Genomic DNA, 57,671 nt, shown 5'->3' with positions numbered 1-57,671 from the left:
CTGGTCGTCGTCCATGGCGCCGAGCGTCATCTGCTTGGCGAAGTGCATGCTCGAATCCAAACGCATATCAAGGCCCCACTCGGCGTCGAGCGAAATCAGCAGTGGCACTTTGGCGGCAGCCTGGTAGCGGTTGGTGAGAATGGCCTGCCGGCGCGGACCGCCCTGCAAAAACATCAACCCGCCAATGTTCTGGTTGCGGATCAGGTTTTCGATGGACTGAACGTGGCGCTTGTCTTTATTAGAGTAAGCAGCCACCATAAACAACTGGCCGAGCCGTTGGTCGGGCGTGAGCGAGGTGAACACGCTGTCCACCCAATTTTGCTCGGCTACCGACCGGGGCCGTGTGGCATCGTCGTAGGGCACTGCCGATGTAATGAGTAGACCCGTCGCGGCCAGGAGCAACAGGAAGAGTCTAATCCGAAAATCCTTGAGCATCGGCTCCCTTGATAATTCTTGCGTGATACACTCTGGTTGAAAGCAAGCGGAATTCGCCCTACTTTTGCCCAAACCCGTGTTGGAAAGAAAGCGGACCAGAGTATCCGGCGGTCGACGTGACGGGTCCGCGGCATCCATTCCTCAACTCTTCCCAAAAGCTTAATTCGGGTATCCGAACAACGCTTTACACACGAATGTTGATTGCAAATCTACGGATAAATTTTGGTGGCTGGATGTGGAAGCACCGCCGTAATGCAATTTTTCCACGGACTAACGTGTTCATTTTCACCTTTCGTACCTATTTTCTTCCACTGGCATGGCCGACATAATTCAGCTGCTTCCCGAATACCTGGCCAACCAAATTGCGGCGGGTGAGGTGGTGCAGCGCCCGGCCTCGGCGGTAAAAGAACTGCTCGAAAACGCTGTCGACGCGGGTGCCACCCAAATTCAGCTCATCGTCAAGGACGCCGGCAAACAGCTGGTGCAGGTAGTAGACAACGGCGCCGGCATGAGCGCCACCGATGCCCGCATGAGCCTCGAGCGCCACGCGACCAGCAAGATCCGGACCACCGACGATTTGTTCCGCATCCGCACCCTTGGCTTCCGGGGCGAAGCGCTGGCGAGTATTGCCGCCGTGGCCCAAGTGGAGCTGCGCACCAAGCCCCGCGACCAGGAAACCGGCACGCTGCTGCTCATAGAAGGCTCGCAGATTACCAGTCAGCAGCCCGTAGCCTGCCCCGACGGCACCAGCATCAGTGTGAAGAACCTGTTCTTCAACGTGCCAGCCCGCCGCAACTTCCTTAAGAGCAATGCCGTGGAAATGCGGCACATCCTCGACGAGTTTCAGCACATTGCCCTGGCCAATCCGCAGATAACATTTTCGCTGTTTCAAAACGACCTCGAAGTATTCAACCTACCGGCCGGCAAACTAGGCCAGCGCATCGTGAGCTTGCTCGGCAACGGCTACAAAGAGCAGCTGGCTGCTTGCGAAGAAGTGACGCCGTTTATCACCGTTCGGGGGTTTATCGGCAAGCCGGAGTCGGCCAAGAAGAGTCGCGGCGACCAGTTTTTCTTCGTCAACAACCGCTTCATCCGCTCGGCCTACCTCAACCACGCCGTCCTGACGGCCTACGAGGGCTTGCTGCCCAAAGACACGTACCCGTTCTACGTGCTGTTTCTGGACCTCGACCCGAAGTCCATCGACATCAACGTGCACCCGACTAAAACGGAAATCAAGTTCGAGGACGAGAAAACGGTGTACGCTATTGTGCGCGCCGCCGTGAAGCAATCCTTGGGCCTGCACAACATGGCGCCGTCCTTGGATTTCGAGGGCGACGTGAATTTTGCGGCCATTCAACCCTTGCGGTTGACTGGCGACCAGAAAAGCAGCTTCGACCCCGGTAGCTTCCGGCCCGATGCCTTGGCGTCGGCCGCCTCGCAGGCGGCGCAGCCAGCCCCGCGGGAGCCGCGTAGTGGCAGTAGCACCGGCAGCAACCGCTCGTCGGAAGGGTATGAGCGCCAGGTGCCACCACGGCCCACCGAGCAAGCCAAGCGCGAGCTAGAAGAATTCTACAAGTCATTGAGCCAGCTCAATGTGCCCGATGTGGAGCGCGAGGCCACGGCTATTGGGGTACCCGTTCCGTCGGCTTCGGCCCTTACGGCCGCGCAAACGGCCGCCGAAACTCCCGAGCCAGTTGCTCCTAATCCACCAATGGCTCCGGCCGCTGTGTTGCCGGCTGCGGTACCTACCGTGCCGCAGCTGCCCTTGCGCGAGAGCAGCGCCAGCTTGGGCGGCAAGGTGCTGCAGTTGCACCAGCAGTATTTGTTGGTGCCCGTTAAGTCGGGGCTGATGCTGATTGACCAGGCGGCGGCGCGGGAGCGAATTCTTTTCGAGCAGTACGCGCAGGAGCTGGAGCGCGAAACTGGCACGTCGCAAACGTTGTTGTTTCCGCGTACCGTCACCTTCTCGCCGCAAGACTTTGCCGTGCTGCGTGAAGTGGAAGACGTGTTGCGCGCCCTCGGGTTCCGCTTCTCTGATTTCGGCAAGAACACCATTGCCGTCGAAGGTATTCCGGCCGACGTGCCCGCCCGCGACGAAAAGGAGCTGCTGGAAAGCCTGATCGAGCAGTTCCGCAACAGCGCCGGCCCCGTGAAGCTGGAACGCCGCGAGCAGATGGCCCGCGCCCTGGCCCGCCGCGTGGCCACCACCGCCGCCACCGCCCGCCTCTCCGACACCGAAATGACGGCTCTGGTTGATCGGCTCTTTGCTTGCCAGGTGCCCGGCTATACTCCTGATGGCCGCCGGACGTTGGTGATGCTAGAGATGAACCAGCTACAAGCCTTCTTCACCCGCTGATTTCTTGCGGGCTAACTACTCGTTTGGAAAGTATAGCTCAGGTGAGGTTGCCTCTCCAGTGAGCTTACGTCGGGCTTAATCGGCGAAATCTGCCAGTTAAGCGTAAGCAAGAAAATTCAACGAAATCAAGACCAACCAGCGCAAATCAGCGATTCATGTTCCGAATAACTCCTACTGTCCGCACCCTACTCATCGTTAATGTGCTGGTGTTTTTTCTGCAAAGTCAGTTTGGTGCTCAAATAACTGTGCTAGGGGCTTTGTATCCGTTTGGCTCTCCTTATTTTCAGCCTTGGCAGTTCGTGACCTACATGTTCCTGCACGGTGGCATTGGGCATTTGATATCTAACATGCTCGGCCTGGTTTTCATTGGAGCTTCTTTGGAAGACGTCTGGGGGCCCAAACGGTTCCTGACGTATTGGCTGATTTGCGGCGTTGGAGCGGGCGTGCTTTACGAAGGCGTGCGCAACTACGAGTTGCACCAGATGAATGAGGACCGCATAGCGTTTCACCAAGAGCCTTCCGGAATTGCTTTCGCCGATTTCTTTCGCGAAAACCTGCCCGGCGCGGGCGAATCTTACCAGCAAGTTGCGGCGCAGCTACAACGGACACCCAACGACCAGAAGCTAGTTGCTATGGCCACTGAGGCGGTAGACGCCATTTACGACCAAGCCTTGAACAGTCCGGTAGCCGGTATGCTGGGCGCTTCGGGCGCGTTGTTTGGGGTGTTGTTTGCTTTTGGCTACTTGTTTCCGCAGCAGACGCTCTTCATTTTTCCGCTGCCTTTTCCTATCAAAGCGTGGCTGTTCGTGCTGCTTTATACGGCCTATGAGTTGTACCAAGGCATACACCCCGTGCCCGGCGACAATGTGGCGCACTTTGCCCATTTGGGTGGAATGTTGATTGGCTTTATTGTATTGAAAATCTGGCAACGGAATGGCACTCATTATGGTTAAGTGAAGTGACAGCCGTTGGGTGGTAACTACCCAAGATTAGGCGGCACATAACGTTTACGCATGTGCCCTTTCCGGAATCCAGTTCTTTGTCTTAAGTTTCTCTCCTCATGAGTTTTGTCAACGATATTCGTACGGCCTTCAGTCGGCGCGACAACGCGCTTAATCAGCTGCTGCTGATTAATGCAATAGTGTTTGTCGTGTTGATACTGTTCGGTGCTGTTATGTTCGTGAGCACGGGTTCCAGCCGCCAGAATCTGGTGCTGGAATGGATTGCCGTGCCCTCGGAGCCTATGCGCCTGCTCACCCGCCCCTGGACGCTGCTCACGTATAGCTTCACCCACATCGGGTTCTTCCACATCCTGTTCAATCTGCTGAACCTGTATTGGTTCGGCTCTTTGGTGCGGGAGTATCTCGGCGACCGGAAGCTGGTTAGCCTTTACATCCTCGGTGCGTTGGCAGGCGTAGTGATGTACCTGCTGGCTTTCAATCTATTGCCTGTTTTCCAAGGCCGACCTTCTATTTTGTACGGGGCTTCGGCCAGTGTGGTCGCCATCATTGTGGGAGCCGCTACCTTGCTGCCCGACTATACCTTTAGCGTCATCCTCATCGGGCCGGTCAAAATCAAATACATTGCGGCCGTAGTGGTATTAGTGTCTTTGGCCAGCCTCGACAAAGGCAATGCGGGCGGCGAAATTGCCCACCTTGGTGGCGCCTTGCTCGGCTTCTTGTATGTGAAGCAGTTGCAGCGTGGCCGCGACTTAGGCACGCCCGTGCAAGCCGTTGGCGATTGGGTTGGAGGCTTGCTTTCGGGCCGGCCGCGGCTGCGCGTGACGCATCGGGGTGGTAGCTCAACCGCTGCTGCCAAGAAAGGCGCCATGCCCAAGCCCGAGCAAAACGACATCGATACCATTCTGGATAAGATTTCGCGCTCCGGCTACGAAAGCCTTTCCAAAGACGAAAAGCAAAAGCTCTTCCGAGCTAGTCAGAAGTAAATGAATCTTGATCGGCCAGGCATTTTGCCTGGCCTTTTTTGTGCTCGATAATCAGAGGCGGGCGTCCCCTTAACTGGTGAGCATAGTCTGCCAAGTCGTAAATCCTTGGTAGGTTACGCCTCCGGCTCGTTTACTGTCAATATCTCTTATGAAAGTTGTTGGTTTCACCTTTGTTCGCAACGCCGTAACCTACGATTATCCGGTGCTGGAAAGCATCAATTCCTTGCTTCCGCTCTGCGACGAAGTGGTGGTAGCCGTGGGCAATTCCAGCGACAATACGTTAGGTCTGATCAAGAGCCTGAACTCACCCAAGATCCGCATTCTGGAAACCGTGTGGGACGACACCCTGCGCGAAGGCGGCAAGGTCCTGGCCGTGGAAACCGACAAAGCCCTGGCCGCCGTGCCCGCCGATGCCGATTGGGCTATCTATCTGCAAGCCGACGAAGTACTGCACGAGGCCGACTATCCTGCTATCCGGGCCGGTATGGAACGCTGGCAGGCCAACAAGCAAGTAGAGGGCCTGCTGCTAAACTACCGGCATTTTTACGCCAGCTACGACTACATCGGCGACTCGCCCCGCTGGTACCGCCGCGAAATCCGGGTGGTGCGGCCCAGCGCGGGCATCCATTCCTACCGCGATGCGCAAGGATTCCGCAAAACCGGCAACCTGAAGCTGCGCGTGAAACTCCTCGACGCCACCGTGCACCACTACGGCTACGTGAAAACGCCCGCCGCCATGCAGCGCAAGCAGGAAACCTTCGGCAAGCTCTGGCACTCCGACGAGTGGATGGCCGAGCACGTAGTACCCGCCGAAGAATTCGACTACAGCGAAATCGACTCGCTGCAACACTTTCGGGGCACTCACCCGGCCGTGATGCAGGAGCGCGTACGCCAACAAAACTGGCGCTACGACCACGACATGACCCGCAACCGCTACCGGCTGAAAGACAGGTTCAAGCAAGTGGTGTTTCGCCTAACCGGCTACCGGATCGGCGAGTATCGAAACTACCAGTTAGTTTAAACCAGCGTGAGGCTCTGAACGCATCTCAAGCGGATCAGCGGCAAAGGGGTCGTAAGGGGGGTGGAATGCCTTACTGCTTAGAAGGTGCTTGAGAACAAGGGCCTGCGCAAGCAGAAACAAGTAGTAGGTTTAGAGGGGCAAGCCGCTTCCTGTGGCTTATGGTTTAACCACACGTTGAAGTAGCGAATGAAAGCACAACTTCTATCAGAAGAGCAAGCAACAGTGCTAAGCACCAAGCCCCACTACGCCATTCTGGACGGACTGCGCGGTGTGGCCGCATTGCTGGTAGTAGCCTTTCATTTGTTCGAGGCCCATGCCACCAGTCACCTCGACCAGATAATCAACCACGGCTATTTGGCCGTCGACTTTTTCTTTTTGCTCTCCGGCTTTGTTGTTGGCTATGCCTACGACGACCGGTGGGGGCAGATGACGCTGAAGGACTTCTTCAAGGTCCGGCTTATCCGGCTGCAACCCTTGGTGGTGCTAGGGATGATTATCGGGGCCGTGTTTTTCTATTTTCAGGATTCTACCCTCTGGCCTACCATCAGCGAAGTGCCGGTCTGGAAGATGCTGTTGGTGATGGTTATCGGGTTTACCTTAGTGCCGGTGCCCGTTTCGATGGACATCCGGGGCTGGCAGGAAATGCACCCGCTCGATGGCCCCGGCTGGTCCTTGTTCTTTGAGTATATCGCCAATTTGCTGTATGCCCTCGGCGTCCGGAAGTTTTCCAAGACAGCGCTGTCGGTGCTGGTGATAGTAGCCGGGATTGCCCTGGTTCACTTCGCCGTTACTAGTCCTGCCGGAGACGTCATTGGAGGGTGGTCGTTGGACCCCGTTCAGCTGCGTACTGGTTTTACGCGGATGATGTATCCGTTTTTTGCTGGGTTGTTGCTGTGCCGCGTGGCTACTATTGGCTCGGTAAAACACGTTTTCTGGTGGTGCAGCTTGTTGCTGGTTCTGGTTCTTGCCTTCCCGCGAGTAGGCGGTGCCGAACACTTGTGGCAGAACGGTTTGTATGATTCGCTCAATATAGTATTTGTGTTCCCCTTCATTGTATGGCTGGGCGCCAGCGGGCAAATAGCCGGCACCGGTGCCAGCCGGCTATGTAAGTTTCTCGGTGCTATATCCTACCCCGTTTATATCACGCATTACCCGCTTATCTATACCTATACTGGTTGGGTAAGCACGCATAAGCCTTCTGCGCAGCAGGCATTGCCAGTGGCTCTACTCACGTTTGCGGCCATTGTTTTGATTGCTTACGGCAGCCTTAAACTTTACGATGAGCCCGTCAGGCGCTGGTTGAGAAACAAGCTAATAGCTGCCAGATGAGTTACTTGTTCAGCCCGGAACTGTCCTTCCGGGCCGGATAGACTCTTAGCATTGCGGCCTTTCACTTCTGCATGTGGAATTGGCGCCGGTCGGGTGAAAGCCGTTCTACGGCGTAGCGCAGGGCCGTGCGGGGTAGTTGACCCTGGTAGTCGGCCAGAAATTCTTCTAGAGCATCTTCGTTGCGCTTGCCTACTTCGCGCAGCATCCAGCCCATGGCTTTATGAATTAGGTCGTGGGGATGGGAGAGGAGGAGCGCAGACAGTTGGAACGTATCGGCAAACTGATTCTTGCGAATAAAAGCCAGCGTCGAAACCAGGGCCATGCGTTGGCTCCATAGCTGCGGCTCGGCAGCCAACTTATATAGCGGTTCCCGGTCCTTGTCGAGCAAATAAGTGCCTACCAGCATCGGACAGGTGATATCCACCAGATTCCAGTTGTTGACGAAGCGCTGGTTAACCAAATACCGTTCATGAATGACGCGCTGTCCGGCGGGCCCGGCCTTCGGAAACTGGAGCGTCCAGATGATAAAGGCTGTCTGCCGGCACTCATGCCACGGGCTTGCCAACAGCTTCTCGACCTCGGCCAGTGGCAACGCTTGAAATTGTTGGGCCAATTGGCGCTCCTGCGGCAGAGTTAGCCCCAAAAACTGGTCACCGGCACCGTACTCACCAGGCTTCGTCTTGAAGAAGCGTTGTAGCAAGGCAGCACGCGCCGGATCGGCCAAGGCGTGCAAAGCGTTTTCGAGGTCGGCGACAGTCATGAGAAAGCAACTTTGTTCAGGCAATCTAAACTATGAATTAACTGAAACCGGCCGCCCCGCTAGTGCGGAACGGCCGGTTTCAGTTAAAGCGGGAACTAGAACTAAGTTGAAGCTTTGCCCATGTTGTCCAGTGCGTCCATCACTTCTTTCACGTGGCCGCGTGAGGTTTCCAGCATTGCTTTCTCCTCGTCGTTCAACTGTAGCTCGATTACTTTCTCGATGCCGTTTTTCCCGAGGATAACCGGCGCGCCCAAATACACGCCGTTGATGCCGTACTCGCCCTGCAACTCAATGCAAACCGGAAATACACGACGCTGGTCGCGCACAATGGCTTCTACCATTTGCGCTGCCGCTGCGCCGGGGGCATACCATGCGGAAGTACCCATCAGTTTCACCAGCTCACCACCACCAACAGCCGTACGCTGCACAATGGCATCTAGCTCGGCCTTGCCGATCAACTCCGTTACGGGAATGCCGCCCACGGTGGTGTAGCGGGGGAGGGGTACCATGGTGTCGCCATGGCCGCCCATCAATACGGCTTGAATGTCCTTGGGGCTTACGTTCAGGGCTTCGGCCAGGAAGGCGCGGTAGCGGGCGGTATCGAGGATGCCAGCCATGCCAAACACCTTCTCGCGGGGTAAACCCGAGGTGAGGTGCGCCTGGTAGGTCATCACGTCGAGCGGGTTGCTAACTACGATGATGATGGCGTTGGGCGAATACTTTACCACTTGCTCCGTCACCGTTTTCACGATACCGGCGTTGGTCGAAATCAGGTCGTCGCGGCTCATGCCGGGCTTGCGCGGCAGCCCCGAGGTAATAACTACCACCTCCGAATCGGCGGTGCGGCTGTAGTCGCCGGTGACGCCTACGGTGCGGGAGTCGTAGCCAATGACAGGAGATTTCTGCCAGATATCCAGCGCTTTGCCTTCGGCGAAGCCCTCTTTAATGTCAACCAGAACAATTTCATTGGCGATTTCGCGGGTGGCTAATACATCGGCGCAAGTAGCGCCCACGTTGCCAGCCCCAACTACGGTAACTTTCATCGAGTGATGGATTGGGTGTACGGTTTGGGTTCGGGGGTAAAAGTAAGGGTTGAAGGGTTAAATTGTTGAATTGTTAAATGGTTGGCTGTTAAATGGATTGGATTATTAGGACGGCCAACCATTTAACAATTCAACAATTTAACCCTTCGCCTCACATCCGTTTCACCACCAGTACCCGCTCCGTAGCTTCCGTCACCTTGAACCGCTCGTCGGGACGGAAGCCGATAACCCAGGCAATTTTACCGTCGCCGGAAACCAGCACGAATACGTTGTCTTTGAGGTTGAGCGGCACTTTCTGGTCGATCAGGAAATCAGAGAGCTTCTTTTTGCCTTTCATGCCGATGGGCATAAACCAGTCGCCTTCCTGCCAGGGCCGCACGATAAGCGGAAACTTCAGCAAGTCAGCGTCGAGGGCCGCTACCGCTTTACCGCGCGGAATATCGAGGCCGGCGGCTTCGGTCAGCTCCAGGCGCAGGTGCAGGCCGTCGATTTTCAACACTTCTTGCCCGGCCTGAATCTGGTGAGTGCCGAACTTGGTGAGAACTTTCCGGGTGATGACGAGTTGCTCTCGGTCTTTCACCAGCCGGTGCGTCGGCGACTCGAAGCGGCGGCCGGGCTCAGCGGGAAAAGAGGCCACAATGTCTTTCACTACCGGAAAGCTGAACCCGAACGGCCGCAGCAGCTCGTGCAGCACCAGCGTGATAGCGGCCGTGCGTTGGAGCATGCCAATGTTGAGGTAGGTCACTTCCTCCTCGGTGCGCTGCGCCTGCGCCGCCGTGTCGGCTACATAACGGCGCACGATTTCTTCGGCGCCGCCCACCCGCTCGGCCGTGAATTGCAGCGTTTGGTCGAGGTTGGGGTTGATGTCGCGCAGCACGGGCAGCACCTCCTGGCGCAGGCGGTTGCGCTGGTACACCGGACTGTCGTTGGAAGCGTCTTCGCGCCAGATCAGGTGGTTTTCCACGAGGTACTCGAACAGCTCGGGTTTGCCGATGCCGAGCAGAGGGCGCACGAGGTAGCCGTTTTTGGGCGGAATGCCGTGCAAACCTGCCAGGCCGGTGCCGTGGGTGAGGTTGAGCAGCATGGTTTCGGCGGCGTCACGCTGGTGGTGGGCGGTGGCTATGTAAGCCAGGCCCTGCGTCTGGCGCAGGCGCTCAAACCATTCGTAGCGCAGGGCGCGGGCGGCCATTTGGGTGGAAATGCCTTCCTGCTCGGCAAAGGCTTTGGTTTGGAAGAACTCGGCGAAGTAGGGAACGTCGTATTTCTTAGCCAGCTTGCGCACGAACTGCTCGTCGGCATCCGCTTCTTCGCCCCGCAGCCCGAAATGGCAGTGGGCAACAGCAAATTGCACGCCTAGCCGGTGCAGCACATCCGCCAGCACCACCGAATCTTGCCCGCCGCTAACGGCCACGAGCAACGGCTCATCGGTGAGAGAGAAGAGGTTGTGTTCTTCTATGTATTGGCGGACTTGATCAAGCATTGTAGAAAATGTGAAAACGTAGGAAACAGATGGTATACCTAGTGATTATGCCTTAGCCAAAAAAGGTAACGCGAAGTTTCACTTCGCGAGGCGTTGCTGACATCCACCCAAGTAGTAGACTTACGGCAGTTAGCGAAGTTCACCATCCTGTGGCTTCCGTTCCGCGACGAGCACAGCGAGTATTCATGACCACGCCTTGTGGCCCTCTCGCGTAGGAACTCGCGTTGCTCGTCGCGGAACAGATTTCCTGTGGCTTCCACGCTACAAGCAGGTGAACTTCGCGTTACTTCTTCTGGCCAGCTAAGGCAAAAGCAAGTCACAAAAATACGGATGCCCCCTCATTGGGCGTTACGCACAAGAAACCTGATCAGGAATGAATTTCAGAAAGAAAGAGTTTGGCTGGAGCTCGAGGCGTATTTCCTGCCGTTGGTTGGGGTGCGGTTCATGGCTGATGAGTTGGGTGTTACTGCTGGCGAGTTGTGGCCCGGCCGCCAAGCCCTTGCCTGCCGGTAAACAGCCGCTGGTAATCGGGCACGCCGGCTCTGGTTTTCTCACCCCCTTCAACCCCTTCAATCCGCTGCCACCAAGTAGCTTAGCAGGCATTGAGCAAGCTTTAGCGCGCGGCGCCGACGGGGTGGAAATCGATATTCAGCTCAGCCAGGATAGCGTGTTGATGCTCTACCACGACCAAAAGCTGGAGTCGATGACCAACGGCACGGGCTGCATCTATGAGCAGCCCGCCGCCGCCGTGCAGCAGTTGAAGTACAAGGCGGGCTGGTTCTACGACTTCTGGCAAAACGAGCATCCCATTAGCCTGCAACAGCTGCTGGACAAGCTCAGCAAGCGCCCTACCTTACCGTATCTCCACTTCGATCTGCACGAAACCAACCTTTGCAGCCCCGATCAGCCTTTAGCCCGGGCTCCGGCATTGGCGCGGGCATTAGGGCGGCTGCTGAAGCAGTACAACTGGCCGCCAGATCGGCTTTTGGTGCTTACTATCAATCAATCGTCGTTGGCTGCCTTGCGCCAAGCCTTGCCTAATACGCCCTTGGGACTGGAAATAACCGATGATATTCAGGGCCAGTTGCAGGTAGCCAAAGCCGAGAAGGTGCAGGCCATCGTAGTCAGAAAGGATTTGATTACACCAGAAAATACCGCGCAGGCGCACGCGGCGGGCTTGCAAGTTGTTACGTTTGGAGGCCGTGCCTCCAGCACCGTGCAACGCCTCATCGATTGCCAGCCCGATGCCATTGAAGTCGACAACGTGCCCACTATGCTGACACTGCTAGGCCGGCAGTAACGGCAAGCGCTACCTGAGCAGCTCGTTTGCTGCAACACGTAGCTGGCGCTTCATGCTACACCCCCCGCAGCCCGCTACCGCGGCACGGGGGCAGATTCTATACCTTTGCATCTAAATGCCCTTATCTAGATTTCTTTTCCTGTTTTTGATGGTTTGGTTGCCGCTGCTGGCTACGGCTCAGCGCAAACCAGCCACCCAACCCACGCCCGCCAGAGGCCAACGCATCGAGCTGCTACCTGGTACGCAGCAACTGTCAGGTGGCAAGTTCAACGGCGTTGAAATTCGTAAGCTGCTCGGCAACGTGAGCTTCCGGCAAGGAACCACGCTGCTTTATTGCGATTCGGCTTATCAGTACATCGGCCGAAATGATTTGGAGGCGTTCAGCAACGTGCGCATCATCCAAAACGACACCATCACCATCACCGGCGACCGGGCTACCTACAACGGCGACACCCGCAAGGCCCGCATGATTGGCAACGTAGTGATGCGCGACCCCCGCATGACGCTCACCACCAACCTGCTCGACTACGACCTGACCACCAACCTGGCCTACTACAGCACCGGCGGCCACCTCGTCGACCCCGAAAACGTCCTCGACAGCCAGTATGGCTACTACAACACCACCAGCAAAGTGTTCAGCTTCAAGCGCGACGTGAAGCTGGTCACCAAAGACAACACCATTGACACCGATACGCTGCAGTACAACACGGTTTCGAAAGTGGCTTACTTTTTTGGCCCGACGCGCCTGACGGACCGGCAAAACCAGACGCTCTACGCCGAAAACGGTGTGCACAACACCATTACCGGCGTGTCGACGTTTCAGCGTAACGCGAAAGTTGAAACGCCCAACTACCTGCTCACCGGTGACAAATTGGTGTACAATCAAGCCCTAAAATACGGGGTGGCCACTGGGCACGTCTCGATGACTTCCAAGAAAGATAACGTGGTCATCAGGGGCGACGTGGGGCGATATTGGCGACTGCAGGGCCGGGTGAAAGTCTACGGCGCGCCGGTGATGCGCAATATCTCCGGCAAAGACACGCTGTACCTGGCCGCTGACACGCTCATCAGCCAAGAAGGCAAGGCGCCTCTCAACAACGCCGGCGTGATCTACGCCTTCCCGAAAACCAAGATCTTTCGCACCGACTTGCAAGGCCGCTGCGACTCGCTGACCTACAACCGGCAGGATTCCATTATCTACCTCAACAAAAACCCCATCCTCTGGAGCAACAAAAACCAGCTCACCTCCGACAGCATGGAAATCCGGCAGCGGAAGGGCAAAATCGACCAGATGCGGCTTTACGCCCGGGCTTTTATCATCGGGCAGGACACGTTGTTGAACTTCAACCAAGTGAAGGGCCGCCGAATGATAGCTTACTTCCAGGGCAACTCGATAAAAAAAGTTGACGTGCTTGGCAACGCGGAGAGCCTCTATTATGCTCTTGAGGGTGACACGGCCGTGAGCGGCATGAACAAGGCGTTGTCGGCCACTATGGTGCTGCGCTTTGCCGAAAGCAAGCTGCAAACCATCAGCTTCCTGACCAACCCCGATGCCAGCTTTATTCCGCCCCATGAGTTGAAGCCCGAAGACGAGAAGCTCAAGGATTTCAGCTGGCGCCCCACGGAACGTCCGACGCGCCGGGTGGTGTTAGGCAGACACTTTGCGTTGCCAGTAAAGGCGAAGCCCAAGCCCAAAGCTAAGCCTAAGGCAAAGTCTAAAACCGAAGTGGTAGCCAAAATCGGCGCGAAAACTAAGCCGGCCGTTGCCAAGCCTACGCCTGCTAAAACTGCCGCGCCGCCGGCATCGGCCCGCAAATAGCTGCTTTCCGCAGTTATGGTCAGCAGCCAACAATCAATAATCAACAACTGCCAATCAACAATCAGCCAGTGATTCAGGCAGAATCCGTTACCTTTGCGCCCCTTATGCATTCATTCCGCCCAACTCTTTTTGTTCTCTTGTTGAGTACGTTGCTGCTTGGCTCCTGTACCGGCTACCAAAAGCTGCTCAAGAGCGGCGACGTGAACAAGAAGTACGAAGCCGCCATCAAGTACTACGACAAGGGCGACTTTTTCAAAGCTGGTACCCTGCTCGAAGACTTGGTACCACTCTTGAAAGGCCGCCCGGAAGCGGAAAAGGCGCAGTTCTACTTCGCCAACACCAACTTCCGCCAGCGCAACTACACGCTCAGCTCGTATTATTTCAAGTCATTCGCCGACACTTACCCCAACTCGACTTACGCCGAAGAAGCTTCGTTTCTGCAGGCCAAGTCCCTGTTCCGCGACTCGCCGGAGTATGAGTTGGACCAAACCAACACCTATTCGGCTCTGGAAACCATTCAGGAGTTTCTGAACCGCTACCCGGAAAGCAAGTTCCGCCCCGAGGCCGAGAATATGTCGCAGGAGCTGCAGAAGAAGCTGGAAAACAAAGCCTACCAGGGCGCCAAGCTCTACTACGATTTGCGCTACTACCAGTCGGCCGTGGTGGCGCTGACCACTTTTCAGCAGCAGTTCCCCGCCTCAGCCTTCAACGAAGAAGCCGAGTATCTGAAGATCAGTGCCCAATACGACCTAGCCCGTGAAAGCGTAGTTGAGAAACAGCGCGAACGGTTTCTGGAAGTAATAGCGTTCTACCAGCACTTTGTAGACACCTATCCGCAGAGCCGCAACCTGAAAGCCGCCGAACGGATGTACACCGATGCCACGGCTCAAGCCGCCAAGCTCAAGCCCAAAGACGCCGCGGCGAATTAATTTTAATGGTTGAATGGCTGAATTGTTAAATGGTTGGCCGTTCAGCAAGCCGGTAGAACAATCAACCATTTAACAATCCAACCATTTAACAATCCAACCATTTAGCAATTCAACAAATCAACCATTCATCCATGAAGACTCCTAGCAACGTTTCTGCTTCTATTGTAACGCGCAACATGTCTGAATTCGCTGCCGAAACGGGCAACGTATACGAGTCTATTGCTATCATCTCGAAGCGTGCCAACCAGTTGGCAGTTAAGCTGAAAGAAGAATTGAACGGCAAGCTAGCCGAGTTTGCTACCACCGTCGACAACCTAGAAGAGGTGTTCGAAAACCGGGAGCAAATCGAAATCAGCAAGCACTACGAGCGTCTGCCCAAGCCCACCAACCTCGCCATCGAGGAATTCCTGGAAGGCAAAGTGCATTACCGCACTCCCGAAGAAGAAGTGGCACCGGCTGCTCCCAAAGCCGAGTAAACTCGCCTTCAGGTAAGACCAAGAATAAAGAACGCCATGCTGAGCTTGCTGAAGCATCTCGCGGGCTGAAACTGGAGTGGTATTCCAACCTCAGCCCGCGAGATGCTTCAGCAAGCTCAGCATGGCGTTCTAGGTTTTAGTATATTCTTAAACTATATAATTTGGAGTGTAATGGCCTTAGCACTGGAGGGGCGGAAGATTTTGCTAGGAGTAAGCGGCAGCATTGCGGCGTATAAAGCGGCTTCTTTGGTGCGGCTGCTCACCAAAGCCGGCGCCGAAGTGCAAGTGATTCTGACGGCTTCGGCGGCGGCTTTCGTTACGCCGCTCACGTTAGGCACTCTCTCCAAACGGCCAGTGCTGCAAGGTTTTCTGAAAGACGAGCAAGCCGGCGAATGGCACAACCACGTGCACTTAGGCTTGTGGGCCGATGTGTTGCTCGTCGCGCCGGCTTCGGCTAACACGCTGGCTCACTTCGCCAACGGCCTCTGCGACTCTCTGCTAGACGCCGTGTACCTCTCGGCCCGCTGCCCCGTGGTGCTGGCCCCCGCCATGGACCTCGACATGTACGCCCACCCCGCCACCACCGCCAACCTGGTGCGGCTGCGCTCCTACGGCAACACCATTCTCGATTCTCCCGCCGGTGAGCTAGCCAGCGGCCTCTCTGGTCCCGGCCGTATGCTAGAGCCAGAGGACATTGTGGCTGCGTTAACTGAATTGAGATTGAAGAACGAGGAATGAGGAATTCGGCTCTGTGTTCGTTAAGCACAAGCAATGGTAGGTTTGGAAGCTGTTTTAGAGTTTCCTTCAAACACACTTGCACGTCCTGCCTGCTCTGGCGTCGGCGCAGCATCTCATTCGCATCGTTGCACCATCATGGAGGTACCGCCCTAGCGAGCTGCTGCGCCTACGCGGACGCCAGAGTAGGCAGGATCTAAAATGAAATCCTGAAACAGCTTCTTGTCGTCAGCGCCACCCAGACAACATCTCCTTCCTAATTCTTTATTCCTTGTTCCCCAATGCGCGTCCTCATTACGGCTGGCCCCACGTATGAACCCATCGACCCGGTGCGTTTCATCGGCAATCATAGCACCGGCAAAATGGGATACGCGTTGGCCCAGGCCTTTGCGGCCACTGGCGCCCAGGTAACGCTAATCAGCGGACCAACCAATCTGCCGGACCCTGCGCATCCGCTAATCCGGACGCAGCGGGTGGAAACTGCCGACCAGATGTACGCGGCCGCAGCGGCCGTAGCGCCGGAGGCCGATGTATGGGTGTTTGCGGCGGCAGTGGCCGACTACAAGCCGGCGCACGTAGCAGAAAACAAGATCAAGAAAGAAGGCAATACGCTCACGCTGGAGCTAATCAAGAACGTAGATATTGCCGCTACTTTAGGCAAAACCAAGCGGCCCGAACAATTTTCGGTGGGTTTTGCGTTGGAGACTAATAATGAGGAAGCCAACGCCCGCGAGAAGCTACACCGCAAAAACTTCAATCTGGTCGTGCTCAACTCCCTGCGCGATGCTGGTGCTGGTTTCCGCGTCGATACCAACAAAGTGACGCTGCTGGACGCGCAGGGCGAAATGCTTACCTTTGAAGTGAAGCTCAAAGCCGCCGTGGCCCACGATATTGTTCAAGCTGTTCTTGCCCGCCTGCCCCGTGAAGCGTAATTCTCTGCTGTCGTCTGTTTTAGTTGTTCTGACTTTGCTGCTCACGGCCCCTGTTAGCCAAGCGCAGGAAATACTGGCCGAAGTACGGGTCACCACCGAAAACGTAACTATTGCCGACCGCTCCATCGTGCAGCAGATGCAGAGCGACATTCAAGGCTTCCTGAATACCAAACCTTTTACCGGCCAAACCTACCGGCCGGAAGAGCGAATCCGGATGCGGATGTTTGTTGGTATCACCAGTGCTCAGAACGGGCAATACACAGCCACCACCCGCATCGTCACGACGCGGCCGGTGTACGGGACCGGTTACGAAACCAATCTGCTGACCTTTTCCGACCGCAACTTCAAGTTCAACTACTCGCCGCAAAACCCGATTGATTACTCGGAGAATACCTTTGTTAGCAACCTTTCCTCGCTGCTGACTTTCTACGCCTACATTGCCATCGGCCTCGACCAAGACAGCTTCGCCAAGCTCGCCGGTTCCCCTTACTACGACCGGGCCCGCAACGTGCTGCAAAATGCCGCCTCCCAAACCGTAACCAACGAGGCCGACGAGGCGTGGAAAGATGGCCAGACGCGCAACCGCTATTGGTTGCTTAATAACCTGCAAGACCCGCAGCTGGAAGCCTTGCGCACCGGCAGCTACGCCTACTACCGCCAAGGTCTCGACATTTTTATCGAGAAACCTGACGACGCCCGAAGCAGCATTTTTACGGCTTTGCAAGGCGTGCAGGCGGCGGCCACGCGCCGACCCGGCACCTTGTTAGCCCGTGCCTTCTTCGATACCAAAGCCGACGAAATTGCCAACATTTTTCGCAGTGGCAGTGATGTGCAGCAGAAGCAGAATCTGGCGAATTTGCTCACGGAAGTAGACCCTACCAATTCGGCCAAGTACCAAGCCATGCTTAAGCAACCTTGATCACGGATTTTTTGGATTAGTCGAATTGATCGGATTTTGTGGACGATTTCCTTTCCTGTGGGCTTAGCAACTACCCTTAGTAGCTCTACCAGTTGCTAATCCTACAAAGGTTTATTTGTTTTATGTTGTAGGCGATAACCAACTTGACAAGTAACCGTCCACAAAATCCGATCAATCCGACTAATCCAAAAAATCCGTGATCAGGGAAATAACTTGATGCGAAAATAGTTGGCATAAACCTAAGTTAATTAGTAGGTTTGTAAAACCCGTCTTGTCTGGCCTTGCCAGCGTGGCGGGTTTCTTCTTTGTCAGCTACGGCCGTTACCGGCCTTTTATCTACTAGTATGCTGGTTGATCTTCGCATCCGCAATTACGCTCTAATCGAGCAGCTGGAGCTGCGGCCTTCAGCGCTCCTCAATATTATCACTGGCGAAACCGGCGCCGGTAAATCCATCATGCTTGGGGCCATCGGCCTGCTGCTCGGCAACCGCGCCGACTCGCGCATGCTCTTCGACACCGAGAAGAAGTGCGTGATTGAAGGCCAGTTCGATATTTCCAGCTACCAGCTCCAGGACATCTTCGAATCAGAGGACCTCGACTACGATACGCAGTGCATCCTGCGCCGCGAAATCAGTCCGGCGGGCAAGTCGCGGGCATTTGTGAATGATACGCCGGTAACGCTGGAAACCTTGCGGCACATTGGGGCCAACCTGATGGACATTCACTCGCAGCACGATACGCTTCTGCTTGGGGATGCCGTATTTCAGCTGAATCTGCTGGATTTGTATGCTGGTTTGATACCCGCGCGGGGTCAGTACAGCAACGCCTACCGCCAGTACCGCAAGCTGGAAGCCGACCTTAAATCTTTGCAGGACCAAGTCGCGCAGGCCAATAAGGAGCTGGACTACCACAGCTTCCTGCTGAACGAGCTGGAAGAAGCCCGCCTCGACAACGAGCAGCAGGACGAGCTAGAGCAGGAAGTGAAGCAGCTCGAACATGCTGAAGAAATCAAGTTCAAGCTGACGCATGCCTTGCAAAGCCTGAGCGAAGGCGAGTACTGCGCCGCCAGCAGCTTAAAAGATGCGGCCATCCTGCTTGGTCAGATTGCGCCCTACGCCGATGCCTTCCGCGACCTGAAGGAGCGCCTCGACAGCTGCCTCATCGAAATAAACGACATTGCCGCCGAGGCCGAAGCCGCTGAGCGCCGCACCGAAGGCGACCCCGCCCGTATCGACGAGCTGCAAAGCCGCCTCAACGTCATCTACAACTTACAGCGCAAGCACCAGGTCCGCGACGTAGTAGCCCTGCTGAACTTGCGCGACGAACTGCGCGACAAAGTAAGCTCAGTGCTGAACCTGGACAAGCAAATTTCCCGCCTGCACCGCGACTCCGATGCTGCTCTGGCTACGGCTACCAAACTAGCCACCCGGCTATCTGAAGCGCGCCGCAAGAGTTTCCCGAAATTCGAGAAGGAGCTAGTGGCCCTACTGGCCGACTTGGGCATGCCGAACTCGCGCATTGTGGTGCAGCACCACGCCGGCCCGCCCGCCGCCAGTGGCATCGACATCATCAGCATCTTGTTTACTGCCAACAAAGGCGCGCAGCCCCAAACGCTAAGCAAGGCCGCATCCGGCGGGGAGTTTTCGCGCCTGATGTTGTGTATCAAGTACATGCTCGCCGACAAAACAGCCCTTCCTACCATCGTATTCGACGAAATCGACACGGGTATTTCCGGTGAAATTGCGGTGAAAGTGGGCCGTATGATGCAGCAGATGGCGCAAAAGCACCAGCTCATTACTATTTCCCATCTGCCCCAAATGGCCGCCGCCGGCGATACGCACTACTTCGTGTACAAGCAGGACCGCGCCGACCGCACCGTGAGCTGCATCCGGATGTTGAACCTGGAGGAGCGCATCAGTGAAATTGCACACATGATTGCCGGCGCCAACCCAAGTCAGCACGCCTTCCAGAGTGCCCGGGAGCTGTTAGCTATGCGCGGCGAGGAGTTGGTGGGGTAAGAGCGAAATTGTGAGGTTGTGAAATTGTGAGTTGGTGAATACCTAAATTGCCGCCATCTAATCACGGAAGAACTACCTTGAAGGTGTCGGCGGGCTTATCCGGGCACAACTTCACAATCTCACAATCTCACCATATGTCCAACAACATCCTCGCTGGCAAGGTCGGCATCATCTCCGGTGCGCTCAATGAAGAATCCATTGCCTGGAAGGTGGCCTTGAAGGCCCACGCCGAAGGGGCCCGCTTTGTGCTCACCAATGCCCCGCTGGCTATGCGCATGGGCGAAATCAACCGCCTCTCCGAGCAGTGCAACGCCCCTATCATTCCGGCCGATGCCACCTCGATGGAAGACCTGGAAAAGCTTTTCAGCGGCGCGCAGGAGCAACTCGGCGGCAAGCTCGACTTTGTGTTGCACAGCATTGGCATGAGTGCCAACATCCGCAAGGGCAAGCACTACGGCGAGCTAAACTACGAGTGGTATCAGAAGACACTGGACGTATCGGCGCTGTCGTTCCACAAGATGCTGGCCGTGGCCGAGAAGCAGGACGCCTTCAACGAATGGGGTTCCGTGGTAGCACTAAGCTACATTGCCGCGCAGCGCGCCTTCCTCGACTACACGGATATGTCGCAGGCCAAAGCGGTGCTCGAAAGCATCGCCCGCAGCTATGGGCAGCGCCTGGGCAAGCTCAAAAAGGTCCGCGTCAACACCATCTCGCAGTCACCCACCAAAACCACGGCCGGTACCGGCATTAGTGGCTTCGATGCTTTTTTCGAGTACGCCAACCGCCTCTCGCCGCTCGGCAACGCCCCCGCCGAAGCCTGCGCCGACTACGTGGTGAGCTTGTTCTCGGACCTGACCCGCTACGTGACCATGCAAAACCTCATGCACGACGGTGGCTTCAGCACCACCGGCATTTCCGAGGAAATCGTGGAGCTGATTACGAAAGGGTGAATAAGCGTTTCAATAAAATCAAGAAAGCCCAAGCAACTAACTCGTCTTTATTTAAATCTTAAAAGGACAGTGGCTGTTGCAGAACCCCTCGAACGGGAAAACAACCGCCTAGTTAATGGCTATCAACGGCTCGCACACCTTCAGAAGAGCCCTTTTTAGCCATGTGCGCTTATAGGTGCTCGGTTAAAGCTGGCTGTTGGCGAGTTCTGCAACAGCCACGACAGACAAAAAACCGCCGAAAACGGCTTCCTGTGCAGGAAGCCCTTTCTTGCGCGCCATAGGTAGTGCCAACGAATGGTTTCTAGTGCTTGACCAACTTCTCGTAGAACACTTGGCGCGAAAATCGCAGCTCGGCGATGTAGAGGCCCGCTGCCAGGGATGATACCGGGAAGGGAGGCTCGTCGCGTGCCCCAGTACGGGCGAATTGGGTTACCCGGCGCCCTAGCGCATCGTACAGGGTCAGCGTGAAGGGCTGGCCGCACTCGCTGGCCAAGCGCACGTAGCACGCCTCAGCGCAGGGGTTCGGGTACAACGAAACCGGGCCAGGTTCGCATATCGGCGCTTCCACGGCAGGTTCGCGCCCATCGAAGGTGTTTTGCAGGAAGTTAGGCAATCCCCCATACACCGGCCGGCCGCCAAAGGCGAAGCGCTGCGCACGCAACTCGCACGCGAACCCCGCGGCGTTCGGTCGCCCTAGCACGAACATCGTTTGCAGGCCGTTCTCGCCGGGTGGCGCCCCGGCGGCACTATACGCACTTGCCCCGTACATGCGGCCGTCCGGGCCATTCTGTAGCGCGTAAAACACCCCGCCCCCTTCCGTGGCGCTGACGTTGGTGGCGGGGTTGCCCGCCACGACGCTGCGGCCGGAGGCGGCCACGGCTGCGTCGGTGCCCGCCGCCAGGTCGTATTGACTCAGCACGTTGTACCCGCTGTTGTCAGGCAGCCGGGTGAAGTTTTGGACGTAGAGCTTCGTGTTGTCGGGCGAAAAGCACACGCCGTACCCATCCTGCAGCGCGCCTAGATTCACGTAGTGGGACACAGTGCCGGTAGCGGTGTCGAAGTCGAACAAGCTGAACGGTTCCACGCCGAAGGCCACGGCGGCGGCCAGCCGGCGACCGTCGGGCGAAGCCCTTAGGAAGCCGGCCGTGCCCTTGCCCCGAACGGTGTCGGCGGGCTGTACCGGGTGGGTCGGGCCGATAGCCTGGCGCCGTGGTGCCCCAACGCCCTGGGCCGTGATGGGATAGACGAGGAACTCGGCCGTGCCCCAGACGTGTACCAGCACCCAGTAGTCGCGGCCGTTGGCGTGGGGCAGGGCGGTGAGTTTCTCGGTCAAGCCGCCAGCTAAGGGCACATTTTTCTCGGTCTCGACCACGTCGCCGCGCCCAGCGTCCCGTTCCATATCCACCATGGAGTAGTGCAGGCCGCAGGCACGGTCTTGCACTGGTTGGCGCAGGGTGAACAAATAGTAGCGCCCGGCCTGGCCGGGTACAGGCACGATGAGGGCCCCTTGGTTTGCGTAGTTATTGCCGCGCAGGCCGTCGCCATGGGGCATCAAGTCGTGTAAGCGGTTCCAGACTCGTTCGGCATTCGAGTAAAACAGCAGCTGCCCCGTGGCCGGTTCGGAGGCTACGGCGCTTGCGAAGCTGGTCGTGAGCTGGCCGTCGAGTACGGGAACGGGACTGCCCTGCCCGAAATCGAACCCCGTACGGTCGCCAAAGTACCAGTGGTCGGCTTCGTGCTGGGCCCAAGCCGGTGCGGCCACATAAAGCAGCATCAAGGCAAGCGCAAGGTGGACTAACGCCCTTGAGACACGGAAAGTAGACGGCATAGCGGTAGAAAAAGGACAGGGGCAGAGTTGAGCGCGCTGGCCCTACAGCTCTGTAATCTACTAAAGATAAACCGGTATGTTGCTCTACAGTAGCTCAATAGGAATACGGTAGAACAAACCATCTACTATCACCAACAACTTAGTAGGCAAATGCGTCCTCTTTTCAATTGCGGATACGCTCCGTGATGCTTTTTACAACCGAGTGTCATGGGAGTTTGAATAAAGGGGCCAACGCGGGCGCTAGGCGGCGCGCTGACCACGCGTCCTGGGGAAGTCGAGTACACGATATGGGAAGATGCAACACTTCGCGCCTGCTTGTGGCAAATGTTGCTTGGATGGCAGGGTTCCGTTCATTCACTACCGAGGCGTGAAGTATCGCGTCTTTACAGGGAGGATGAGACAGTTCCGGCCGCGGACATAGGACGATAAAGTAAAAACTCAGCAGCATCTTCTCGCCGGTTAGTTCGTAGGAAAGAAGCTGGTGCCACACCTTACACCAACTTCACGTCATGCCCCAAATCATCCGCGACCCGAAGTTCGACAGTACGCTAGACGTGCTGCGCCAAGGGTATACTTTCCTTTATGACCGCAGCCGCGCGTTTGATTCTGATATTTTTCAGATTCGCTTGATGGGCTTGCCGGCCATATGCCTGCACGGGCCTGAGGCGGCGGAGTTATTCTATGACCCGGAATATTTTATCCGGACGGGCGCTATTCCGCGGCGGGTGCAAACCACACTGATGGGACTGCATGCCATCCAGACGCGCGACAATGGGGAGCACCGCTGCCGCAAGGAAATGTTTATGTCGCTGATGGGGCCGGAGAGCCGGCGGCGACTGATGCACCTATTGGCCGAGCAGTGGCAACGCTATGCTGAGCACTGGCAGCGGCTAGACCAAGTCGTTTTGTTTGATGAAGCGCAGGAAATCCTCTGCCGGGCCGCTTGCACGTGGGCCGGAGTGCCGCTAAAGGAAGAAGAAGTGCAGCTCAGAGCCCGCGACTTTGGCGCCATGATAGACGCCTTTGGCGGAGTTGGCCCGCGGCACTGGCGCGGCAAGCAGGCCCGGAGCCGCTGCGAAAAGTGGATGCGGGAAGTTATCCGCGACATCCGCTCCGGCGAACTACGGCCTGAACGAAACACCGCGGCGCACACCGTAGCCTGGCACCGGGAGCCCGACGGAGAGTTGTTCGACGTGCAGATGGCGGCCATAGAACTGATAAACGCCGTACGGCCCATTGTGGCCATTGCCACTTACATCACCTTTGCCGCCGTCGCCTTGCACGAGTACCCTCCGTACCGGCAGCAGCTACGCAACCCCAACGAGGATTATGCCGAGCTGTTTGTGCAGGAAGTGCGCCGCTATTTTCCGTTTACCCCGTTTTTGGGCGCTATTGTGCGCGACGATTTCACTTGGCATGACTTCCATTTCCCCAAAGGCACTATGGTGCTGCTCGACGTGTACGGCGCCAACCGCGACGAGCGGTGGTGGCAGGACCCGGAAGTGTTCTGGCCCGACCGGTTTCGGCAGTGGCAAGACAACGCCTACGACTTTATTCCGCAAGGGGGCGGCGACTACCTCACCGGCCACCGCTGCCCCGGCGAATGGATTACGATTGAAGCCATGAAGCAGGCCGTACATTTTCTCAACGAAGGCATCACCAACGACGTGCCGCCCCAAGATCTGCGCTACGATTTAACCCGGATGCCCACCATGCCGACCAGTGGCTTTGTGCTGCGCAATGTGCGCGCCACCGGTAAGGCGGCACCCATTGTTACGACGGCGAGTGACGCTACACCCGCATCGGGTGGGTGCCCATTTCATCACAGCTAGCCCTTAACAGGGATCTTGAGGCCAACCTGAGCCATAACATTCACCAATGCCCACCGTTCGATAAAAGGTGTTCGTAGCCAGGTGCTATGTAGCTCTTTCAGTAAATACCCACCACCATGCAGGAAACGAAAACACTCGAAGAACTCCTCGATACGCAGCAGAAGAAGCTAGCCTTCTTTCAAAATATAATACTGCTGGCTGCAGCCGATGGACAGCTAGACGAAGAGGAAGGTCAGTTCTTGTTGCAGCTTGGCAACCGGCTGGCCCTCACGTACGATGACGTAAAGCCCATAATCGATAACATAGGCGTGCTAAGCTTCATCGTGCCCTCCGAAGGCTTGCAAAGAACACTGGAGCTGCAAACGCTGGTGCAAATGATGCTGCAAGACGGCCAGATTGACCCGCGCGAATACGGCCTGTGCATGGAATACGCTACCCGCATAGGCTTCGGCAAAGGTATTCTCGACGACATGGTGGCGCAACTAACCGGCGGCACGGCAGATTCTGGTCGCAATGCTATTACGGTTAGCTAGCCGACGGTAACTGTGCTGTAGCTGTCTGGGTTAGCCTTCTTCAACCAAGGCGTCTGCTTGCGTGGTGGCTTCGTAGGAATCGGCGTACTTGAAATCATCCAGCCAATACGCTGAGCTTACCACCTCGAATATCGCAACTTTATCTTCCTTTTTAATGGGATGCAGTTGCCAAATGATAGATGCTGCTTCAGGAAAGCTGGTGCCATCGAGCTGCTTGTGAAACAGGCGTTTGAGCAGCGTGTTGTCGGGCATGCCCTGGGCTAGCAGGCGTAGTAGCGGTGCTTCTGGAGTCGTGTCGAACAGAGTTAAGGCGTCGGCATCTTCGCCGGTGAGCTGCACTTGAAACTGTACGGCTTCAGCCCGCGGAAATTTACCGTTGTAGGCTTCGAATAGCAGCTGCGTAGCTTTGTAAAAGTCCTCGTGCTGGGTAAGCTGCGGGTTTTCTTCCCATAGCTTTTCGGTGAGCATCTGGTGCGCCAGGTTCTCGATCTGGCCGGTATTGAGCTGATCGGCAAATAAATAGCTTAATACCAGCTGCGCGGCTTCGGTAGGTTCCAGGTCGGTGAGGGCCATCAGGCACATGGCTTTCAGTTCGGCCGGCTCTATTTCGTCGGGGTTATCGTAGCCCGTTTCGCGCAGTAAGTTTTTGTAATCCTGATTTTGCCAGGAGTTTGGCAACTCGGTAAGCGTTTCGAAGGAAAGACGCTCTACGGTGAAGTTTTTCATGAGTAAGTATGCTGGATTTCGGCCGAGGTATGGCCTCACGAAGCGGTAGATAAGCGCTTCGCTAGACTGTGTACGGCTGAGTTTCGCAAACACCCATACTATCTATAAGAATAAAGCACAACGGCACAGCCTATAACGTTCTGATATCCGCGCCAGCAGGAGGGTATTCTACTGCAACAGCACGGGGAAGTAGACCACTACTGCGCTGCATCAGCGGCAGGTTTATGTGGCGCAATGCTAGTTACTATAACCTGATACCAAGCGGGCCATGCGCCGCAGGGCTTATCTACGACGAAAGCCTTTAGCCGCTGCCGGCATACAGCGCAGCCTCCGGCAAAGTAAGATAGGCAAATAGGGTGGTGTGGCCGCGTAAACTGCACGCGTAAGCAAGGTGCCAACAACTGGTTATCTTGTGCTTTGTAAACATGTGGCGCAATCCAACTTTGGCATGAACATCCAGCAAGCCTACAACACATGGGCCAACACGTACGATTCGGTCCTCAATAGAACGCGCGACTTAGAAGCCCACGCTATCCGAACTGTTCTGCGCGATGTTATCGTTTCGGAAGCAGTAGAGCTTGGCTGTGGTACCGGTAAAAACACGGAATGGCTGGTTACTAAAGCCGCGCACGTTACGGCTGTTGATTTTTCCACGGAGATGCTCAGCAAAGCCCAAGCGAAGCTGCCGCTTTCTTCCATAACCTTCAAGCAGGGCGACATCACCCAAAATTGGCAGTTCGTTGCTGAGCCGGTCAACCTTATCACTTGTAGCCTCATTCTGGAGCACATCCAGGACTTGGGCTTTGTATTCGGGCAAGCGCATAAGGCACTTCAGCCCGGCGGCTTGTTCTACGTCGGCGAGCTGCATCCGTTCAAGCAGTACCAAGGCAGCAAAGCCCGCTTCGACACCGCTACCGGCCTATTCGAGCTGGAATGCCACGTCCATCACATTTCTGATTACACCGAAAGTGCCCGCCAAAACGGCTTCGCTTGCCTGGCTCTGCAGGAGTGGTTTGACGAGGAAGACCGGGCTGGCGTGCCCCGAATTGCTTCGTTTCTGTTTCAGAAGAACTAGCGTGACAGTAGGTGTTCGGCCTGAACTTATGCGTTAAGCACCAGGCATTGCTGTAGCTTGTTGAGAAGCCGCCAGCAGACAGCGAAGAAGCCTGTGTGGCTGTGCTAAAATCAATTGCCGAGCGAGAAGTTAGACCTGTTCGGAGCAGCAGCGGCAGGGTATCGTTCAGGGCTTCTTTTGGAAGTTGCTGTTGATGTAAATAATGCTATTATTACTCTAGATAGAAATGCGTTGTACTTTAACTTTTTGTAAAGGAAATATCATATTTATTGGTTGAGTAATAGATTTTAAACTTCAGATTATCTAATAAAATTGCCATGTCATTTAGCTTCGTAATGAGGCGATAATGAAACTTTTATGGCTTTTTATTTCTATTTAATTTGAAGAAAATCTATACTCTTATCTTCCTATTGCTTTCTTTCAATGTTGGGGCCCAAACGGGCATTCCGGTTTCTGAATTCAGACAGTTTGAAGTAGCGCTGCAGCGCTTTATGCAGCGCTGGGAAATACTAGGTGCTTCCGTCGCGTTTGGCAAGGACGACCGACTGGTGTATGCCCGGTCTTTCGGCTATGCCGACCAGGCCCGTACCGAACCCTTGCAGCCGTACCACCTGTTGCGCGTGGCTAGCCTCTCGAAGCCGGTAACCGCTATGGCGGTCCTGAAACTAGTGGAGCAAGGTCGCATCAACTTGGCGGGCAAAGCTTTCGGGCCGCAAGGCTATTTGCAAAGCCCTTACTACACAAGTGTCATCACCGATCAGCGGGTATACGACATCACGGTGCAGCAACTACTCGAGCACAGCGCAGGCTGGGACCGGCTCGTCGGTTGCGATGGCTACGGCAGCTGCGACCCGGTCGATTTTCCGTTGCATGTGGCGCAGAAGCTGAAAGTGCCTAGTCCCGTCGGCGACTCTGCTATGGTGCGCTTTCTGTTGGCCAAGCGGCTAAACTTTACGCCCGGCACGCGCTATGCTTATTCCAATATCGGCTACCTGGTGCTGGGCAAGATAGTGGAGGCAGTTACGGGGCAAGGCTACGAAACGTGGGTGCACAACAACTTGCTGGTGCCCGCTGGCGCCTTGGAAGCCCATTTGGGCCATGACTTGGCTTCGGGTAAGCTAGAGCGAGAGGCCGAATACCAAAGCCAATACCAAACCCTGGCCTGCAATGGCTCGGGGCAAACAGTTCCCGCTGCCTACGGCGGCTTCCACCTCGAAGCGATGAGCGCCCACGGCGGTTGGGTGTGCTCGGCCCGAGACCTGGTGCGGCTGGTGCAAGCCGTGGAAGGCGGCCCCGACCATCCTGGCCTGCTAACACCTTCCACGCTGGCAACGTTGGCGCGACCGTCGGCTGCCAGTCCGGGCTATGCCAAGGGCTGGCAGGTAAACCGCTTTGGCAACCGTTGGCACGGGGGCCGGCTCGATGGCACGGCTACTTACCTGGTGCGCACCGCAGGAGGCTACACCTGGGCTATTTTGCTTAATACGTGCCCAAGCACCCCAGCTTTCTGGCAGGAGCTCGACCAATTAGGCTGGGTGGCTGTTCCAACGGCGGCCGGGTGGCCGTCCCACAACCTGTCGGCGCCATTGCAGAACGCCACCGCCCTTACGGCCACCAAAGATTCGGCGAGCGTGCTGCTGCGCTGGACCCACGGAACCGGCAACCGCCGCTTGGTACTGATGCGGGCCGATGGGCCGGTAGACGTTTTTCCTACGGATGGCGTCCGGTACACCGCGGCTCCTTTCGGGCAAGGTGAGCCGCTAGGCCATGGCACGTATGTGGTAGCCGATGAAACGGCCGATTCCTTGTCTATCCGCAATCTGGACCCGCGTCACTCGTACCACATCCGGGTGGTGGAATATGCCGACAATACCGTAACCAGCAACCAGCCTCTCTATACGCTGGATGGAAACCCAACCCTGGTGCTGGAACCGGCGGGGGCGTTAGCTTTGGATGTGTACCCCAATCCGGCACACGAAGACTTGGCTGTAGCGGGAGCAAGCTTTGCGCTGCCATACGAAGTGATGAGCCAAGACGGGCTGCGCGTAACTGGCGGACAGATGACACCAGGGCAGACTATTCCGGTTGTTAATCTGCAGCCAGGCACCTATTTCATCCGCTTTCAAGCACCCGAAGGCATCGTATCGCGCCGTTTCGTTAAGGAATAGTCTTACGAAATAGCAGACCAAGAGGCTACCCAAAAAGTTTGTCATGCGGAGCTTGCCATAATGGATTACTCTTCGGATAACACATAAGCTCTGTCTGCTACAGTTAGGATTTGTATAAGGGGCAACCCATCCTCTCTGCACAGCAACCGCTTGCACTTGAGTACGGAAAGGCTGTAACCCGACACGAAGAACCCCGCTTAACAGCAGCCGTTAAGCGGGGTTCTTCGTGTCGGGTTGAAGTGCCTGACTTCTTGCGTTTCCTCTGAATAGGGTAAGACCTCGACGCGCTACACCACGGCCTGAGCCGCCGCACGTCCGGCTATGCGGCCCGAGAAAAGGCAGCCGCCAAGAAACGTGCCTTCCAAGGCCCGGTAGCCGTGCATGCCGCCCCCACCGAAACCTGCCACTTCTCCGGCCGCGTAGAGGCCCGGTATTGGTTCGCCGTTGGCGCCTAGTACTCGGCCTGAGAGGTCTGTTTCCAATCCGCCCAATGATTTGCGGGTGAGTATGTGCAACCGAACCGCAATGAGCGGCCCCATGGCGGGGTCGAGCAGCTTGTGGGGTTTGGCCGTGCGAATGAGTTTGTCGCCTAAATAGTTGCGCGCCCCACGGATGGCTGTAATCTGCGAATCTTTGCTGAATGGGTTGTCAATTTGCCGGTCGCGGGCCACGATTTCCTGCTCTAGCTGCTTGAAGTCGATGAGGGGCTCCGGGGTTAGCGCGTTCATGCCCCGTACCAAATCAGGCAGGTTCTTTGCGACCACAAAGTCAGCGCCCTTTTGCTTGAAGGCTTCTACCGGAGCGGGCGCCCCTTTGCCAATGGCACGGCCCAAGGTTTGGCGCCAGCTCTTGTTGGTGAGGTCCGGGTTTTGCTCGGAGCCCGAGAGGGCAAATTCGTGCCGAATAATCTTCTGCGTCAGCACAAACCAGCTGTAGTCGTAGCCTGTCTGGCGCAGGTGCTGGAGCGTACCCAAGGTATCGAAGCCAGGAAACAGGGGCACCGGTAGCCGGTTGCCGCGGGCATCGAGCCACAGCGAGGAGGGGCCGGGCAGAATACGGATGCCATGGCGGCTCCAGATAGGGTTCCAGTTATCGAGCCCCTCGGTGTAGTGCCACATGCGGTCCTGATTAATGGAGCTGGCACCAGCAGCTTCGCTGATACCCAGCATCAGGCCATCTACGTGGTCGGGTACACCCGATAGCATGAGCCGGGGCGCCTCGCCCAAACGAGCGGGCCAGTTTTTGCGCACTAAGTCGTGGTTGGCCCCAATGCCGCCCGATGTCACGATAACGGCCTGCGCTCGAAACGCGAAGTTGGCTACCACCAAGCGGGAGCTTTTTTCGCCTCGCAGCACGGCACTCGGCTCCAATACTTCTCCCCGCACGCCGTCGACCACGCCATTGGTTAAGGTTAGCTCGGTAACCCGGTGGCGAAACTTGAAAGTGATTAAGCCCCGCTTCATCGCTTCGCGGACGCGGTGTTCAAACGGAGCCACCACGCCCGTGCCCGTGCCCCAGGCCACGTGAAAGCGCGGCACCGAATTGCCCGGGCCCCTAGCGCCATAGCCGCCCCGTTCGGCCCAGCCCACAACCGGGAAGAGCCGCACGCCCATCTGGTGCAGCCAACTCCGCTTTTCGCCCGCGGCAAAGCCTACGTACGCCTCGGCCCAGCGCCGGGGCCACTTATCTTCGGTGCGGTCGAAGCCCGCGGTGCTGTACCAGTCTTGCAAGGCCAATTCGTAGGAGTCGCGGATGCGGAGGCGGCGCTGCTCGGGGGAATCAACCAGGAACAGGCCACCGAACGACCAGAAGGCCTGGCCGCCCATATTCTGCTCGGGTTCCTGGTCGAGGAGAAGCACGCGTTTGCCGGCATCGGCCAGCTCGGCGGCGGCTACCAGCCCCGCCAAGCCCGCCCCAATAACCAATACGTCAGCCTCGGTTTGCATAAAAATAACTTGAGTTGTACTGGCCCATGCCCGTGGTTGCTGGTGTTGTTTGGGCAAGCAGAAGATAAGAGAATTCAACTGTCCAGCGAAGATACCGGGATGCCTACCAACTCCGAGGAGTTTGAATGGCCGTTTAACCTGGTAATGCCTTGCGTTGGCATGTTCAGCAGCGGATGCGGCTCCTTTAAAAGCGGCTACATAAGCGCCACATGCCACTAGCTGATACGCAGGCCAAGCAATGTACCGAGCAGCTTGAAGCTGAACCCATTTGTGGTTTGAACTTGAACAAGTAATGATCTTACGGATATATGCAATTTTTAATTGGAATACGTATATTGCAGCGCGTTCAAGACCTCTCCCTTTTCCTAGGGAAGTTATCGTTCTTGATAAAGAAGTGCTCCACTTCAAGGCAGACAAGCAGACACACAAACTATTTGCAGTCAGTGGAAAAACTTCAGGTATTGGAAAGCAATAAAGCTTTGGGTAAGGGTAGTCAAGCAGTTTCCCTTTTAAACTTTTATAGTGGTACGAACCCCTAAAAAGAGCCCAAGTATTTCGTATTCTAGTTATTGAAGCGTAATCTGACCAGCATTTGTCAGAGAAGTGCATACGAATGTGCGCTTAGAATTGCCAAACCAACCCTTGCATTTTGAAATCTAAAAACAGCTTCTGGATCTTTTTCGTTGTTTTACTTTGCCTACACGCAATTTTAGTTTTGCGCATCGATTTCTTTCCGTTTGCCGATGTGCCTAGCCACTTAGCGGAAGGGTCAATTTATAGGTATTACAATGAGGCTTCCAACCAATTTAATAAGTATTATACTCTTAACTATTTATTCTATCCAAATACCTTTCATCTCTTATTTTTCTCCTTGCCTGTTTTCCCTGATGTAGAAATTGCTAACAAAGTACTGCATCTGATTTTAGTTATCACGCTTCCTGTATTGGTTCTACTCGTAATCAGAGAGTTACAAGGTAACAAGTGGTTTGCTATTATCGCTTTTATTTTAGTTTATAATTACAACCTGTCGTTTGGTTTCACAGGAAATGCTATAGCCAACAATACAATATTATTGATCCTTTGGCTTTGGTTGAGGACTACCAATAAGAGGTCTAATTATGTAGCGAACATGATTATGATTTCGCTGCTGTTACTGCTAGTATATTTCTCGCATGCCATGGTAGCTTTGTTCTGCATGCTAATGGTTGGATGCTTTTTGCTGTACAGGTATAGGAACGATTTCAAAGCTCTGGTTCTGAACTCGTTTACTTTAGTGCCTTTAGGAGGATTGATTGTTTATTGGTGGTTTTTCCTTCAGAAATCAGCCGAAAATAGCACTGGGTATACTGCTGATGAAACCTCGACCGGGGCGTTTATGAAGGAGTACTACAAGCATGAGTTTCTGCAAACGTTCTTGATCAGAGCAAAATTTATAGTCGCCGATAATGCGCAGCTCTTTAATGGGCCGCTCGGAAAAATAGTTGCTCTTCTGCTGGCTGTCATCATCTTGGTTCCATTTATAATCATTGGTTATAAATACGCAACTGGTAAAAACGACGCGCAGCGTCAAAGCTTGTATCCTATTATCGACGATAAGCTAGTTTATATTTTTATTCTTTTAGGAGTAAGCTTGTTTTGTTACTTTCTGCTGCCTCAGCGTATTCCGGGGCAAGAGCCTTTGTACGAACGGTTTTCTACTATTCTATTGTTCGCTCTTATTTTCATTGGAAGCAAAGCTCCTCAAGTTGATAACAAAGTATTTGCTTACGCAGCAATTTTAGTTGCTTTTGTGCATCTAGTGCTGTGGGGGCAATATTTTATTCAGTTCGACCGAGAGAATAAAGGTTTCTCTGAAGTACTGCCGAAAGACAATACGAAGGTTCTTTCTTACATGAATTATGATCCTTATTACAGAGGAAGAATGATATACGACCACTTTCAAAATTATTTTATAGTAAGGAACCAAGGTATTTCTACCACCAGAATTATCGACTATAGATTCGGGATGATCAGAAGAAAAGAAAGTGGTGGTCTGCCCTACCAAGGCTACATGTATTACAATGAAAGTCCTCGGAAAATAATGCAGAAGTCAGATTATCTGCTGGTGCGGGGCGATATTTCCGCCAAAGACCAAAAGCTTCTCGATTCACTCCACACGTTCAGAGAAGTCAAGAAGGTTAATAAGTGGCATTTGTTGAAAAAGCAGTAGAAGTTGAAAAGCCAGCGCCTCGTTGCACGATTTAGTTGTGCAACGAGGCGCTGGCTTTTCAACTCACTTAGGAAAGTGAACCCAAGCTTTCTGGCCACAACCCGTAATCGTGGTAGGTAGCTATCTGCCAAATAGCAAGTGCTTGCTTTTCTTGGCGAAGCTGTAGAAGTGCGCGGGCAGCTTGTTCAGCCAGTTCATATGAATAACCGACTCAGTCAGGAGCGAGTAATTCGTTTTATAAACTGCTCGGTGCGAGGTAGTTTTATAGATATTGTACTGGAGCCCTACGGCCGACTCGTCGGCCACCGCTCGGTAGGATGCTGTTGCTAGCAAGGGATGAATGGCGAGCGTGTAAGCCAGCGGGCCAGTTAGCCGTAGCACGCCGATGCCACCCGTACCATGCAGCCAGGGCCGGTACTTATCGATGCTGGTGAGCACGGTTTCAACTACCGCTTTCAGGAACGGGTGGCCCGGCGCGGCAATGATGTGCCACTGCTGGTATTCGCCACCGGCCAAGTGCCCAACCTCTTTCGACATGCCAAAGCCCTCATGCGATTCGCCGGGCTTGTTGCGCCAGTGCGACAAGATGTATCGGTCGTTTGGTTGCAGCACCTCGTCGAGGGGCCGCACGCACGTGCTCTTGATGTCCAGATAAACGCCGCCGCATTTATACAGCAGCAGATAACGGAACAAATCGGCCCGGGCGGCGCCATACCGTGGATTTATACGCTCGTAGTACTTGAGGATGGATGGGCCGTAGTTCTCCTGGATAAACTTCTTTATATCGTCGTCGTCGTGGATGATGTGCGTCCAGCCCGGATTTAGCTTCTTCAGGTTGTCGACATTCTGCTGGAGTTCGGCAGGCAAACTCTTCGTCATGAAGGTCTGATGGATGATACGGGGAATAGCCGTGCCTTCTTCTAATTGCACTACATGGGACTTTCTGCCATCGGGTAAGGCAGGAAAGGAAGGAGCTTTTGTCATGATTTATTTAATGCAATGCTGGAAAGGGCAGCCGAGTACTAGCCGACAACAATATTGCGAATCCTGTGCAAAAGACGTAAAAAGATCAAAGAGGTGGTGCTTCTTCCGCCACTACCTACCGGCCTTTCACGCCAGGATACAGCTGCTGCACCGCATCGCTCTGCACAAACTCTTTCGTGCGTATGTTCATCAAACTCAGGTGGCCTCCGTACGCCGCGCCCTGGTCCAGGTTCCAGACGTTGGCGCGTTGAAGGGGCGTTTTGCTTGCCGGCCAGGTGGGCGTGTGGCCAATAAAACACTCCTGGTAAGCAGATGCTTCCAGCCCGTACTGCCACAAAGTGCGCGTCCAAACAAGCTCGTACGGCTCCTGCTCGGCAATAGGAACCGTGGGGTCGTAGCCGGCATGGACGTACAAGTTGCCTTCATCGTCTTCGAAATAGGGCCGTTGCTTGGCAAAGAAATCGTGAAGATGCCGGATAATCTGTTCTGTGGGGCCTAGCAGATAGGCGTTGAAAGTGGCTTTGCCACCTTGCTTGTACCAGATTTGGTTGAGTTGAGAACGAGGCAATTGAGAGGCCAGCCACTCGGCAGTCCACCAGTCGTGGTTGCCTTGCAGCCAGATGCTGTTCGGAATGCCTAGCAGGCGCTCCACGCACTGCGGTGTTTCGGGCCAGCCATCGGCCACGTCGCCCAAGTGAACAAGCCGGTCGAGGCCAGGGCGAAAGGGACTGCGCTCTAATACTTGCTCTAGCGCACGAAAAGCGCCGTGTATGTCACCGAGTACGTAGGTTTCCATGCGCTTATTACGCGTGAACCAACTGTAAAGCCATCGTTCTAAGCTAAAGACTTTGCTAGAGAACAGGCACCGCTGCAGTAAGTATTGCAGCCCGCAGCCCTGCGGCGGGAGTGGGCCAACAGCACTTCAAGGCCATGAATATAAGGCGTAGCGCAACGAGGCAGAGGCTATGGAAATAGCCACCCCATTTCTCGCTGACTGAACTCAACAACTAATTGGCTCGCTTGCCCTACACCACATCTGCCTTGCTGGCGCCGGACGCGAAACACCCCGCGCTTATTCCAACTTATTCAACCCAAGCGCGAGAAGCCTTGTAGGCTGATGCGGCCTTTCGTGTGAGGTTAGCAGAAGAGCCGAGGCTTTATGAAGGTCGGGGCCCGATGTATCCGCCACTGGATTCGTGCTAGGCAGGCAACTTAGCGGACAGGCGCCGCGATAGTACGAGCCCGAAAAAACTCGTCGGTTTTGCGGTTGAACTCGTCGGCGTGTTCTTGGAGGGTGGCGTGGCCGCTGTTGGGGAGTATCCAGAGCCAGGCCCGAGGTAGATTCTGGTAAATGGCCAGTGTGTGCTCGGGCCGAATCACGTCCCGGTCGCCGGCGATGATGAAGGCAGGAGCTTTCAGGCGGGCCAGCGCCGACAGGGGGATGTGCGGATGCCGCCAGTCGAGCAAGAACACTTTCCAGTCGTTTATGCGGCCGGGGTCAGGGAAGGTTTGGGTGCGGCCTTCCTGGTAGCCGCGCTTCATCTGCTGCCACAGCTCCGGCATCAGGGCCGTAGAGTCGGGCCAAAGGTTGGCGCCGGTGGCGGCTAGTCGTTTCACTTTCTGCGGGTGGCGCAGGGCCAGCACCAGGGCCGTAATGCCGCCGTCGCTCCAGCCTAGCACGTACGCCGAATCGAGGCGCAGGTGGGTGAGCAGGGCCGCGCAGTCGTCGGCCAGCATCTCGAAGCTCAGCGAATCGGTGCGGTCCGTGGATTTACCGTGCGCCCGGCTATCCATGGCAATGACGCGGTAGCGCTTGGCGAAGTAGGGAATCGTCTTCGCAAATTCCTTGCTGCTGCCACCGTTGCCGTGCAAGAGCAGCAGGGGCGGACCGGCCCCGTAGGCTTCGTAGTACAGCTTCACGCCGCGCAGGGTGGCGTACTTGCCAGCGGCGGGGTTGTTGCCATACGGTACCGCCTGCCCATGGGCTAGCTGGGTGAATAGCAGAAGCGCAAGAAGCAGAAAGCGAGGCATGGTCAGATGATTTCGTAGCCAGCACTGCCAGCAGACTACAGAAACTTCGTTTTGCCTGCCAATTGAGCAAGTAAAGCGAAGCACTTATTTCTTCTGAAGATACAGTAGAGTCGACTGATTGGAAGGACCGTATTTATCATTAATCAGGAAATAGCCGCCTCGGTAAGCGGCCAGTCCTTCCCAATTGTAGGTCATATACTCCTTGGGCAACTCGAACAAAGGCTTCCAGCTTACCTTGTTGCGCTTGTAGTACACCCTGATGAGCCGGCAATAATTCTGGTACTTGGTGTCTGGCCGGACAAGCCGGGTATTGGGGTCGGTGGGGGCGGGGCGGTACACGCTGTCGTCGGCGCCATTGAAGAAATAGTTGATGGCGGCAAAACGGTTCTTGCCTTCCTGCACCATATCCGTCACGCGGAAAGGTAGCCGCTGCATGGGTATGAGTTGCGGAATATCAGGCATAACGGCCGCGTTGGGTAGTGCGAAGGCGTAATTGTCGTGCGCGAAGTAGTTGTACTCGTACAGCAGCAGCAAGCGTTTGCCGTAGCTCGACATGGCCTCGAACCCGGCATTGTAAATGTGCGCACCGTTGGAGAGGGTAGGCTTGGCTAGCGGCACCAGATAATGAGTGTCCAGGGTAATAGTGGCCTGGCTATCATCAACCGACCCTTTTATCACGTAGCAGTACGGCGAAGACGTGGCGGTTTCAATAGAGAAATACGCCACGTCGTCCAGCACCGTCACAGCCTCCAACCCTTCGTAGTGCTGCCCCGTGCTGTCTATCCGGGCTCGGATCTGCTCCAGGTTTTGGATAACATATTTTTTATAGGCCAGCTCTGCTGACTTCTGAGCTAACTGTGCTTCGACGCTGGCCAGATCCAGGGCGTACATTTTGGCCTCGGCATGCTCCTGCAAGCGGCTCTCAGCTAGCAGCAGCAATTGGTTGTTGCGCAGGTACAGTCCCGAGAGCTGGTTGTTGCGGTCGGCAATTTCTGCGGGCAAGCTGATGGTACGAGCGGTGAAGTCTGGCTTTTGGGCATTGGCTAATGCCGTTTGCAGCACCAGCAGAACCAGGAAAGGCAGGCGTTTGAGGCAGAGCATCTATTGGCGAGAAAAGTATGCAAGCCGAAGCAGAGAAGAAACGGCCCGTAAAGTTCGCCATGGATACGTTGACTCGGTAACTCAGGCTGTAACCGTGCCGCATGTAAAGGCGGGGCGTCAACAAAACAGCACCTATTTTATTTCGGCTAGCGCCTCTTGCGGCGTGAGCACCGGCAGCGTACTGGCTTGGAAGCCTTTCGGGTCACGGGTGATAATAGCCTCGATGGCCGGTACTGCTGTGGCGGTGAAATGCTGCAAGGCGTCTTCGAAATCAGAAAAACCAGCGGCTAGTGCCTGCCGAACCACAATAGCATCTACCGAAACAATCTGCACTAGCTGCGCCAGATTAGCAAGAACGGCAATAGTTTGTTGGTGGGGCCGCGTCTTGCGCCCGAGGTAGTAAGCCGTTGCGAAGGACAAGCTAGCCACATATAATTGCACTTCTCGCCGCTCCGCTAGTTCCAGCAAAGTCGCCGCATCCATCGCAAATGGCGGGCGGTTCAGTAGGAAATCAATCAGCACATTCGTATCCAAAAACCAATGTTTCATTTCAGATACTTGTTGGTAAGGTACTCATCCTTGGCCTGCTCGTAGGTCATTCCCTCCGGTAGTTGCAGCGCGCCAAGCAAAGCCTGTACCCGTGGCGACAAAGGCGGCAGTTTCGTCCGTGCTTTCACCACGTTTTCCAGATAGGTTTCCAGAATATTTTCCAGGCTACGACCAGTCTCGCGGGCGTATGCTTCGGCTTGCTGAGCCACTTCGTCAGGCAAGGTGATGGTAAGTTGAGTCATAGCAGTGGTGGTTAGCTACGGAAGATACGCGGAATTGAGGGCAGAAGTGCCCGACGGTGCGGGAACGGTTTGCCGCTAACGCAGCAGACGAGGTACAACCTTGTCATCAAGGCTTAGCACGGGTTACGCTACGCTAAACTCGCGCTAGTTGGGGCTTCCCGAAGGCAATGTGACAGACTATCCTACGTAGCATAAGCAGTAGTTGGTGCCGTTGCTAATGCCAGCAAAGAAATGCTTTAAATCATGAAATTCTTGAAGTATGTGCTGCTCGTTGCAAGCCCAATCATTGCCAATATTTCTGTTCCAGATGTTAGGATAAATTCCTGCGTGATTCATTTCATCTGGGTTAAATAATTCGAGAAACGACTTCTCTGTTACTGTATCTAAAAAATCAAAAATAGCTTTAACTGCATCAGGAGAATGATAATAAATGCGCGCATTTTCTAACGCTAAAAAACCGTCGCCTTCATTTTCCCAATCAACATTATTATGATCAAACTCCTGCCCTATAAAAGTTGAAGGTTCAAATAGATCAGACAACAAATCAGTAGTTTCTAGGTCACGCCCTTTAGCCAACATATAGCGTAGTCCTTCGAATGTGTAGAAACTCTTAATCTTTCCAGTGTTTCGGGCAGGGACAAAAGACTCAGGATAAGTTTCCAAACGTTGAAAACAGTCATTATCGACACAATACAGAGATGCTGCTTGACTCATATTATAATCGATTAGAAGACGAAAAGTAGCAAAATAGTCGTCGTTGGATGATCTTTCCTCACCCCGCCGTATCGCCGACCTCATCCTCGTCGTCTACCAGCACGCGGGCTAGCTTCTCGATGTTGAGGCTGCGGGCCGAGGCGTCGAATATCTCGCGGTAGGTGCCGCGTAGGTCGTAGAGCTGCTCGTGGGTGCCGCTTTCCACCATGCGGCCCTGTTTCATGACGTAGATGCAGTCGGCGTCCACGATTTGAGCCAGGCTGTGGGAGATGATAATGACGGTGCGGCCCTGCTTGATGGCGTCGAGCGAGTTTTTGATTTGCTCGGTGGCAATGGCATCGAGGGAGGCGGTGGGCTCGTCGAGGAAGATGATGGGCGGGTTTTTTAGGAATAGCCGGGCAATGGCAATGCGCTGCTGCTGCCCGCCCGACAGCTGCTGCGCATCCGACTCGTAGCCTTTCGGCAGCTCCATGATCTGCTCGTGCAGGTAGGCCTGCTTGGCGGCGTGCTTGATCTGGTCGAGGGTGGCGTCCATCACACCGTAGCGGATATTTTCCTCGATGGTGCCTTTGAAGATGTGGTTCTTTTGGAGCACTAGCCCGATTTGCTGGCGCAGGGCGTGGGTATCGTAATCCGCCAGGGGCTTGCCATCGAGTAGCATCTTGCCGTGGTCGGGGGTGTAGAACTTGCAGAGCAGGTTGATGATGGTGCTCTTACCGGCACCGCTCAGGCCGACTAAGGCCGAGGTTTTACCGGCCTCAATGGTTAGGCACACGTCGTAGAGTGCCTGAGTGCCGCTAGGGTAGGTGAAGTCGACGTTGCAGATATCGAAGGTGCCGTGCAGGTGGGTGGGTTGCAGTGGGCCGGTGGGCTCCACGGCATCTTGGGCGTCGAGGATGTCGAAGAAGCCCTCGGAATAAGTGAGGGCGTCGTTCATCTCGTCGTAGATGCGGTGCAGTTGCCGGATGGGCGCCGACACGTTGTTGAAGAGCAGGATGTGGAACATGATGGCTCCGATGGAAATCTGCCGATCAAGCACCAGGTAAGCCGTGAGGATGATGATGAGCACCACGCCAACCTGCTCGGTAAAGGTTTTGAGGCCGTCGAAGAGGAAGTTGGTTTTGCGAGTCTGGAGCTGCGCTTCCTGAAGCTGCTGCTGCACGCCAGCCTGTTTTTGCTGCTCGTAGTCTTCGCGCACGAAGCTTTTGATGACCACTGCCGAGTCAATCAAATTCACCAGGCCCTGGCTTTTGGCCTCACGCAAGCCTCGCAAGGCGCGACGGGTGCCGTTCAGCTTATCGGCCTGCCGGTAGCTGATCCAAAAGTACAGCGGCAGGATACATACCGCCACCAAGCCCACGTACACGTTGGCCGAAAACATAATAATCAGGGCCACTACCGAGTTGGCAAACAGCGGCAGAATGTCGATGAAGAAGTTTTGCACCAGCTTCATCAAGCTCTCCACGCCCCGGTCGATGCGAGTTTGGAGCTTGCCGGTTTGGTTGCCATTGTCGGAGTAGAAGCCGAGCTGGTAGCTCAGAATCTTGCGCACCGCGTCCTGCGAGAGGGTGCTCGACACGTTGATACGGATTTTCTCGCCGTAGAATTTCTGCCCAAACTGGATGAACGTGTTGATGATTTCCTTGCCGAGCAGCAGCCCGCTCACCAGCAGCAGCAAGTCGGCGCCTTGGGCCAGGCCCATGTTGCGGTTCAATAGGTTCTGCACCGTATCCACGGTGTAGCGCAGCACAAACGGATTCACCTGCGCCGCCAACGACCCCACCAGCGTCAGCAGCAACGTGCCAATAACCAGCGGGCGGTAAGGCCGAACATACGGGTAGAGGCGCTTAATAATTTCCCAAAGGCTCATGCGTCAGTAGGGGCTAGTGTGGTGGTCGCCGGTTAGACGAGTGCGAGGGAGGTGGGGTTATTTGGGACATACCTATCAATAAGCCCCACATGAGCCTTCATGTTACTTTCTGTAGAACAATAAATAGTCGGATGCTGTAGAATTCGGGCGTCTGATGCCAGTCAAGCGCGGTCAATTCCTGCGTAGCCTCCGCGTAAATCTTGTTGTCAACCAAAAATTCAAGTTGCGAAATCTGATTGTCTATGCAACAGACGAAAAAGCGAAACCAGTGATACTCTTCTGTCAAAGGCAATGCCTGAATGATGCGCTCTATATGCGTAAATAATTTATCAGGAATCTGTACAGCCTTGCCAGCGCTTGATTTGATGCCATAGTTTCCGCCGTATACTTTCCATTGTTGCGCCCCAATTTGCCACTGCTCGATACTAATCTGCTCCTCTTCTTCAGTGCTTTGAAGGGCGCCGATTAGCACGTGCAAGCTGTTGTGAGCGAAATTCCGCAGATTGCTTTGGGTGGCTGCCTCGGCGGTGTCTCCAATATCGCCAAAGCACTCGATGATGGTGCGGTCTTTAATAGTAACCTGCACATCGAGCCTGGAAGTGATGCCGTTGGGGTACTGTTGCTGCGTGATATGCCCCTGCAGTAGTGCTAACCGCTTGGTCAGCAGTAAAGCTCTCTGTTCTAAAGGAATGATGCCAACCCCGTGTTGAATAAAAAGATCTTGTAAGTAAAAATTGATTTCAGACATAATTATCAAAGGTTTTTACTGACTCTATCCCACCACTGCATAGTGGTTCATTTCCTGGATGCCGGAATAAAACGGCTTCACTAACTGAAAAAACGCCCCGAACTCTGCGCTTTTGCGGAAGCCGTTCAAGTGCCGCTCCACCGACGTCCACTCGATGCGCCAGATGAATAGCTCCGCGTCTTCCTCGCAGTGGTTGAGCTGGTAATTGAGGCAGTCGGGTACGGCGGCCAGTAGCTGATTGGCTTTGCGGATGGCTTCAACGAAAGTTGGCTGCAACTCAGCGGTGATGCGGTAGCGGATGAATTCGATGGTCATTAGTCGTTGAGGTATAGTTGATTGTTTTGGGCGAAACCGGCAACGTCCTTCGCGAAAGTATTGATTCGGCCAACCGTCTGCGCCGGGCAGGCAAGGCACTGCCTGGTCATGGCGCTGGCAATTGTTCTTTGGGGTGCCAGCGCAGTTGCTTTGTAGTTGCGTAAGCCGCTGTAAGCAATACTTTCCACCCACCTTCCGTACCGCTCACCGGTAGAGTCTTTGTCCATGTAAGCAAAGAACTCCTGCGGAAATTTAATGGCATAGGTCAAGGCCGGTTCGCCAGGATATTCGCCTAATGCACCATCGGAAATAGATATAGTGAAGTCTAAGCACCATCTGTAGAAGGGGCGAATCTGACTGTTATCAGTTGTGGCAAGCGCTAATAACTGAGTTGTAGAATCACTATCATTTGGTCTGAAGCGGGAGGTGTAAAGGGCTTTGGCAAGAGGAGAAACTTTCGGATTTCTTAAGTAGAAGGAAGCGGGTTTACCGCCAATTGAATCGGGGAGCGGATACTGCTCTCCGTTGAATCTATCACGCCATACAGGGCCCTTATAAGTAGCCATATAGTCTGCCAGTGGATCAGCATTAGCAGCAACTTTTTTGGCTGAAGTAGCTGATATAGGAGGTGATGTTGCGGTGCTAGTAATTTCTGACTTCTTATGATTGCAGGCGCAAAGGCACAGCAAAAGCAATGCAAATAAATACTTCATAAGGCGTCTAGCGTGGGTAAGCGCTGAGCTTTGTTTCAAGCGAAGACATGGGGGTGTAATAGAAAATAATATATAATGCAGCAGCTCTGTTTTAGCCTGCAACTCACCGCGTGAGCCGGTAAATCATGAGGGCTGCGCGCTGCACGAGCAAGGGAAGCTCGCGGGTGTTAAGCGTTTCGCCAGGAGCGTGGGCGCCTTTGCCCGAGGCGCCTAAACCATCGAGGCAATCCAGGTATTGCGCTACCAACGACACGTCGCCGGCGCCGCGCGAACCAGGGTCGCCGGGCGTTACGGGGCCGAAACCTAAGTCGCGGCTTACTTAGTCGGCCAGGGCGGCGAGCTTCTGATTGCCGGGGGTGGGCGGCATGCCGGGGAGGTTATCGGTGAAGGTTATTTCGGCGCGGGTGTTAGGTAGGTTGCGGGCCACTATTTCGCGCATTTTGGTGCGGGCATCGTCTTTCTGCTTTTCGGTGAGGAAGCGCAGGTCGCCCGCCACGGCTACTTCCGGCGAAATGATATTGGTTTTGCCGGCCACTTCGCCGTGCGCTTTGCTGGCGTCGTACCTCACCTCCGAGCCGCCCACAATCAAACCCGGATTAAAGGTCAGGTACTGCTCCTGGCTTAGTTTCTCGCGAAACTCATTGAGGATGCGCGCCGATTCGAAAATAGCCCCGTAGCCTACATTCGGCTTGAAAATGGTAGATGAGTGACCTGCCTGCCCATACGTCTTGAGCTGCCAGCTGCTGGAGCCCCGCCGTGCCGTTGCCACCGAGTGCAGCCCCGCCGCCGACTCAAAGGCCAGCGCCACGTCCGACTCCTTGGCTTTGGCAATGAAATCGGCGCGACTAGCTTCGCCCTCGCCTTTGCGCTCTTCGTCGCCGGTGAAGTAGGCCGTGATAGTGGTGTTGTCGAGTAGCCCGTTTTGCTGCAGGGCTTGCAGAGCCGCCAGTAGTACCACGTCACCGCCTTTCATGTCGTTGACACCCTGGCCGGTGGCGGTCGAGTCGTTGAGCTGCGTGTACTTGGTGAACGGCATGTCCAACTCAAACACCGTGTCGAGGTGCCCGATCAGGAAAAGCTTCTTGCCTTTCTTGCCCTTGCGCTGCGCCACCAAATGGCCCGCCCGCTGCATGGCCGGGGGCATGGCTACCCATTCGGTTTTAAAGCCAATGGCGTCGAACTCTTTGCGCAGAATAGCGCCTACTTCCTGCACACCCTTCTGGTTGAGGGTGCCGCTGTTGATGTTCACGAGCTGTACCAGCAGCTTCTCGCTCTGCGGCATATTCTGCTTCACCGAAGCAATTATCTTCTGCTCGGTAGCCGTAAGCTTTTGGGCGTTTGCAGTGAAGCCGCACGCCAGCGCGCAGGCAAGGGTAAGTTGTTTTCTCATGAGGTAGGTCGATAGCTATTCCGTAGATTCAACTTACTGGTTTCTTCCTTTGCCTGAAGAAACATAATTTCAAGAAACTATTGAATTGATAGATTTTCGTTGTTCATTAAAGCTCTAGGAACAGCACTCTCTTAGTTAAGCTACAATGTTGTTCTGGTTGGCAAAGACTCGTATCCACGCAACGCCTGCGGTATTTCTAGGTACTTTAGCTCCTGAAGCTCCTCACACAACCAATCTTCTATGAACACACTACGACTCCTGGCCCTGGCGAGTGGCTTAGCCACGGCCGCTCCTGCTCTGGCCCAGCAAACCGCCGAAAAGGTAGACCAAGCGGCTATTGCTAAAATCAAGGACGAGGGCATGAACCGCTCCAAGGTGATGGAAACTGCCTTCTACCTCACCGACGTGTGCGGCCCGCGGCTGGCTGGCTCCGATGGCTTGAAACGTGCTTACGACTGGACTAAAACCCGCCTCACCCAATACGGCCTCACCAACGCCAACCTGGAGCCATGGGGTGAATTCGGCCGTGGGTGGGATATCGAGAAGTCGTACGTAGCCATGACGGCGCCCTACTACCACACCATGATTGGCGCGCCCAAAGCCTGGACCCCAAGTACCAGCGGCAACGTGAAAAAGCAAGTGGTGTATGTGAAAGCCGCCACCGAAGCAGAACTCGATAAGTACAAGGGCCAGTTGCGCGACAAAATCGTGGTAACGGAAGTCGCCACGCCCCCCAAAGAAGGCTTCGAGCCCGACGCCAAGCGCTACTCCGACGAGGAGCTAAAGAAAATGGCTGAAGGTGCCGCACCCGCCCGTCCCGCGGCTGCGGCGGGCACCCCCGCCACGTCTGAAGCCGACCGGATGGCCACTTACCGCACCCGCATGGCCCTGCGCACCAAAATGAGTGAGATGATGATGGCCGAAGGGGCCGCGGCCGTGCTTAGCACCCGCGGCGGCTCGCAAGGCACCTTTTTCACTTCCAACGGCGCACCCTACGCCCCCGATGCCAAGCCGGTATTGCCCGAGATTGAAATGTCGCCCGAGGACCAGCTGCGTATCATTCGGTTGGTAGAGGCTAATATTCCCGTGGAAGTGGAAATGGAAACCAAAACCCGGTTTCAGACCCAGGACCTGAAAGGCTACAACGTCATAGCCGAAATTCCGGGCACCGACAAAAAGCTGAAGAGCGAAGTCGTCATGCTCGGCGGCCACCTCGACTCCTGGCACGCCGCCACCGGCGCCACCGACAACGCCGCCGGCTGCGCCGTGATGATGGAAGCCGTCCGCATTTTGAAAGCCAGTGGCCTGAAGCCGCGCCGCACCATCCGCATAGCGCTGTGGAGCGCCGAGGAAGAAGGGCTGTTCGGTTCGCGCAACTACGTGAAAAACCACTTTGCCGACCCCGCTACCATGAAGCTGCAACCCGAGCACGAGAAGCTGGCCGCCTACTTCAACCTCGACAACGGCGGCGGCAAAATCCGCGGTATCTATCAGCAAAGCAACCCGGACGTAGCCCCCATCTTCACCGCTTGGCTCGCGCCTTTCGCTGACCTCGGCGCTACCACCGTCACGCCCCGCAATACAGGAGGAACCGACCACCTGTCGTTTGACGCCGTGGGTTTGCCTGGCTTCCAGTTCATCCAGGACCCCCTCGACTACGGCACCCGCACCCACCACACCAACCAGGATACCTACGACCGGCTCATCCCCGAAGATCTGAAGCAGGCCTCCGTGGTAGTGGCCTCGTTCGTGTACCACGCCGCCATGCGCGACCAAAAACTGCCCCGCAAACCCCTCCCCGCCGCCGTTACCGCCACAAGGCCGCAGTAGCGCGAAGCTACGGCTGCCGCAAACGAGCAACGCGAGTATCTGGCACCTGCACCATCTGGCGCGGTTCCGGATACTCGCGTTGCTCGTTTGCGGCGCGTTACTCGGTTAAGCCTAGCTTGCGGGTAATCCAGTTTCTGGGGACTTCCACCTTCACTTCCACTACCGGCTTATCGGTTTTGTTTTTCAGCTGGTTGGTTAGCCGGCTTAGCTTGTCTTTCTCGCTATTGCGCGAAAACAGGATCTTGCCGTAGTCCCGAACGACGTTCACGGCTTTGGGCAGCGTCACACTTACAGTTACTTCCTTGTACTGCGGATCCTCTTTCGGCGCATTGGCAACTGGTCGGCTCTGCGCTTGGCTGCTCATGGCCAGGAATTGCAAGAAAGTCAGGAGCATGAGCAGTTTACCGAGAGACATGAGAGCCGTGTTACGCTAGATAAGATGCTGCTGCTGAGGAGAAGGTTGTCTAACGCTGCTGCAAAACTGTCACGGTTTTCGGTTGAAGCAAGCCTCCCATGATAATTTCCCTCCAAAGCACAGCTGCCAGACCATTACCCAACAACACTGCGAAACACTGCGCCATCCACTGCCAGACCCCGCGCGAAATCCGCTAGAACAACTAGAAGTTCATTATTTCATCTGTAAAAACTTGCGCTTCATCACTTCCTGCACCGGCGTGTTGGTGATCTTGCTGTCCAGCCACGAAACAATATCTAGGTAGAGGAAGGGCCGGCTTTCGAACGGGTCGGCGGCAATGACCATTAGCTTCTCCCGGAGCGCCACAAACGCCTCCCGTACCTGGTTGGGCGCAATGTTGCCCACGTTGCGCAGAAACCGAAAAATCTCCACCTGCATGGGCTGCTGGTCGTTCATCATGCCCAAGAAGCGGTACACCGACCGGACCTGATACTCCAGGCTGGCATCCTCGCCGGCCTCGTAGTGGGCAATCAGGTTCAGGATGCGGGCAAAGCACTGCAAGTCTTCGCGCAAGCTGAGGTCTTTGTACTGGATGATGAGGTTGAGGTACTCGATGGCCTTGTGGTACTGCCCGCTGCCGAAGTAGAGGCTGGCTATCTTGTAGTAGAACACCAGCGTGCGGTGCATGTCGAGCTGCGGCTTGAAGTGCTCCAGGTTTTCGAGCAGCTCCGGAATGATTTCCAGGCCCTCGGTGAAGCGGCCTTCCAGGAAGTAGGCGTTGATGCGGTTGGTGTAGATGTACTGGAACAGCAGAATCTCGGTGTTGGGGCTGCTGCGCCGGGTCTGGTTGGCGGCAAACTCTTCCAGCGTCGTCAGCACTTCCTTAAACTTGCTGTAATAGAGCATATTGTAGAGCGTAGCCAGCAGGTTGTGCAGGCCCTTGATGTAGAGCATGGCCTGTAAGTCTTTCATGTGCGGGGCCTGTTCAAACAAGTCCACCCACTTCTGCGCGTACCGGTAGCAAGCCCGGAAATCCTGGTTGAGCGTGTAGTACCACACGTGCGCCTGGTAGTAGTACAGCTTCTCGAAAAAGTTGCCTTTGCTGTCTTCGAAGGGCGGCAGATTCTCCCGAAAAAACGTGGTAATGCGCTCATGGTCGGCGCGGTTGCGGGCGTGGCCGGCTTTCAGATACAGCCCGTAAAGGCGCAGCGACGCATTGGAAAGGTCGTGCATCTTGGCCAGGTGCTCCACCGTGTCCACGGCCTCGGTGGCCAGGGTTTCGGCGCGGTCTTTCAGGCTGCGCGTGATGTACTGGCTTTCAATTAGCTTCTCGAAGTCCAGGACCAGCAGCACGATGTGGGGCATTTCCACTTGGCGGGCGGCCAGCTTCACTTTCTCCAGCATGCGCAGGCTCTGCTGGTAGAAGCCCTTGTTGTAGAGCACGCGGGCGTAATCGAGCTGCTCGTGCAGTTGAATATCCGGGTTTTGGCCGGCGTGGTACACCCGCAAACTGGAGAGCAGCTGCTTGTAGAGGTTGGCCTTCAGGTTGGCGAGCTGCACCCGCTTGAGTGTGGGCACCTGCACCAGAATCTGCGCCTCATCATACGTCTCCAGCGCCTCTAGCGCGTCGAAAAGCTGCAGGAACTTCAAGTCTTCGGAAGAACCCTGCCGGTTGGTAAACAAGCGGAAATGACGCTTTTCAGAGCGGGTAAGGGACTTTATTAACTGAAAAATGGGCTCTGCGCTCTTGTTGGGCATTGTAGGATGTTATTAAGTAAAGTGCTGATAAATAGATAGTTGATTCGGAATAAGAAGAAGTTGGAAATAGTAGAATCAGCGAACGAACAGTTTACAAGCGGAACTGCAACATGGTACTTAGTTAGATAATTACCACCTCGTTCCGGTTTCACTAGGCTATTCTAGCATGGCACACCAGCAAATCCAAATTTTCGATACCACGCTCCGCGACGGCGAACAAGTGCCGGGCTGCAAGCTAAACAGGGACGAGAAACTTGTTATTGCTCGACAGCTAGAGCTACTTGGCGTCGATATAATCGAAGCTGGTTTTCCCGTTTCCAGTCCCGGCGACTTTGCCGCCGTGCAGGCCATAGCCGCCCAAACCCGCGAAGCCACCGTGTGCGGCCTGTCGCGCGCCGTTGAAAACGACATCCGCGTAGCCGCCGAGGCGCTGCAAAAAGCCCGTTACCCACGCATCCACACCGGCATCGGCACTTCCGATGTGCATATCCAGCACAAGCTCTGCACCACGCGCGAAGACGTGCTGGAGCGCGCTATAGCTGCGGTAAAGCTCGCTAAAAGCTTCGTGGAAGATGTGGAATTCTACGCCGAAGACGCCGGCCGTACTGATAACGAGTTCCTGGCCCGCGTGTGCGAGGCAGTTATCAAGGCTGGCGCCACCGTCCTCAACATTCCGGATACCACGGGTTACTGCCTGCCGCAAGAGTATGGTGCTAAAATCAAGTTCCTCCACGAGAACGTGCGGGGCATTGAAAACGTGCGCCTCTCCACACACTGCCACAACGACTTAGGCTTGGCTACGGCCAACTCCATTGCTGGCGTAATGAATGGCGCCCGCCAAATTGAGTGCACCATCAACGGGGTAGGGGAGCGGGCCGGCAACACGGCCCTCGAAGAAGTGGTGATGATTCTGCGTCAGCACCCCTACCTCAACCTCGATACCCGCATCAATACCCGCCTGCTAGCCGAAACTTCCGCCATGGTGGCGCACCTGATGAGCATGCCGGTGCAGTCCAACAAGGCTATTGTAGGCGCCAATGCCTTCTCGCATTCCAGCGGCATCCACCAAGACGGCATCATCAAGCACCGCGAAACCTACGAAATCATCGACCCCAAGGAAGTGGGCGTCGCCGATTCTTCTATTGTACTCACGGCGCGTTCGGGCCGGGCGGCACTGGCCTACCGGCTCCAGAAAATCGGGTACGACTTCGAGAAAATCACGCTCAACAAAGCTTACGCCTGCTTCCTTGAACTCGCCGACCGCAAGCGGGAGGTAGTAGACGAGGATTTGCACGCCTTGGTAGAACAGGAAAAACTGGTAGCAGTCAACTAACATGGCCAAGTCCTTATTTGATAAAATTTGGGATGCGCACGTGGTAAAAACCGCGCCAGGCGGCTTGGATATCGTGTACATCGACCGGCACCTGATTCATGAGGTGACCAGCCCGCAGGCTTTCGACGAGCTCGAAGCCCGCAACCTGCCCTTGTACCGCCCCGACCGTATTCTAGCTACCGCCGACCACAACGTCCCGACTCGCAACCAGCACCTCCCCATCGAGGAGCCGCTGTCCCGCTCGCAGGTTGATAAGCTAACTGCGAACTGCGAAAAGTACGGTGTGGAGCTCTACGGTTTGGGCCACGCCCGCCAAGGCATCGTGCACGTAATCGGGCCGGAGCTAGGTTTGACGCTGCCGGGCGCTACCATCGTGTGCGGCGATAGTCACACCTCTACGCACGGCGCGTTTGGCGCGGTGGCGTTTGGTATCGGCACTAGCCAGGTGGCGCAGGTAATGGCTACGCAATGCCTGTTGCTGAGCCGCCCGAAGCGCATGCGCATCACGGTGGATGGGGAGTTGCGCCGCGGTGTGACGGCCAAAGACCTGATTCTCTATATCATCTCGCAGCTCGGTACCGGTGGTGCCACGGGCTATTTTGTTGAATACGCGGGTAGTGCTGTGCGCGGCCTGAGCATGGAAGGCCGGATGACGGTCTGCAACATGAGCATCGAAATGGGGGCGCGCGGCGGCCTGATTGCCCCCGATGCTACTACGTTTGCCTATGTGGAGGGCCGCGCCTATGCCCCGAAGGGCGTTGTGTGGGAGCAGGCAGTAGCCTACTGGAAAACCCTGTATTCCGACGACGATACGGTGTTCGACGCCGAACACCACTTCGATGCCCGCGACATTGCCCCGATGATAACCTACGGTACCAACCCCGGTATGGGCATTGCCTTGAACGGCAACATCCCGAGCGAGGTAGCCGCCAGCGAGTCCGAGAGCTTCGATAAGTCACTAGCCTACATGGGCTTCCAGCGCGGGGAGTCGTTGTTGGGCAAGGAAATCAACTACGTGTTCATCGGCAGCTGCACCAACTCGCGCATCGAGGATTTGCGGGCGGTGGCGGCGTACGTGCAGGGCAAGCAGAAAGCCAAGCATGTGGAAGCCATCATCGTGCCCGGCTCCAAGCAAGTGGAGCAGCAAGCCATTTCCGAGGGCTTGGATAAGATTCTGGCTGAAGCGGGCTTTGAGCTACGGGAACCGGGTTGCAGTGCTTGCCTGGCCATGAACGAGGACAAGATTCCGGCTGGCGCCTACTGCGTAGCCACCTCCAACCGCAACTTCGAAGGCCGCCAGGGGCCCGGCTCGCGCACGTTGCTGGCCTCGCCGCTGGTAGCGGCCATTACGGCCGTGCAAGGCCGCATTGTCGATATCACGCAGTATTTGAATTGATGCTTAGTGCCTCACCCCCTAGCCCCCTCTCCTTCAGAGAGGGGAGACTAGCTCTAGAAAAAAATAGTTTAAGTCTAAAAAAGCTAAAAACTAGTTCCCCCTCTCTGAAGGAGAGGGGGCTAGGGGGTGAGGCCCCGACAGAACAATGGAAAAGTTTCAGACCCTCTACTCCAGCGCCGTACCGCTGCCACTCGAAAACATCGACACGGACCAGATTATTCCGGCCCGTTTCCTGAAAGCCACCACGAGGGAGGGCTTCGGCGAAAACTTGTTTCGTGACTGGCGCAGCAACGCCGACGGAACGCCGAAGCCCGGCTTCGTGCTCAACGACGCGCGCTACAGCGGCCAGATTCTGTTGTCCGGCAAAAACTTCGGCTGCGGTTCCAGCCGGGAGCACGCCGCTTGGGCCCTGTATGATGCCGGTTTCCGGGTGGTGATTTCCAGCTACTTCGCCGACATCTTCCGCGGCAATGCTTTGAATACTGGTTTGCTACCGCTGCAAGTAACCGACGCCGAACTAAGCAACTTGTTTGCCTTGGTGGAACAGGATGCCGACACGCAATTCGTGGTGAACCTGCCCGAGCAAACTTTGCACGTGCCGGCCACCAACCAAACGATTCACTTCGATATCGACCCCTACAAGAAGGAATGCCTGATTAATGGGTACGACGACATCGATTTTCTAGTAAGTCAGAAACAGGCTATTGAGGCCTACGAACAAAGCAGAACATGGGCATGGTAAGCAAGAAAATAGCGGTATTGCCCGGCGATGGTATCGGGCCGGAGGTGTGTAGACAGGCGGTGAAGGTGCTACAGGCCGTAGCCGAGCGTTTCGGCCATCGGTTCGAGATGCGCAACCACCTAATGGGCGCTTGCGCCATCGATGCCACCGGCGACCCGCTGCCCGAAGCCACCCTCACCGCCTGCCGCGAGGCCGATGCCGTACTGCTCGGCGCCATTGGCGACCCGAAATACGACAACGACCCAAGTGCCAAGGTGCGCCCCGAACAGGGTTTGCTGCGCCTGCGCAAGTCGTTGGGCTTGTACGCCAACATCCGTCCTGTTACGGCCTACGACGTGCTGCTGAACCACTCGCCCCTGAAGCGGGAGCGGATTCAGGGCACCGATATGGTTATCTTCCGCGAACTGACCGGCGGCATCTACTTCGGTGAGAAAGGCCGCACCGCCGACGGCACCGGCGCCTACGACCACTGCACCTATAGCCGCGACGAGATTCTGCGCATCGCGCACCTGGCCTTCAAAGCCGCCGCCAGCCGCCGCCAGAAACTAACGCTGGTAGACAAAGCCAACGTGCTGGAAACCTCTCGCCTTTGGCGCGAAGTAGTCCGCGAAATGGCCGCCGAATACCCCGAGGTGGACGTGGATTACCTGTTCGTGGACAACGCCGCCATGCAGGTTATCCTGAACCCCACACAGTTCGACGTGATTCTGACCGAAAACATGTTCGGCGACATCATTTCCGATGAAGCCTCCGTCATTGCCGGTTCGATGGGTTTGTTGCCTTCGGCCTCGGTAGGGGCGGAAGTGGCGTTGTTCGAGCCTATTCACGGTTCGTATCCGCAGGCCAAGGGCAAAGGCATTGCCAACCCCATTGCCGCCATTCTCTCGGCTGCTATGTTGCTCGAGCACCTGGATTTGAACACGGAAGCCGCCATGGTGCGCGAGGCCGTGGACGAAGCCCTTCACAACGGCATCCTGACCCAAGAACTCAGCCCCAACGCTCCGTACAGCACCGAAGAAGTAGGCAGCTACATCGCCTTCTGGATTGCTGATTCCAACGAGAAGCAGTGGAACAAAAACAACGTGGAAATCGGCGCCAGCACGATTATCTAACGGTTTTTAGCATAAAGGAACGTCATGCTGAGCTTGTCGAAGCATCTCTACCGCCAAAGTATATGACTACCACCACAACGAAGCGGTAGAGATGCTTCGACAAGCTCAGCATGACAACCGCAATTCTTCCATGAGACAGCAACTGCTACTGGTGATTATAGTGATTATTCCTTGCCTCGCGGGCGCATAGGAACAGCTTTTTGTATCTGACAAAAGCCTTTCTAAGCCCCGCGCTCAGGAAGGCTTTTCTTTTAACTTCTCTTCTTTTCAGGTTCCACACGCATGTATTTCAATCCCGACACTCTCGCTTTTGTAGACGGCGAGTTCGTGAAAGCCGATCAAGCGCAGGTTAGCTCGTATGCGCAGTCGCTGCACTATGGCTATGCTGTTTTTGAAGGTATTCGGTCGTATGCGACACCGGCGGGCACGCAGATTTTCAAGGCCAAGGAGCACTACGAGCGCCTGCAATATTCCTGCAATTCGGTGGGGCTGCCGCTGTCTTACTCGATTGAGGAGATGACGGAAATCACCTACCGGCTGCTTGAACTCAACAACCTGTCGGATGCCTACATCCGGCCGTTGGTGTACGCCGGCACGCCCAACATGACCCTCAAGCACGCCAGCACCAGCAACCTAATGATTGCCGTGTGGGATTGGGGCAAGTACCTCGGCGACCAGTGCCTACGCCTGAGCATCTCGCCCTATCAGCGCCCCAACCCTAAGGCCGTGCCCATCGAGGCTAAAGTGTCGGGCCACTACGTCAACTCCATTATCGCCAGTTCGGAAGCCCGCGGCCGCGGCTTCGATGAAGCACTGCTGCTGGACATGAACGGCTTCGTGGCCGAAGGACCAGGCGCTAACTTCTTCTTCGAGAAAGACGGCGAGCTGTTCACGGCGCCTCCCGGCAGCATTCTGCGCGGCATCACCCGCAACACCATCATCGATTTGGCGCGGGAAGCCGGCATCAACGTCACCGAAAAGTTCTTCACCCCCGACGAGCTGCAAGGCGCAACCGGCGCCTTCTTCACCGGCACGGCCGCCGAAGTTATCGGCATCACCTCCATCGATGACTTGGTGTTCAGCACGCCTTACCAAGACACCCTCGGCCATGTGCTAGCCGAGCGCTACCACGCCCTGGTAACTGGCCAGTCGGTAGCCCGCAGCTCCAGTCTCGCTCATAGCTAGCTTCCGTGAAAAAAAAACGTCATGCTGAGCGCAGTGCAACGAAGCCGAAGCATCTCGCTAGTGTGGTAAACCCAACATCAGCACGCGAGATGCTTCGACAAGCGCAGCAGGACAAACGCCCCGAACGGCCTCTGATACAAAACAAACTTCCTCATGATTCTCAATAAGTACAGCCGCATCTACACCCAAGACGACAGCCTGCCGGCTTCCCAAGCCATGCTGATTGGCTCCGGCCTGTCGGATGCCGATTTGCGCAAGCCGTTCGTGGGCATCTGCTCCACTGGCTTCGAGGGAAACACCTGCAACATGCACCTCGACGGCCTGGCCGACGCGGTGAAGGTCGGCGTGCAGGCGCAAGGGCTGGTGGGGCTGCGGTTCAACACCATTGGGGTGAGCGACGGTATCACGAACGGTACGCCGGGCATGCGCTTCTCGCTGGTGTCGCGCGAAATCATTGCCGATTCCATTGAGGCCATGGCCGGCGCGCACAACTACGACGCCATTGCCACCGTGGTAGGCTGCGACAAGAACATGCCGGGCGCCCTGATTGCCATGGCGCGGCTGAATCGGCCGTCGTTGATGGTGTACGGCGGCACGATTAAGGGCGGCAACTTTAAGGGGCAGCAGCTCAACATTGTGTCGTGCTTTGAGGCGTACGGCAAGAAATTGCAGGGGCAGATTTCCGAGGAGGACTACCAAGGCATCATTCACAATGCCTGCCCCGGTCCGGGCGCGTGCGGTGGCATGTACACGGCCAATACCATGGCCTCGGCCATTGAGGTGTTGGGCATGAGCGTACCGTTTTCGTCGTCGTCGCCGGCGGTGAGTACCGAGAAAAACCAGGAGTGCCTGGATACCGGTGTGTACCTGCGGCGTCTGCTGGAGCGCGACATCAAACCCCGCGACATTCTGGTGCGCGAGGCCTTCGAGAATGCGCTGGTGATGATTACGGTGCTCGGCGGCTCGACCAACGCAGTGCTGCACCTGATTGCCATTGCCCACGCGGCCGGTGTGCACCTCACCATGGAAGACTTCCAGGAAGTCAGCAACCGGGTGCCGGTGCTGGCCGACCTCAAGCCGAGCGGCAAGTACCTGATGGAAGACCTAGCTGCCCTTGGCGGCGTGCCCGCCGTGATGCGCACTCTGCTCGATGCGGGTCTGCTCCAAGGTGACCTGCTGACCGTAACGGGCCAAACCCTAGCCGAAAACCTGGCCGACGTGAAGCCACTAGGCGCCGAGCAAGATTTGCTCCGCCCGCTCAGCAACCCCATCAAAGCCGACGGCCACATTCAGATTTTGTACGGCAACCTGGCCCCGAAAGGCGCAGTGGCCAAAATCACCGGTAAAGAAGGGCTGCGGTTTGAAGGGCCGGCCGTGGTGTTCAACTCCGAAGAAGAACTGAACGAGGGCATCGTGCAAGGCAAAATCAAGGCCGGCAATGTGGTGGTGATTCGCTATGTGGGACCGAAAGGCGGACCCGGCATGCCGGAAATGCTGAAGCCGACTTCCGCCATCATCGGGGCCGGCCTCGGCGACAAAGTGGCCCTGATTACCGACGGTCGGTTCTCGGGTGGTACGCACGGCTTTGTTATCGGCCACGTCTGCCCCGAAGCCTACGACGGCGGCCCGATTGCCCTGGTGGAAGACGGCGACTGGGTGGTACTCGACGCTAGCACCAACACCATGGACGTGCAGCTAGAACCCGCGCTGCTGGAATTACGCCGCAGCCAGTGGCAGCGCCCGCGCCCCAACGCCACGCAAGGAGTACTCCTGAAATATATCCGCACGGTCAGCGACGCCAGTCACGGCTGTATCACCGACTTAGACGAAAGCTATGTTAACGAACGAGCAATCAGCGCAAACCCTGCCTGAGTTAGCCGCCCCGGCGGTACAGCCGGAAACGGAAACCATGACCGGCGCGGTGGCCACCTTACAGGCCCTGCTGGCGGAAGGCGTAGATACCATTTTCGGGTATCCGGGCGGAGCCATCATCCCGATTTACGATGCTCTCTACGACTTCAAAGAGCAGCTAAACCACGTGCTGGTGCGCCACGAGCAAGGCGGCATCCATGCGGCGCAGGGCTACGCGCGCTCTTCTGGCAAGGTAGGAGTGGTGTTTGCTACCAGCGGACCGGGCGCTACCAACCTGGTAACGGGTTTGGCCGATGCGCTGATTGACAGCACGCCGCTGGTGTGCATCACGGGGCAGGTGTTCGCGCACTTGTTGGGCACCGATGCTTTCCAGGAAACGGATATCATCAACATCACCACGCCGATAACCAAGTGGAACTTCCAAGTAACCAACGCCGAGGAAATTCCGGAGGCGCTGGCCAAGGCGTTCTACATTGCCCGCAGCGGCCGGCCTGGCCCGGTTTTGATTGACATCACCAAGAACGCACAGCAGCAAAAGTTCGATGCTGCGCCGTACGTACCCTGCACGCACATCCGCAGCTACCGTCCCAAGCCCATTGTGCGGCCCGAGTATATCCGGGAAGCGGCGGCCCTCATCAACCAGGCCAAGCGGCCGTTCGTGTTGTGGGGCCAGGGCGTGCTGTTGGGCAAAGCCGAGCAAGAGTTCAAAGCCTTCATCGAGAAAAGTGGCATTCCGGCGGCCTGGACCATCCTCGGCGCCGGCGCCCTGCCCACCGACCACCCGCTGAACGTGGGCATGCTCGGGATGCACGGCAACTACGGTCCCAACGTCCTTACCAACGAGTGCGACGTGCTCATTGCCATCGGTATGCGCTTCGACGACCGGGTAACCGGCCGCCTCGACAAGTACGCCAAGCAAGCCAAAGTCATCCACCTCGACATTGACCCCACCGAAATAGGCAAAAACGTGGCGGCCACCGTGCCCGTGTGGGGCGACTGCAAAGAGACGCTGCCGCTACTCACGGCGTTAGTCGAGGCCAAGCTGCACCCCGAGTGGCACGAGCGGTTCCGGGAACACATGGAGCAGGAGGTAGACGCCGTCATCCGGGAGGAACTGTTCCCGACCAGCGAGGAACTGACCATGGGCGAAGTCATCCAGCAGCTCAACGAACTGACCGAGGGCGAGGCCATAGTAGTAACCGACGTGGGGCAGCACCAGATGGTAGCCTGCCGCTACGCCAAGCTCAACAACACGCGCAGCAACATAACCAGCGGTGGCCTCGGCACCATGGGTTTCGCGCTGCCGGCCGCTATCGGCGCCAAGTTCGGTGCTCCGCACCGCCCGGTAGTGGCCATCATCGGCGACGGGGGCGTGCAGATGACCATTCAGGAGCTCGGCACCATCATGCAAACCGGCGTCGACGTGAAGATCATCATCCTCAACAACCGCTTCCTCGGCATGGTGCGGCAGTGGCAGGAGCTTTTCAACGACCGGCGTTACTCCTTCGTGGACATTGCCAGCCCCGATTACGTGACCGTGGCCAGCGGCTACAGAATCGCCGGCAAGCGCGTAGAGGCTCGCGCCGAACTGAAGCAAACCCTGCAACAGATGCTGGAGCACCCCGGCTCTTTCCTGCTCGAAGTAATGGTGTCGAAAGAGAACAACATCTTCCCCATGGTGCCCCAAGGGTGCAGCGTATCGGAAATCCGGCTGAAGTAAATGATAAAAGAACGTGTCATGCTGAGCGAAGGCGCAGCCGCAGTCGAAGCATCTCTACCGCTTCGTTGCCACGTCAGGAATAGTTTATCAAGACCGTCATGCTTCGACTGCGGCTGCGCCTTCGCTCAGCATGACGGTCTTGATAAACAAAAAGCTAATAGCTCAACAACATGACCCGTCAGGAATACAACATCACGGCGTACACCGAGAACCAAGTGGGGCTGCTGAACCGCATTGCCATCATTTTCTCACGCCGCAAAATCAACATTGAGAGCCTCAACGTGTCGCCTTCCGAGGTGGAGGGGATTCACCGCTTCAACATCGTTATCAACGAAACTGAGGAGGTGGTAAGCAAGCTGGCCGGACAGATTGAGAAGCAGATCGAGGTGCTGAAGGTGTATTACAACACCAACGCCGACGTGATTTGGCAGGAAATGGCGCTCTACAAAGTGCCTACCGATGTCATTGCCGAGAAGGCTATCGTGGAGCGCCTACTCCGTGAAAACGGCGCCCGCGCCGTGGTGATTCGCAAAGACTACACCGTGTTTGAAACGACTGGCCACCGCGAGGAAACCGACAACCTCATCCGCGTGCTGCAACCCTACGGTCTCATCGAATTCGTGCGCAGCGCCCGCATCGCCATCATCAAAGCCAGCGACGGCTTCAACAGCAAGCTCCGCGAGTTCGAGCGGACAGAGCCAAGCGCCGAGCCCGCCGAAAACGAGTTCCTCAACAGCCGCGGCAAGGTGTTCACGATGTAGGCCTCACCCCCCGGCCCCCTCTCCTTCAGAGAGGGGGAGCCAAGGCGGCACGTTGTAGCTCTTTGAGTCTAGATATAGTCAGTTTGAAAATATCCTCAATCGTTCGGCTCCCCCTCTCTGAAGGAG

49 protein-coding genes and 1 pseudogene (1 of these 50 running past the window's edge) are annotated in these 57,671 nt (G+C 55.9%); 28 read left to right on the top strand and 22 right to left on the bottom strand.

The genetic code is table 11. The features are described from left to right. Positions 1-435, bottom strand: the start of a protein-coding gene (locus VF639_RS24405; protein WP_331148575.1) for a serine hydrolase domain-containing protein. The gene continues 2,520 nt to the left of window position 1, outside the view; only the first 435 of its 2,955 coding nucleotides appear in the window; it begins with the start codon at positions 433-435; the stop codon falls past the left edge of the window. Between the two features lie 316 nt (positions 436-751). On the opposite strand from VF639_RS24405, the gene mutL reads away from it, so the two are divergent. From mutL to VF639_RS24380, 5 genes are all read left to right on the top strand, one after another. Further along, complete coding sequence (gene mutL, locus VF639_RS24400; RefSeq protein WP_331148574.1) at positions 752-2,791, top strand: DNA mismatch repair endonuclease MutL; 2,040 nt, start codon at positions 752-754, stop codon at positions 2,789-2,791. 155 nt (positions 2,792-2,946) lie between these two features. Next, the gene (locus VF639_RS24395) at positions 2,947-3,744 is read left to right on the top strand and encodes a rhomboid family intramembrane serine protease (RefSeq protein ID WP_331148573.1); all 798 of its coding nucleotides are present in this window, start codon (positions 2,947-2,949) and stop codon (positions 3,742-3,744) included. A gap of 107 nt (positions 3,745-3,851) precedes the next feature. Next, on the top strand, positions 3,852-4,736 hold the full coding sequence (locus VF639_RS24390; RefSeq protein WP_331148572.1) for a rhomboid family intramembrane serine protease: 885 nt from the start codon (positions 3,852-3,854) through the stop codon (positions 4,734-4,736). A 148-nt stretch (positions 4,737-4,884) separates the two neighbouring features. Further along, the gene (locus VF639_RS24385) at positions 4,885-5,757 is read left to right on the top strand and encodes a glycosyltransferase family protein (protein ID WP_331148571.1); all 873 of its coding nucleotides are present in this window, start codon (positions 4,885-4,887) and stop codon (positions 5,755-5,757) included. Positions 5,758-5,943: 186 nt separating this feature from the next. After that, the gene (locus tag VF639_RS24380; protein WP_331148570.1) at positions 5,944-7,086 is read left to right on the top strand and encodes an acyltransferase family protein; all 1,143 of its coding nucleotides are present in this window, start codon (positions 5,944-5,946) and stop codon (positions 7,084-7,086) included. A 61-nt stretch (positions 7,087-7,147) separates the two neighbouring features. Here the strand turns inward: VF639_RS24380 and VF639_RS24375 are convergent, their stop codons facing one another. From VF639_RS24375 to tilS, 3 genes are all read right to left on the bottom strand, one after another. Continuing rightward, a complete protein-coding gene (locus tag VF639_RS24375) occupies positions 7,148-7,846 on the bottom strand; it encodes a DNA alkylation repair protein (protein ID WP_331148569.1) in 699 nt (232 codons plus the stop codon). A gap of 101 nt (positions 7,847-7,947) precedes the next feature. Then, positions 7,948-8,889 (bottom strand): malate dehydrogenase, encoded by a 942-nt coding sequence (gene mdh / locus VF639_RS24370; RefSeq protein WP_331148568.1) that lies wholly within the window; start codon positions 8,887-8,889, stop codon positions 7,948-7,950. 151 nt (positions 8,890-9,040) lie between these two features. Next, positions 9,041-10,369, bottom strand: coding sequence for a tRNA lysidine(34) synthetase TilS (tilS, locus tag VF639_RS24365; protein WP_331148567.1), 1,329 nt, complete (start codon positions 10,367-10,369; stop codon positions 9,041-9,043). A 451-nt stretch (positions 10,370-10,820) separates the two neighbouring features. Here tilS and VF639_RS24360 point away from each other — a divergent pair, with 451 nt between their 5' ends. The 9 genes and pseudogenes from VF639_RS24360 (at position 10,821) to VF639_RS24320 (ending at position 20,447) form a co-directional block, all read left to right on the top strand. Further along, a complete protein-coding gene (locus VF639_RS24360; protein ID WP_331148566.1) occupies positions 10,821-11,669 on the top strand; it encodes a glycerophosphodiester phosphodiesterase in 849 nt (282 codons plus the stop codon). A gap of 115 nt (positions 11,670-11,784) precedes the next feature. After that, positions 11,785-13,488: an OstA-like protein gene (locus VF639_RS24355; RefSeq protein ID WP_331148565.1), complete on the top strand. Its 1,704-nt coding sequence runs from the start codon at positions 11,785-11,787 to the stop codon at positions 13,486-13,488. A gap of 104 nt (positions 13,489-13,592) precedes the next feature. Continuing rightward, positions 13,593-14,417: an outer membrane protein assembly factor BamD gene (locus VF639_RS24350; RefSeq protein WP_331148564.1), complete on the top strand. Its 825-nt coding sequence runs from the start codon at positions 13,593-13,595 to the stop codon at positions 14,415-14,417. Between the two features lie 131 nt (positions 14,418-14,548). Beyond that, the gene (locus VF639_RS24345; protein WP_331148563.1) at positions 14,549-14,893 is read left to right on the top strand and encodes a DNA-directed RNA polymerase subunit omega; all 345 of its coding nucleotides are present in this window, start codon (positions 14,549-14,551) and stop codon (positions 14,891-14,893) included. 171 nt (positions 14,894-15,064) lie between these two features. Beyond that, a pseudogene (locus VF639_RS24340) lies at positions 15,065-15,601 on the top strand (flavoprotein); the annotation flags it as partial. 308 nt (positions 15,602-15,909) lie between these two features. Continuing rightward, a complete protein-coding gene (locus VF639_RS24335) occupies positions 15,910-16,560 on the top strand; it encodes a phosphopantothenoylcysteine decarboxylase (RefSeq protein WP_331148562.1) in 651 nt (216 codons plus the stop codon). Beyond that, positions 16,550-17,479, top strand: a complete 930-nt coding sequence (gene porD / locus VF639_RS24330) for a type IX secretion system protein PorD (RefSeq protein WP_331148561.1) — start codon at positions 16,550-16,552, stop codon at positions 17,477-17,479. Before VF639_RS24335 ends, porD begins: the two co-directional genes overlap by 11 nt. A gap of 344 nt (positions 17,480-17,823) precedes the next feature. Next, positions 17,824-19,497: a DNA repair protein RecN gene (recN, locus tag VF639_RS24325; protein WP_331148560.1), complete on the top strand. Its 1,674-nt coding sequence runs from the start codon at positions 17,824-17,826 to the stop codon at positions 19,495-19,497. Between the two features lie 134 nt (positions 19,498-19,631). Then, entirely contained in the window at positions 19,632-20,447 is an 816-nt protein-coding gene (locus VF639_RS24320; RefSeq protein ID WP_331148559.1) for an enoyl-ACP reductase FabI, read from the top strand. A 301-nt stretch (positions 20,448-20,748) separates the two neighbouring features. On the opposite strand, the gene VF639_RS24315 is transcribed toward VF639_RS24320, so the two are convergent. After that, positions 20,749-22,221 (bottom strand): T9SS type A sorting domain-containing protein, encoded by a 1,473-nt coding sequence (locus VF639_RS24315; RefSeq protein ID WP_331148670.1) that lies wholly within the window; start codon positions 22,219-22,221, stop codon positions 20,749-20,751. A 563-nt stretch (positions 22,222-22,784) separates the two neighbouring features. Between VF639_RS24315 and VF639_RS24310 the strand changes: the two genes are divergently transcribed. Beyond that, positions 22,785-24,107 (top strand): CYP152 family fatty-acid peroxygenase CypC, encoded by a 1,323-nt coding sequence (locus VF639_RS24310; protein ID WP_331148558.1) that lies wholly within the window; start codon positions 22,785-22,787, stop codon positions 24,105-24,107. 116 nt (positions 24,108-24,223) lie between these two features. Then, a complete protein-coding gene (locus tag VF639_RS24305) occupies positions 24,224-24,640 on the top strand; it encodes a hypothetical protein (protein WP_331148557.1) in 417 nt (138 codons plus the stop codon). Positions 24,641-24,670: 30 nt separating this feature from the next. Here VF639_RS24305 and VF639_RS24300 read toward each other — a convergent pair whose 3' ends face one another. Further along, positions 24,671-25,366 (bottom strand): hypothetical protein, encoded by a 696-nt coding sequence (locus VF639_RS24300; RefSeq protein WP_331148556.1) that lies wholly within the window; start codon positions 25,364-25,366, stop codon positions 24,671-24,673. 427 nt (positions 25,367-25,793) lie between these two features. On the opposite strand from VF639_RS24300, the gene VF639_RS24295 reads away from it, so the two are divergent. Further along, positions 25,794-26,441 carry a class I SAM-dependent methyltransferase gene (locus tag VF639_RS24295; protein ID WP_331148555.1) on the top strand — a complete coding sequence of 216 codons (648 nt, stop codon included), beginning with the start codon at positions 25,794-25,796 and terminating at the stop codon, positions 26,439-26,441. Positions 26,442-26,851: 410 nt separating this feature from the next. Further along, entirely contained in the window at positions 26,852-28,609 is a 1,758-nt protein-coding gene (locus VF639_RS24290; RefSeq protein ID WP_331148554.1) for a serine hydrolase domain-containing protein, read from the top strand. A 287-nt stretch (positions 28,610-28,896) separates the two neighbouring features. Here VF639_RS24290 and VF639_RS24285 read toward each other — a convergent pair whose 3' ends face one another. Next, positions 28,897-30,555 (bottom strand): FAD-binding dehydrogenase, encoded by a 1,659-nt coding sequence (locus tag VF639_RS24285; RefSeq protein ID WP_331148553.1) that lies wholly within the window; start codon positions 30,553-30,555, stop codon positions 28,897-28,899. A gap of 649 nt (positions 30,556-31,204) precedes the next feature. Here VF639_RS24285 and VF639_RS24280 point away from each other — a divergent pair. Beyond that, complete coding sequence (locus tag VF639_RS24280; protein ID WP_331148552.1) at positions 31,205-32,764, top strand: hypothetical protein; 1,560 nt, start codon at positions 31,205-31,207, stop codon at positions 32,762-32,764. 120 nt (positions 32,765-32,884) lie between these two features. Here VF639_RS24280 and VF639_RS24275 read toward each other — a convergent pair whose 3' ends face one another. The 13 genes from VF639_RS24275 to VF639_RS24215 form a co-directional block, all read right to left on the bottom strand. Further along, on the bottom strand, positions 32,885-33,748 hold the full coding sequence (locus tag VF639_RS24275) for a glycosyltransferase family 32 protein (RefSeq protein ID WP_331148551.1): 864 nt from the start codon (positions 33,746-33,748) through the stop codon (positions 32,885-32,887). A 115-nt stretch (positions 33,749-33,863) separates the two neighbouring features. Continuing rightward, positions 33,864-34,544, bottom strand: coding sequence for a metallophosphoesterase (locus VF639_RS24270; protein ID WP_331148550.1), 681 nt, complete (start codon positions 34,542-34,544; stop codon positions 33,864-33,866). A gap of 416 nt (positions 34,545-34,960) precedes the next feature. Further along, positions 34,961-35,779, bottom strand: coding sequence for an alpha/beta fold hydrolase (locus tag VF639_RS24265; RefSeq protein WP_331148549.1), 819 nt, complete (start codon positions 35,777-35,779; stop codon positions 34,961-34,963). A gap of 84 nt (positions 35,780-35,863) precedes the next feature. Continuing rightward, the gene (locus VF639_RS24260; protein ID WP_331148548.1) at positions 35,864-36,880 is read right to left on the bottom strand and encodes a hypothetical protein; all 1,017 of its coding nucleotides are present in this window, start codon (positions 36,878-36,880) and stop codon (positions 35,864-35,866) included. A 132-nt stretch (positions 36,881-37,012) separates the two neighbouring features. Beyond that, positions 37,013-37,429, bottom strand: a complete 417-nt coding sequence (locus VF639_RS24255; RefSeq protein ID WP_331148547.1) for a type II toxin-antitoxin system VapC family toxin — start codon at positions 37,427-37,429, stop codon at positions 37,013-37,015. Then, the gene (locus VF639_RS24250) at positions 37,426-37,671 is read right to left on the bottom strand and encodes a DUF6364 family protein (RefSeq protein ID WP_331148546.1); all 246 of its coding nucleotides are present in this window, start codon (positions 37,669-37,671) and stop codon (positions 37,426-37,428) included. Before VF639_RS24250 ends, VF639_RS24255 begins: the two co-directional genes overlap by 4 nt. Positions 37,672-37,848: 177 nt before the next feature. Continuing rightward, the gene (locus VF639_RS24245; RefSeq protein WP_331148545.1) at positions 37,849-38,334 is read right to left on the bottom strand and encodes a DUF1877 family protein; all 486 of its coding nucleotides are present in this window, start codon (positions 38,332-38,334) and stop codon (positions 37,849-37,851) included. A 109-nt stretch (positions 38,335-38,443) separates the two neighbouring features. Beyond that, the gene (locus VF639_RS24240) at positions 38,444-40,255 is read right to left on the bottom strand and encodes an ABC transporter ATP-binding protein (protein ID WP_331148544.1); all 1,812 of its coding nucleotides are present in this window, start codon (positions 40,253-40,255) and stop codon (positions 38,444-38,446) included. Between the two features lie 97 nt (positions 40,256-40,352). Beyond that, positions 40,353-41,003 carry a DUF6348 family protein gene (locus tag VF639_RS24235; RefSeq protein ID WP_331148543.1) on the bottom strand — a complete coding sequence of 217 codons (651 nt, stop codon included), beginning with the start codon at positions 41,001-41,003 and terminating at the stop codon, positions 40,353-40,355. A 24-nt stretch (positions 41,004-41,027) separates the two neighbouring features. After that, positions 41,028-41,318 carry an antibiotic biosynthesis monooxygenase family protein gene (locus tag VF639_RS24230; protein WP_331148542.1) on the bottom strand — a complete coding sequence of 97 codons (291 nt, stop codon included), beginning with the start codon at positions 41,316-41,318 and terminating at the stop codon, positions 41,028-41,030. Then, positions 41,318-42,031 carry a hypothetical protein gene (locus VF639_RS24225; protein ID WP_331148541.1) on the bottom strand — a complete coding sequence of 238 codons (714 nt, stop codon included), beginning with the start codon at positions 42,029-42,031 and terminating at the stop codon, positions 41,318-41,320. The genes VF639_RS24230 and VF639_RS24225 overlap by 1 nt, the downstream gene beginning before the upstream one ends. Positions 42,032-42,134: 103 nt before the next feature. Continuing rightward, on the bottom strand, positions 42,135-42,284 hold the full coding sequence (locus tag VF639_RS24220) for a hypothetical protein (RefSeq protein ID WP_331148540.1): 150 nt from the start codon (positions 42,282-42,284) through the stop codon (positions 42,135-42,137). Between the two features lie 66 nt (positions 42,285-42,350). Continuing rightward, positions 42,351-43,421: a M20/M25/M40 family metallo-hydrolase gene (locus VF639_RS24215; protein ID WP_331148539.1), complete on the bottom strand. Its 1,071-nt coding sequence runs from the start codon at positions 43,419-43,421 to the stop codon at positions 42,351-42,353. A 240-nt stretch (positions 43,422-43,661) separates the two neighbouring features. On the opposite strand from VF639_RS24215, the gene VF639_RS24210 reads away from it, so the two are divergent. Further along, positions 43,662-45,251: a M28 family metallopeptidase gene (locus VF639_RS24210; RefSeq protein ID WP_331148538.1), complete on the top strand. Its 1,590-nt coding sequence runs from the start codon at positions 43,662-43,664 to the stop codon at positions 45,249-45,251. Positions 45,252-45,348: 97 nt separating this feature from the next. On the opposite strand, the gene VF639_RS24205 is transcribed toward VF639_RS24210, so the two are convergent. Beyond that, positions 45,349-45,666 carry a hypothetical protein gene (locus tag VF639_RS24205; protein WP_331148537.1) on the bottom strand — a complete coding sequence of 106 codons (318 nt, stop codon included), beginning with the start codon at positions 45,664-45,666 and terminating at the stop codon, positions 45,349-45,351. A 213-nt stretch (positions 45,667-45,879) separates the two neighbouring features. After that, positions 45,880-47,424: a hypothetical protein gene (locus VF639_RS24200; protein WP_331148536.1), complete on the bottom strand. Its 1,545-nt coding sequence runs from the start codon at positions 47,422-47,424 to the stop codon at positions 45,880-45,882. A gap of 166 nt (positions 47,425-47,590) precedes the next feature. Between VF639_RS24200 and VF639_RS24195 the strand changes: the two genes are divergently transcribed. The 8 genes from VF639_RS24195 to ilvN all read left to right on the top strand — a co-directional run bounded on the left by VF639_RS24195 (position 47,591) and on the right by ilvN (position 57,545). Then, positions 47,591-48,757, top strand: coding sequence for a 2-isopropylmalate synthase (locus tag VF639_RS24195; protein WP_331148535.1), 1,167 nt, complete (start codon positions 47,591-47,593; stop codon positions 48,755-48,757). A gap of 1 nt (position 48,758) precedes the next feature. Next, positions 48,759-50,153: a 3-isopropylmalate dehydratase large subunit gene (gene leuC, locus VF639_RS24190; RefSeq protein ID WP_331148534.1), complete on the top strand. Its 1,395-nt coding sequence runs from the start codon at positions 48,759-48,761 to the stop codon at positions 50,151-50,153. A 145-nt stretch (positions 50,154-50,298) separates the two neighbouring features. Beyond that, positions 50,299-50,895, top strand: coding sequence for a 3-isopropylmalate dehydratase small subunit (gene leuD / locus VF639_RS24185; RefSeq protein WP_331148533.1), 597 nt, complete (start codon positions 50,299-50,301; stop codon positions 50,893-50,895). Continuing rightward, a complete protein-coding gene (gene leuB / locus VF639_RS24180) occupies positions 50,883-52,007 on the top strand; it encodes a 3-isopropylmalate dehydrogenase (protein ID WP_331148532.1) in 1,125 nt (374 codons plus the stop codon). Before leuD ends, leuB begins: the two co-directional genes overlap by 13 nt. 282 nt (positions 52,008-52,289) lie before the next feature. After that, a complete protein-coding gene (locus tag VF639_RS24175; RefSeq protein WP_331148531.1) occupies positions 52,290-53,192 on the top strand; it encodes a branched-chain amino acid transaminase in 903 nt (300 codons plus the stop codon). 153 nt (positions 53,193-53,345) lie between these two features. After that, the gene (gene ilvD / locus VF639_RS24170; protein ID WP_331148530.1) at positions 53,346-55,064 is read left to right on the top strand and encodes a dihydroxy-acid dehydratase; all 1,719 of its coding nucleotides are present in this window, start codon (positions 53,346-53,348) and stop codon (positions 55,062-55,064) included. Then, on the top strand, positions 55,027-56,784 hold the full coding sequence (gene ilvB, locus VF639_RS24165) for a biosynthetic-type acetolactate synthase large subunit (RefSeq protein WP_414654792.1): 1,758 nt from the start codon (positions 55,027-55,029) through the stop codon (positions 56,782-56,784). The genes ilvD and ilvB overlap by 38 nt, the downstream gene beginning before the upstream one ends. A gap of 170 nt (positions 56,785-56,954) precedes the next feature. Further along, positions 56,955-57,545 carry an acetolactate synthase small subunit gene (gene ilvN / locus VF639_RS24160; RefSeq protein ID WP_331148529.1) on the top strand — a complete coding sequence of 197 codons (591 nt, stop codon included), beginning with the start codon at positions 56,955-56,957 and terminating at the stop codon, positions 57,543-57,545. Positions 57,546-57,671 lie beyond the last annotated feature (126 nt).

This window comes from Hymenobacter sp. (genome assembly GCF_036387835.1).
Lineage (GTDB): Bacteria > Bacteroidota > Bacteroidia > Cytophagales > Hymenobacteraceae > Hymenobacter.
This window is presented reverse-complemented; position numbering and strand designations above follow the sequence as displayed.

Bases quoted from the DNA above. Each gene is read 5' to 3' on its own strand.
- leuB (WP_331148532.1), top strand. From the start codon at position 50,883: ATGGGCATGGTAAGCAAGAAAATAGCGGTATTGCCCGGCGATGGTATC.
- VF639_RS24255 (WP_331148547.1), bottom strand. From the start codon at position 37,429: ATGAAACATTGGTTTTTGGATACGAATGTGCTGATTGATTTCCTACTG.
- VF639_RS24375 (WP_331148569.1), bottom strand. From the start codon at position 7,846: ATGACTGTCGCCGACCTCGAAAACGCTTTGCACGCCTTGGCCGATCCG.
- VF639_RS24210 (WP_331148538.1), top strand. From the start codon at position 43,662: ATGAACACACTACGACTCCTGGCCCTGGCGAGTGGCTTAGCCACGGCC.
- VF639_RS24265 (WP_331148549.1), bottom strand. From the start codon at position 35,779: ATGCCTCGCTTTCTGCTTCTTGCGCTTCTGCTATTCACCCAGCTAGCC.
- ilvB (WP_414654792.1), top strand. From the start codon at position 55,027: ATGTTAACGAACGAGCAATCAGCGCAAACCCTGCCTGAGTTAGCCGCC.
- VF639_RS24390 (WP_331148572.1), top strand. From the start codon at position 3,852: ATGAGTTTTGTCAACGATATTCGTACGGCCTTCAGTCGGCGCGACAAC.
- VF639_RS24270 (WP_331148550.1), bottom strand. From the start codon at position 34,544: ATGGAAACCTACGTACTCGGTGACATACACGGCGCTTTTCGTGCGCTA.
- VF639_RS24215 (WP_331148539.1), bottom strand. From the start codon at position 43,421: ATGAGAAAACAACTTACCCTTGCCTGCGCGCTGGCGTGCGGCTTCACT.
- VF639_RS24380 (WP_331148570.1), top strand. From the start codon at position 5,944: ATGAAAGCACAACTTCTATCAGAAGAGCAAGCAACAGTGCTAAGCACC.
- VF639_RS24235 (WP_331148543.1), bottom strand. From the start codon at position 41,003: ATGTCTGAAATCAATTTTTACTTACAAGATCTTTTTATTCAACACGGG.
- VF639_RS24250 (WP_331148546.1), bottom strand. From the start codon at position 37,671: ATGACTCAACTTACCATCACCTTGCCTGACGAAGTGGCTCAGCAAGCC.
- VF639_RS24200 (WP_331148536.1), bottom strand. From the start codon at position 47,424: ATGCCCAACAAGAGCGCAGAGCCCATTTTTCAGTTAATAAAGTCCCTT.
- VF639_RS24300 (WP_331148556.1), bottom strand. From the start codon at position 25,366: ATGAAAAACTTCACCGTAGAGCGTCTTTCCTTCGAAACGCTTACCGAG.
- VF639_RS24310 (WP_331148558.1), top strand. From the start codon at position 22,785: ATGCCCCAAATCATCCGCGACCCGAAGTTCGACAGTACGCTAGACGTG.
- VF639_RS24175 (WP_331148531.1), top strand. From the start codon at position 52,290: ATGTATTTCAATCCCGACACTCTCGCTTTTGTAGACGGCGAGTTCGTG.
- VF639_RS24195 (WP_331148535.1), top strand. From the start codon at position 47,591: ATGGCACACCAGCAAATCCAAATTTTCGATACCACGCTCCGCGACGGC.
- VF639_RS24335 (WP_331148562.1), top strand. From the start codon at position 15,910: ATGCGCGTCCTCATTACGGCTGGCCCCACGTATGAACCCATCGACCCG.
- mutL (WP_331148574.1), top strand. From the start codon at position 752: ATGGCCGACATAATTCAGCTGCTTCCCGAATACCTGGCCAACCAAATT.
- VF639_RS24240 (WP_331148544.1), bottom strand. From the start codon at position 40,255: ATGAGCCTTTGGGAAATTATTAAGCGCCTCTACCCGTATGTTCGGCCT.
- ilvN (WP_331148529.1), top strand. From the start codon at position 56,955: ATGACCCGTCAGGAATACAACATCACGGCGTACACCGAGAACCAAGTG.
- VF639_RS24350 (WP_331148564.1), top strand. From the start codon at position 13,593: ATGCATTCATTCCGCCCAACTCTTTTTGTTCTCTTGTTGAGTACGTTG.
- leuD (WP_331148533.1), top strand. From the start codon at position 50,299: ATGGAAAAGTTTCAGACCCTCTACTCCAGCGCCGTACCGCTGCCACTC.
- recN (WP_331148560.1), top strand. From the start codon at position 17,824: ATGCTGGTTGATCTTCGCATCCGCAATTACGCTCTAATCGAGCAGCTG.
- VF639_RS24355 (WP_331148565.1), top strand. From the start codon at position 11,785: ATGCCCTTATCTAGATTTCTTTTCCTGTTTTTGATGGTTTGGTTGCCG.
- leuC (WP_331148534.1), top strand. From the start codon at position 48,759: ATGGCCAAGTCCTTATTTGATAAAATTTGGGATGCGCACGTGGTAAAA.
- VF639_RS24320 (WP_331148559.1), top strand. From the start codon at position 19,632: ATGTCCAACAACATCCTCGCTGGCAAGGTCGGCATCATCTCCGGTGCG.
- VF639_RS24315 (WP_331148670.1), bottom strand. From the start codon at position 22,221: ATGCTGCTTTATGTGGCCGCACCGGCTTGGGCCCAGCACGAAGCCGAC.
- VF639_RS24225 (WP_331148541.1), bottom strand. From the start codon at position 42,031: ATGAAGTATTTATTTGCATTGCTTTTGCTGTGCCTTTGCGCCTGCAAT.
- VF639_RS24230 (WP_331148542.1), bottom strand. From the start codon at position 41,318: ATGACCATCGAATTCATCCGCTACCGCATCACCGCTGAGTTGCAGCCA.
- VF639_RS24305 (WP_331148557.1), top strand. From the start codon at position 24,224: ATGCAGGAAACGAAAACACTCGAAGAACTCCTCGATACGCAGCAGAAG.
- VF639_RS24395 (WP_331148573.1), top strand. From the start codon at position 2,947: ATGTTCCGAATAACTCCTACTGTCCGCACCCTACTCATCGTTAATGTG.
- ilvD (WP_331148530.1), top strand. From the start codon at position 53,346: ATGATTCTCAATAAGTACAGCCGCATCTACACCCAAGACGACAGCCTG.
- VF639_RS24205 (WP_331148537.1), bottom strand. From the start codon at position 45,666: ATGTCTCTCGGTAAACTGCTCATGCTCCTGACTTTCTTGCAATTCCTG.
- VF639_RS24260 (WP_331148548.1), bottom strand. From the start codon at position 36,880: ATGCTCTGCCTCAAACGCCTGCCTTTCCTGGTTCTGCTGGTGCTGCAA.
- VF639_RS24275 (WP_331148551.1), bottom strand. From the start codon at position 33,748: ATGACAAAAGCTCCTTCCTTTCCTGCCTTACCCGATGGCAGAAAGTCC.
- VF639_RS24385 (WP_331148571.1), top strand. From the start codon at position 4,885: ATGAAAGTTGTTGGTTTCACCTTTGTTCGCAACGCCGTAACCTACGAT.
- tilS (WP_331148567.1), bottom strand. From the start codon at position 10,369: ATGCTTGATCAAGTCCGCCAATACATAGAAGAACACAACCTCTTCTCT.
- VF639_RS24285 (WP_331148553.1), bottom strand. From the start codon at position 30,555: ATGCAAACCGAGGCTGACGTATTGGTTATTGGGGCGGGCTTGGCGGGG.
- VF639_RS24360 (WP_331148566.1), top strand. From the start codon at position 10,821: ATGAGTTGGGTGTTACTGCTGGCGAGTTGTGGCCCGGCCGCCAAGCCC.
- mdh (WP_331148568.1), bottom strand. From the start codon at position 8,889: ATGAAAGTTACCGTAGTTGGGGCTGGCAACGTGGGCGCTACTTGCGCC.
- VF639_RS24345 (WP_331148563.1), top strand. From the start codon at position 14,549: ATGAAGACTCCTAGCAACGTTTCTGCTTCTATTGTAACGCGCAACATG.